This window comes from Arthrobacter sp. P1_H7, from assembly GCF_056405215.1.
The window spans coordinates 1-49,403 of the sequence record NZ_JBFUCO010000031.1; the positions used below are offsets into that span (position 1 = coordinate 1).

General features: G+C 67.2%; 42 protein-coding genes and 1 pseudogene. 19 read left to right on the forward strand and 24 right to left on the reverse strand.

Features of this window, described 5'->3' with window-relative positions; genetic code table 11:
- Positions 1 to 207 precede the first annotated feature (207 nt).
- From AC1DXI_RS20165 to AC1DXI_RS20190, 6 genes are all read right to left on the reverse strand, one after another.
- Entirely contained in the window at positions 208 to 1,239 is a 1,032-nt protein-coding gene (locus AC1DXI_RS20165) for a sugar kinase (RefSeq protein ID WP_476940057.1), read from the reverse strand.
- Entirely contained in the window at positions 1,239 to 1,910 is a 672-nt protein-coding gene (locus AC1DXI_RS20170) for a bifunctional 4-hydroxy-2-oxoglutarate aldolase/2-dehydro-3-deoxy-phosphogluconate aldolase (RefSeq protein ID WP_476940058.1), read from the reverse strand. Before AC1DXI_RS20170 ends, AC1DXI_RS20165 begins: the two co-directional genes overlap by 1 nt.
- A gap of 53 nt (positions 1,911 to 1,963) precedes the next feature.
- Positions 1,964 to 3,112 (reverse strand): galactonate dehydratase, encoded by a 1,149-nt coding sequence (gene dgoD, locus AC1DXI_RS20175; RefSeq protein ID WP_476940059.1) that lies wholly within the window; start codon positions 3,110 to 3,112, stop codon positions 1,964 to 1,966.
- 7 nt (positions 3,113 to 3,119) lie between these two features.
- The gene (locus AC1DXI_RS20180) at positions 3,120 to 4,031 is read right to left on the reverse strand and encodes a carbohydrate ABC transporter permease (protein ID WP_476940060.1); all 912 of its coding nucleotides are present in this window, start codon (positions 4,029 to 4,031) and stop codon (positions 3,120 to 3,122) included.
- Positions 4,028 to 4,981 carry a carbohydrate ABC transporter permease gene (locus AC1DXI_RS20185; protein WP_476940061.1) on the reverse strand — a complete coding sequence of 318 codons (954 nt, stop codon included), beginning with the start codon at positions 4,979 to 4,981 and terminating at the stop codon, positions 4,028 to 4,030. The genes AC1DXI_RS20180 and AC1DXI_RS20185 overlap by 4 nt, the downstream gene beginning before the upstream one ends.
- A gap of 128 nt (positions 4,982 to 5,109) precedes the next feature.
- Positions 5,110 to 6,405, reverse strand: a complete 1,296-nt coding sequence (locus AC1DXI_RS20190; protein ID WP_476940062.1) for an ABC transporter substrate-binding protein — start codon at positions 6,403 to 6,405, stop codon at positions 5,110 to 5,112.
- Between the two features lie 139 nt (positions 6,406 to 6,544).
- Here AC1DXI_RS20190 and AC1DXI_RS20195 point away from each other — a divergent pair, with 139 nt between their 5' ends.
- On the forward strand, positions 6,545 to 7,309 hold the full coding sequence (locus AC1DXI_RS20195) for a FadR/GntR family transcriptional regulator (RefSeq protein WP_476940063.1): 765 nt from the start codon (positions 6,545 to 6,547) through the stop codon (positions 7,307 to 7,309).
- A gap of 84 nt (positions 7,310 to 7,393) precedes the next feature.
- Here AC1DXI_RS20195 and AC1DXI_RS20200 read toward each other — a convergent pair whose 3' ends face one another.
- Both AC1DXI_RS20200 and AC1DXI_RS20205 read right to left on the reverse strand, forming a co-directional pair.
- Positions 7,394 to 8,425 carry an aldo/keto reductase gene (locus AC1DXI_RS20200; RefSeq protein WP_476940064.1) on the reverse strand — a complete coding sequence of 344 codons (1,032 nt, stop codon included), beginning with the start codon at positions 8,423 to 8,425 and terminating at the stop codon, positions 7,394 to 7,396.
- A 19-nt stretch (positions 8,426 to 8,444) separates the two neighbouring features.
- A complete protein-coding gene (locus tag AC1DXI_RS20205) occupies positions 8,445 to 9,317 on the reverse strand; it encodes an NAD-dependent epimerase/dehydratase family protein (RefSeq protein ID WP_476940065.1) in 873 nt (290 codons plus the stop codon).
- Between the two features lie 173 nt (positions 9,318 to 9,490).
- Between AC1DXI_RS20205 and AC1DXI_RS20210 the strand changes: the two genes are divergently transcribed.
- On the forward strand, positions 9,491 to 9,961 hold the full coding sequence (locus AC1DXI_RS20210; protein ID WP_018775443.1) for a universal stress protein: 471 nt from the start codon (positions 9,491 to 9,493) through the stop codon (positions 9,959 to 9,961).
- A gap of 10 nt (positions 9,962 to 9,971) precedes the next feature.
- Positions 9,972 to 10,658, forward strand: a complete 687-nt coding sequence (locus tag AC1DXI_RS20215; RefSeq protein ID WP_476940066.1) for an SRPBCC family protein — start codon at positions 9,972 to 9,974, stop codon at positions 10,656 to 10,658.
- 46 nt (positions 10,659 to 10,704) lie between these two features.
- Here the strand turns inward: AC1DXI_RS20215 and AC1DXI_RS20220 are convergent, their stop codons facing one another.
- Both AC1DXI_RS20220 and mgtA read right to left on the reverse strand, forming a co-directional pair.
- A complete protein-coding gene (locus AC1DXI_RS20220; RefSeq protein ID WP_476940067.1) occupies positions 10,705 to 12,069 on the reverse strand; it encodes a phosphoribosyltransferase family protein in 1,365 nt (454 codons plus the stop codon).
- Positions 12,070 to 12,187: 118 nt separating this feature from the next.
- Positions 12,188 to 14,920, reverse strand: coding sequence for a magnesium-translocating P-type ATPase (gene mgtA, locus AC1DXI_RS20225; protein WP_476940068.1), 2,733 nt, complete (start codon positions 14,918 to 14,920; stop codon positions 12,188 to 12,190).
- A 241-nt stretch (positions 14,921 to 15,161) separates the two neighbouring features.
- On the opposite strand from mgtA, the gene AC1DXI_RS20230 reads away from it, so the two are divergent.
- Positions 15,162 to 15,896: a GAF and ANTAR domain-containing protein gene (locus AC1DXI_RS20230; protein WP_476940069.1), complete on the forward strand. Its 735-nt coding sequence runs from the start codon at positions 15,162 to 15,164 to the stop codon at positions 15,894 to 15,896.
- Positions 15,897 to 15,920: 24 nt separating this feature from the next.
- On the opposite strand, the gene AC1DXI_RS20235 is transcribed toward AC1DXI_RS20230, so the two are convergent.
- The 4 genes and pseudogenes from AC1DXI_RS20235 to AC1DXI_RS20250 form a co-directional block, all read right to left on the reverse strand.
- On the reverse strand, positions 15,921 to 16,715 hold the full coding sequence (locus AC1DXI_RS20235; RefSeq protein WP_476940070.1) for an alpha/beta fold hydrolase: 795 nt from the start codon (positions 16,713 to 16,715) through the stop codon (positions 15,921 to 15,923).
- A 172-nt stretch (positions 16,716 to 16,887) separates the two neighbouring features.
- Positions 16,888 to 17,097 carry a hypothetical protein gene (locus tag AC1DXI_RS20240; protein ID WP_018775450.1) on the reverse strand — a complete coding sequence of 70 codons (210 nt, stop codon included), beginning with the start codon at positions 17,095 to 17,097 and terminating at the stop codon, positions 16,888 to 16,890.
- A 95-nt stretch (positions 17,098 to 17,192) separates the two neighbouring features.
- On the reverse strand, positions 17,193 to 17,606 hold the full coding sequence (locus tag AC1DXI_RS20245; RefSeq protein WP_476940093.1) for a VOC family protein: 414 nt from the start codon (positions 17,604 to 17,606) through the stop codon (positions 17,193 to 17,195).
- Positions 17,607 to 17,789: 183 nt separating this feature from the next.
- A pseudogene (locus AC1DXI_RS20250) lies at positions 17,790 to 18,248 on the reverse strand (type 1 glutamine amidotransferase domain-containing protein); the annotation flags it as partial.
- A 175-nt stretch (positions 18,249 to 18,423) separates the two neighbouring features.
- On the opposite strand from AC1DXI_RS20250, the gene AC1DXI_RS20255 reads away from it, so the two are divergent.
- The 5 genes from AC1DXI_RS20255 (at position 18,424) to AC1DXI_RS20275 (ending at position 24,856) form a co-directional block, all read left to right on the forward strand.
- Complete coding sequence (locus AC1DXI_RS20255) at positions 18,424 to 20,298, forward strand: Na+/H+ antiporter (RefSeq protein WP_476940071.1); 1,875 nt, start codon at positions 18,424 to 18,426, stop codon at positions 20,296 to 20,298.
- Between the two features lie 156 nt (positions 20,299 to 20,454).
- The gene (locus AC1DXI_RS20260; protein WP_476940072.1) at positions 20,455 to 20,700 is read left to right on the forward strand and encodes a DUF2630 family protein; all 246 of its coding nucleotides are present in this window, start codon (positions 20,455 to 20,457) and stop codon (positions 20,698 to 20,700) included.
- A gap of 36 nt (positions 20,701 to 20,736) precedes the next feature.
- Positions 20,737 to 21,741, forward strand: coding sequence for a CapA family protein (locus AC1DXI_RS20265; RefSeq protein WP_476940073.1), 1,005 nt, complete (start codon positions 20,737 to 20,739; stop codon positions 21,739 to 21,741).
- 182 nt (positions 21,742 to 21,923) lie between these two features.
- Complete coding sequence (locus AC1DXI_RS20270; RefSeq protein ID WP_476940074.1) at positions 21,924 to 23,291, forward strand: ammonium transporter; 1,368 nt, start codon at positions 21,924 to 21,926, stop codon at positions 23,289 to 23,291.
- A 119-nt stretch (positions 23,292 to 23,410) separates the two neighbouring features.
- Entirely contained in the window at positions 23,411 to 24,856 is a 1,446-nt protein-coding gene (locus tag AC1DXI_RS20275) for a S8 family peptidase (RefSeq protein WP_476940075.1), read from the forward strand.
- 113 nt (positions 24,857 to 24,969) lie between these two features.
- Here AC1DXI_RS20275 and AC1DXI_RS20280 read toward each other — a convergent pair whose 3' ends face one another.
- Positions 24,970 to 25,650: a response regulator gene (locus AC1DXI_RS20280; RefSeq protein ID WP_476940076.1), complete on the reverse strand. Its 681-nt coding sequence runs from the start codon at positions 25,648 to 25,650 to the stop codon at positions 24,970 to 24,972.
- The gene (locus AC1DXI_RS20285; protein ID WP_476940077.1) at positions 25,643 to 26,980 is read right to left on the reverse strand and encodes a sensor histidine kinase; all 1,338 of its coding nucleotides are present in this window, start codon (positions 26,978 to 26,980) and stop codon (positions 25,643 to 25,645) included. The genes AC1DXI_RS20280 and AC1DXI_RS20285 overlap by 8 nt, the downstream gene beginning before the upstream one ends.
- 122 nt (positions 26,981 to 27,102) lie before the next feature.
- Here AC1DXI_RS20285 and AC1DXI_RS20290 point away from each other — a divergent pair, with 122 nt between their 5' ends.
- The 3 genes from AC1DXI_RS20290 (at position 27,103) to AC1DXI_RS20300 (ending at position 29,402) form a co-directional block, all read left to right on the forward strand.
- On the forward strand, positions 27,103 to 28,449 hold the full coding sequence (locus tag AC1DXI_RS20290; protein WP_476940078.1) for an LssY C-terminal domain-containing protein: 1,347 nt from the start codon (positions 27,103 to 27,105) through the stop codon (positions 28,447 to 28,449).
- A 97-nt stretch (positions 28,450 to 28,546) separates the two neighbouring features.
- Entirely contained in the window at positions 28,547 to 28,696 is a 150-nt protein-coding gene (locus AC1DXI_RS20295; protein WP_370124338.1) for a hypothetical protein, read from the forward strand.
- A gap of 73 nt (positions 28,697 to 28,769) precedes the next feature.
- Positions 28,770 to 29,402: an NADPH-dependent F420 reductase gene (locus AC1DXI_RS20300; protein WP_476940094.1), complete on the forward strand. Its 633-nt coding sequence runs from the start codon at positions 28,770 to 28,772 to the stop codon at positions 29,400 to 29,402.
- 142 nt (positions 29,403 to 29,544) lie between these two features.
- On the opposite strand, the gene AC1DXI_RS20305 is transcribed toward AC1DXI_RS20300, so the two are convergent.
- The 3 genes from AC1DXI_RS20305 to AC1DXI_RS20315 all read right to left on the reverse strand — a co-directional run bounded on the left by AC1DXI_RS20305 (position 29,545) and on the right by AC1DXI_RS20315 (position 32,107).
- Positions 29,545 to 30,306, reverse strand: a complete 762-nt coding sequence (locus tag AC1DXI_RS20305) for a DUF4386 family protein (protein WP_476940079.1) — start codon at positions 30,304 to 30,306, stop codon at positions 29,545 to 29,547.
- Positions 30,307 to 30,468: 162 nt separating this feature from the next.
- A complete protein-coding gene (locus AC1DXI_RS20310) occupies positions 30,469 to 31,380 on the reverse strand; it encodes an SDR family oxidoreductase (protein WP_476940080.1) in 912 nt (303 codons plus the stop codon).
- 121 nt (positions 31,381 to 31,501) lie between these two features.
- Entirely contained in the window at positions 31,502 to 32,107 is a 606-nt protein-coding gene (locus tag AC1DXI_RS20315) for a DnaJ family domain-containing protein (protein WP_476940081.1), read from the reverse strand.
- Between the two features lie 596 nt (positions 32,108 to 32,703).
- On the opposite strand from AC1DXI_RS20315, the gene AC1DXI_RS20320 reads away from it, so the two are divergent.
- Positions 32,704 to 34,743 carry a glycosyltransferase family 2 protein gene (locus AC1DXI_RS20320; RefSeq protein ID WP_476940082.1) on the forward strand — a complete coding sequence of 680 codons (2,040 nt, stop codon included), beginning with the start codon at positions 32,704 to 32,706 and terminating at the stop codon, positions 34,741 to 34,743.
- Positions 34,744 to 34,758: 15 nt separating this feature from the next.
- Here AC1DXI_RS20320 and AC1DXI_RS20325 read toward each other — a convergent pair whose 3' ends face one another.
- The 4 genes from AC1DXI_RS20325 to AC1DXI_RS20340 form a co-directional block, all read right to left on the reverse strand.
- Positions 34,759 to 35,649, reverse strand: a complete 891-nt coding sequence (locus tag AC1DXI_RS20325; RefSeq protein WP_476940083.1) for an NAD(P)-dependent oxidoreductase — start codon at positions 35,647 to 35,649, stop codon at positions 34,759 to 34,761.
- 18 nt (positions 35,650 to 35,667) lie between these two features.
- Positions 35,668 to 37,587: a TRAP transporter large permease gene (locus tag AC1DXI_RS20330; protein ID WP_476940084.1), complete on the reverse strand. Its 1,920-nt coding sequence runs from the start codon at positions 37,585 to 37,587 to the stop codon at positions 35,668 to 35,670.
- Positions 37,584 to 38,681, reverse strand: coding sequence for a DctP family TRAP transporter solute-binding subunit (locus AC1DXI_RS20335; protein ID WP_476940085.1), 1,098 nt, complete (start codon positions 38,679 to 38,681; stop codon positions 37,584 to 37,586). Before AC1DXI_RS20335 ends, AC1DXI_RS20330 begins: the two co-directional genes overlap by 4 nt.
- A 99-nt stretch (positions 38,682 to 38,780) precedes the next feature.
- The gene (locus AC1DXI_RS20340; RefSeq protein WP_476940086.1) at positions 38,781 to 40,133 is read right to left on the reverse strand and encodes an NAD(P)H-dependent oxidoreductase; all 1,353 of its coding nucleotides are present in this window, start codon (positions 40,131 to 40,133) and stop codon (positions 38,781 to 38,783) included.
- A 241-nt stretch (positions 40,134 to 40,374) separates the two neighbouring features.
- Between AC1DXI_RS20340 and AC1DXI_RS20345 the strand changes: the two genes are divergently transcribed.
- Both AC1DXI_RS20345 and AC1DXI_RS20350 read left to right on the forward strand, forming a co-directional pair.
- Positions 40,375 to 41,409 carry a LacI family DNA-binding transcriptional regulator gene (locus AC1DXI_RS20345; protein ID WP_476940087.1) on the forward strand — a complete coding sequence of 345 codons (1,035 nt, stop codon included), beginning with the start codon at positions 40,375 to 40,377 and terminating at the stop codon, positions 41,407 to 41,409.
- An 18-nt stretch (positions 41,410 to 41,427) separates the two neighbouring features.
- A complete protein-coding gene (locus AC1DXI_RS20350; RefSeq protein ID WP_476940088.1) occupies positions 41,428 to 41,739 on the forward strand; it encodes a putative quinol monooxygenase in 312 nt (103 codons plus the stop codon).
- Between the two features lie 119 nt (positions 41,740 to 41,858).
- Here AC1DXI_RS20350 and AC1DXI_RS20355 read toward each other — a convergent pair whose 3' ends face one another.
- Positions 41,859 to 42,776 carry an MBL fold metallo-hydrolase gene (locus AC1DXI_RS20355; RefSeq protein ID WP_476940089.1) on the reverse strand — a complete coding sequence of 306 codons (918 nt, stop codon included), beginning with the start codon at positions 42,774 to 42,776 and terminating at the stop codon, positions 41,859 to 41,861.
- 329 nt (positions 42,777 to 43,105) lie between these two features.
- Between AC1DXI_RS20355 and AC1DXI_RS20360 the strand changes: the two genes are divergently transcribed.
- From AC1DXI_RS20360 to AC1DXI_RS20375, 4 genes are all read left to right on the forward strand, one after another.
- The gene (locus AC1DXI_RS20360) at positions 43,106 to 44,704 is read left to right on the forward strand and encodes a PucR family transcriptional regulator (RefSeq protein WP_476940090.1); all 1,599 of its coding nucleotides are present in this window, start codon (positions 43,106 to 43,108) and stop codon (positions 44,702 to 44,704) included.
- Positions 44,701 to 45,633, forward strand: coding sequence for a glutaminase (locus AC1DXI_RS20365; protein ID WP_026266779.1), 933 nt, complete (start codon positions 44,701 to 44,703; stop codon positions 45,631 to 45,633). The genes AC1DXI_RS20360 and AC1DXI_RS20365 overlap by 4 nt, the downstream gene beginning before the upstream one ends.
- 74 nt (positions 45,634 to 45,707) lie before the next feature.
- The gene (locus AC1DXI_RS20370) at positions 45,708 to 47,222 is read left to right on the forward strand and encodes an amino acid permease (RefSeq protein ID WP_476940091.1); all 1,515 of its coding nucleotides are present in this window, start codon (positions 45,708 to 45,710) and stop codon (positions 47,220 to 47,222) included.
- Positions 47,223 to 47,531: 309 nt separating this feature from the next.
- Complete coding sequence (locus AC1DXI_RS20375; RefSeq protein ID WP_476940092.1) at positions 47,532 to 49,217, forward strand: thiamine pyrophosphate-dependent enzyme; 1,686 nt, start codon at positions 47,532 to 47,534, stop codon at positions 49,215 to 49,217.
- Positions 49,218 to 49,403 lie beyond the last annotated feature (186 nt).

The following is a 49,403-nucleotide window of genomic DNA, read 5'->3' on the forward strand; positions in this document are numbered from 1 at the left end:
CCCGATCCCGGTCCCCGATCCCGGTCACCCCGTCCTCGGTGGTGATCCGCAGGGTCACGAAGTTCCGGGAGGGGCTGGTGACGAACACTTCAGCGGCAATGATTTTCACAACAGGTCCTTATCTGCTCTAACGGGGATGTCTTAGTTGCCCGGCGCCAACGGATAGGACGGCCGGTCGCCGGCCGCGGCGGGCTGATGGCTGGGGGCTTAGCGCTGGGTGGTTCCGCTCGGCGTGGTCCCGAGCAGTGCCAGCTCCGCGCGGCCGGGCAGGCCTTCCCAGTCCCCCGCGGTGCTGACGGCGAAGGCTCCCGCCAGGGCGCCGCGCTGCAGGCGTCCGGCGGCGTCGGCGCCGTCGAGCAGGGCGGAGAGGTAGCCGGCGGTGAAAGCGTCCCCGGCCCCCACGGTATCGATGCTGGTCACGGGCACGGCGGGCACTTCCCAGCGCCCGTCGGCGGTGTGGACGCCGGCGCCGGCGGCGCCGCGTTTGACCACGACTTCCCGGACGCCGCGGTCCAGCAGTTCGGCGGCCATCGCTGTTTCGGCGGCATCTGCATCTGTATCGGCATCGCCGGGATGCGGTGTTCCCTCCCGGCCTGCCCCCACCGGGGCCGCGACCAGCCCGAGCTCGTCGTCGGAGGCGATCACGATGCTGGCGTGCCGGGCGAGCGGCGTGAGCGCAGCGCGGGCCTCCTCCCGGGTCCAGAGCTTGCTGCGGTAATTGACGTCGAGGGAGACCTCCATGCCTTCGGCGGCGGCGCGCTCGGCCGCGTACTCCACGGCCTTGTGGGCGTCCGGGCTGAGGGCGGCAGTGATGCCGGTCAGGTGCAGGATCCGGGCACCGGCGCTCAAGGCACAGTCCAGGTCCTCCCGGCCCAGGGTGGACCCGGCGGATCCGGCACGGTAGTAGAAGGCCCGGGTGACATCCGCGGTGCGTTGTTCAAGGAACATCACCCCGGTGTTCCTTGCGGCGTCCACCCGGTGCCGCAGCCTGATCCCCTCGGCGCGCAGCTGCCGCAGGATGTACTCCCCGTGCGGGTCGGCGCCGACCACCCCGGCCCAGGTGACGCTGTGCCCGAGCCGGGCGACCCCGACGGCCACGTTCGATTCTGCCCCGGCCACGTGCATCCCCAGGCTGCCGCCGGAGGACAACGGACCGGTGGACCGCAGCGAGACCATGGACTCGCCAAACGTCAGCAGGTCCACGGCCTGCGGGGCGGACGCGCTGTCGACGCCGGCCATCACCGCAGGCTCCCCGCGCGCGGGCGGCCAAATCCGGCGGCCAGGGCCACGAAACCGCGGGCCCGCTCCCGCATCGGGGCGAGGTCGCCGCCGGAGCCGGCGTCGCCGAACAGCGGTCCGCCGAGCCCCACGGCGATGGCGCCGGCTTTCCAGTAGCCCTCGGCCTCATCCAGCCCGACGCCGCCGACCGCGATGAAGGGGATCCCGGGGAACGGATCGCGGAGCGCCTTGAGGTAGCCCGGACCGCCGATGGAAGCGGGGAAGAGCTTGACCGCGGTGGCGCCGCGGTTCATGGCTTCGTGGGCCTCGCTGGGGGTCAGCGCACCGGCGAGCACGGGCACCCCCAGCCGGGCCGATTCGGCGATCGACTCTGCCAGCGACGGGGTCACCATGAACTGGCCGCCTGCCTCGGCAACCCGGTGCACGTCCCGGGCCGTCAGCACCGTTCCGGCACCCACGAAGCAGCCCGCGGGCGCGGCTGCGCGGACGTCGCGGATCGCTTCAAGGGCCCGCGGCGTGGTGAGCGCTATTTCGACGTACCGGAAGCCCTCCTCCATCGCCGCGAGGGCTGCCTTCGCCGCGGCCGCCCCGTCTGTGCCGCGCACAATTGCCACCAGCCGGCTTTCCTGGATGCCGGCCAGCAGCAGTTGGGGCGTCAGCGTGTTCTCCATGTCAGGCTTCTCCTTCGTCGGGGCAAACAGGTCAGGATCCGGCGTTCGGGCGTTCACCACTCGGCGAACGCGCCGTCGGGGTGCCGCCAGACGGGACCGCGCCAGGCATGCCCGCGCTTGTCCGCGGCCCGAACCACGGCCTCGTCGATCTCGATGCCCAGGCCCGGGCCGGTGAGCCGTTCGATGTGTCCGTCCACGAACTTCAGCGGGGACTTGTCCACTACATAGTCGAGGACTTCGGCGCCCTGGTTGTAGTGGATGCCGATGCTTTGCTCCTGGATCAGGAAGTTGGGTGTCGCGAAGCCCACCTGCAGGCAGGCGGCAAGCGCCAGCGGGCCCAGCGGGCAGTGCGGGGCGAGCTGGACCTCGTAGATTTCGGCGAGCGAGGCAATCTTGCGGACCTCGGTGATGCCGCCGGCATGGGAGAGGTCCGGCTGGGCCACGGCGATGCCGGCCTGCAGCGCGGGCAGGAATTCCTGCCGGCTGTAGAGCCGCTCGCCGGTGGAGACCGGCGTCGTGGTGGAGGACGTGAACTCGCGCAGCAGGTGCGTGTTTTCCGGGACCACCGGCTCTTCGAGGAAGAAGGGCCGGTACGGTTCCAGCAGCGGCGCCACCCGGCGGGCGTTGGCGAGGCTGAAGCGGCCGTGGAAGTCCACGGCGACGTCGCGGTGGTCGCCGAGGACCTCGCGGGCGGCGGCGACGCGGCGGACGACGCCGTCGAGCTCGGCCACAGAGGCGATGGGGCTCATCCGGCCGCTGGCGTTCATTTTGACGGCCGTCAGACCGACCTCCAACTGCGCGCTGATCTGGTCGGCCACCTCATTGGGCTCATCCCCGCCCACCCAGCCGTACATCCGGATCCGGTCCCGGACATGGCCGCCGAGCAGCTGGTGCACCGGCGTGTTGAAGTGCTTGCCGGCAATGTCCCAGAGCGCCTGGTCCAGGCCGGACACGGCGCTGGCCAGGATCGGCCCGCCACGGTAGAAGGACCCCTTGGTCATGACCTGCCAGTGGTCCTCGATCCGCAGCGCATCGTTGCCGATGAGCAGCTCCGAGAGCTGCTCGACGGCGGTGCGCACGGTTTCGCTGCGGCCTTCGCAGCTCGCCTCGCCCCAGCCGACGATCCCGCTCCCGGTCTCGATCCGGACGAAGAGCCAGCGCGGCGCGACAAGGAATGTTTCAATCCTGCTGATGAGTGTCATCTGTGGCCTAGCCCTTGGTCGCGCCGGCGGTCATGCCGGAGACGATGTACTTCTGCGTGAAGAGCGCAATGATCATGATCGGGATGGTGACCACGGTGGCGGCCGCCATGAGTCCGCCCCAGTCGATGCTGGCGTAGGAGACGAAGTCGAAGATCGCGACCGGCAGGGTCTTGGTCTTGGAGCCGGAGAGCACCAGGGCGAACATGAAGTTGTTCCACGAGAAAATGAAGGACAGGATGCCGGCGGTAGCCATGCCGGCGACGGAGAGCGGCAGCGTGATGCGGCGGAACGCGCCAATCGGGGTGAGGCCGTCCACCTGGGCCGACTCCTCCAGCTCCAGCGGCAGGGAATCGAAGTAGCTCATCATGATGTACACGATCAGCGGCAGCGAGACGAACATGTGGCTGAGGATCAGGACCTCGAAACCGCCCACCATCTTCAGGTTGGAGAAGACGTAGTACCAGGGCACCAGCAGGGAGACGCCGGGGATGACGCGGGCCATCAGGACCACGAGCGCCGAGCGGTGCATCGTGAACCGGCTCATGGCGTAGGCGGCGGGCACGCCCAGGACCAGCGACAGGGCCGTGGAGACGAAGGCCACCCAGAAGCTGTTGAAGATGAAGACGAAGTAGTTGTTCCGCTGCAGCACATTGGCGTAGTTCTCGAATGTGGGGGTGAACAAGAACGACTTGCCGGTGTCGTAGATGTCCACGTTGGTCTTGAGGGAGGCCAGCAGCATCCAGAACAGCGGGGCGATCAGGAACAGCACCACGGCCACCAGTGCGGCGACGCGGAACACCTTGTACGCGCGGGTGCCCAGCGGCTTCCGGGGGCGCGGCGCCGTCTTGGCCGGCTCGGCGGGGGCGGTTTGGGGTTCGGCGTTTTCGGTGTTTTCGGTGTTTTTGGACAGTACGGTCATTTGCTTACCGCTTTCTTGCGCATGGTCAGCAGCCACATGGAGCCGATGATGATCATGAAGAACAGGATCAGCACCGCGGAGGAGAGGCCGTACTGGTTGTAGTCGAAGCTCAGCCCGTAGGCGTAGACGTTGAGCGTCTCGACTTCGTGGAAGGACCCGCCGCCTTTGCCCTTGGTGGCGTAGAGGATGTCGAAGGTCTTCAGGGCGTCGATGCCCCGGAGCAGGATGGCGACGATCACGGTCGGCATCATGAGGGGCAGCGTGATGAAGAAGAAACGCTGGAAGGCGTTGGCGCCGTCCATCCGGGCCGCCTCGTCGGGTTCCTCGGAGAGGGAGGTCAGCCCGGCCAGCAGGATCAGGACCACCATGGGGGTCCACTGCCACACGTCCATGAAGATGGTGGTGCCCAGCGCCGTGTCCTGGCCGGAGAGCCAAGGCTGGGCGGGAATGCCGACCATGCCGAGCAGTTGGTTGACGAAGCCGATGTTGGGGTCGAAGATCAGCCTCCACATCATGCCGACCGCCACGGGGGTGGCGACGAGCGGAAGCAGGATGGCAACGCGGACCCACTTTTCGCCGCGGAACGGGCGCCACAGCAGCAGCGCGATGCACATGCCGAGCACCACCTCGCAGACGAGGGCAACGCCGGTGAAGCTGAGCGTTCGGCCGACGGCGGGCCAGAAGCGTTCGACGTCGGACAGGACCGTGAGGTAGTTCTGCAGGCCGACGAACTCGGAGGCAGCCCTTACCGAGCCCTGCGAATCGGTCAGGCTCAGGTACAGGGTCCAGGCCAGCGGGAAGACGATCAGGACGCCGACGAAGATCATGGCGGGGGCGGCGAAGAGCCACTTGCGGTGCCGGTTGGCCCAGCCCGAGAAGTTCTCGCGTGCGCTGGGTGGGCGGGCGGCCTTCCGGGTCGGCGCGCTGCGGGGAGGGGTCAATACAGACATGGTTCACCTAAGGAGTTGGGGGTGAAGTGAAGAGCTGGCCGCGGCGGGACGGCAGCGGACTGCCGTCCCGCCGGGCTCGATGGTGCGTCACGCGGGCAGTGCGTCAGGCGCGTAGCGCGCCGGCCGCGCTACTTCTTTTCGGTGTCCAGGAACTTCTGGAAGGCGTCGTGCGCCGTGTCGGCTGCGGCGGAACCGTCAGAGCCGGTGATGGTGGCGACGATCGGGCCGCCCACGATTTCGCGGGCCTTGCCCACGGTGAGAACCTGGGGACGGTCGTGTCCGACGCCGTTCTTGGCGCTGGCGGTGATGGCCTCGGCGAGGTCCTTCGGGTACGTGGAGGTTCCGGCCGGGTCAGCCCAGACCGAGGCGCGCGGTCCGGGGACGCCGGCCTTCTGCGCCTCGAGGGTGCGTTCCTTGCTGGTGGCCCACTGGATGAACTTCCAGGCGTTGTCCTGGTTGCTCGATGCCTGGTTGACGGCGAGGCCCCAGGACGGGATGTTGTACGGCTTGGAACCGGCGGGGCCGGCGGGCAGGGCGGCGAAGCCGACCGTGTCGGCGACCTTGGACTTGGCCGGGTCGGTGGCGTTCTTGTAGAGCGAGTCGGCCTCGGTGTAGAAGGCGGCCTTGCCCTGCGTGAAGATTGCCATGGCCTCGGGCCAGCTCATGTCGGTGCTGACGTTGGCGGGGCCGTAGTTCTTGATCAGGCCGCCGTAGAACGCGTAGGCCTTCTTCGCGGCGTCGGAGTTGACGGCGGACTTGCCGCCGGCGTCGGTGAAGTCGCCGCCGAAGCTGTACAGGAAGCTGGAGAACTGGGTGACGGCGGCGGACTTGCCGGTGCGGGCCACGAAGCCGGCGGTGTCCGGGGAGGAAGCCTTGATGGCCTTGGCCGCGGCCTCGAGCTCGTCCATGGTCTTGGGAACTTCCAGGCCTGCGGCCTTCAGCAGGTCCTTGCGGTAGTAGAGGACTTCGCGCTCGGTGATGATCGGGACGCCGACCACTTTGCCGTCAGCGGTGGTGGCCTTGACGGGGCCCTCCTGGTAGTCCTTCCAGTCCCACGCGGCGTCCGAGGAGACCTTGGACGTCAGGTCCGCGAGGTAGCCGTTCTTCGCGAACGCCTTGCCTTCCTGGAGCGGGCGGTACATCATCACGTCGATCTCGTCGCTGCCGGCATTGAGCTTGACGTTGTACTGGTCCGAGAGCTGGTCTTCGCCCAGTTGGGTCAGTTCGACCTTGAGCCCGCTGGACTTCTCGAATTCCGGAATGGCGGCCTTGATGCCTTCGGTCCAGACATGGTTTGCGAGAGTGACCCGGACGGTGCCGGAGGTCTTGGCGTCGGTGCTGCCGCTGGCTCCGCCGCAGGCAGTCAACCCCAGGGACAGGACCGCGGCAACAGCCGCGTACTTCGCAATTGAACGTCGCTTCATTACGACTTCCTTTGGTTTTCAGGGCTGGCGAGAACATCCAGCCGACTGCAAATGCATCTTTACATCCGCTCTGGAAGCGATCATAGAGAAATAAAGCAGACTTAAACAAGACCCTTGCGTCCACCAGTATGATTTATTTATGAAAACTCCAAAGGCGGAGCCAACAGCAGACCTGCATGCCGTGCTGCTCCAGAACCTGGGGCTTGCCATCGCCGAAGGGACGCTGGCGCCGCACTCGATCCTGCGCCTGGACGAGATTGAGGCCCAGCACAACGTCTCCCGGTCCGTGGTGCGGGAAGCCACCCGCGTGCTGTCCTCAAAGGGGATGCTGGAGTCGCGGCGGCGGCTGGGGACGGTGGTGCAGCCGGAGGAATCGTGGAACGCGTACGACCCCCAGGTGATCCGCTGGCGGCTTGCGTCGTCAAAGCGGCTGGAGCAACTGCAGGCCCTGAACGAGCTACGCGGGGCAATCGAACCGCAGGCCGCCCGGCTCGCCGCCGGGCGGGCATCCTGGGATGCCGGGAGCGACCTCGTGTCGCTGGCCGCGAGGCTGTGGGCGTCCGGCCAGCGCGGGGACCGGGACGAGTTTTTGCGGCTCGACATCGAATTCCACGCGTCGGTGCTCCGGGCCTCCGGCAACGCCATGTTCGCCCAGCTGCACAACCTGGTCACCGAGGTGCTGACCGGGCGCACCGAGCACGGACTCATGCCGCACTTGCCGCACCACGAGGCCCTGCAGCTGCACGTGGATGTGGCCAGCGCCATTCAGCGCGGCGAGGCGGACGCCGCGCACGCCGCCATGAGCAGGATCGTGGAGCAGTCAACCGAGGAAATGGGCGACATCTGGTCCAGCTATCACGCCGGCTCCCCTGCCTCCCCGGAAGGGCAGCGCTCCCCCGAATGACAACGCGGGGTCACTTCCGGCCCATCCCCACCCCCCGGACCGGCGCCAGGTGACCCCGCGTTGCCTTGTTAGCTCGTTGCCTTGTTAGCGGCCGCCCTCGAGCTTCCGGCTGCGCTGTTCCTGGGCCATGGGCCCATACGGATAGACTCCGACGCGCGGCCGGCTGACCTCGGTCAGCCGCTCCGTCTCGCCTGCGGTGAGCCGCAGATCCGCGGCCGCGAGATTGTCTGCCAGCTGCCCGGTGGTGCGGGCGCCCAGGATCACCGAGGTGACCGCCGGCCGGTCCGCCAGCCAGGCCAGCGCCACCTGGGAAGGGCTCACGCCATGGCGCCCGGCGGTCTCCTCCACCTCGGCAATCACGTCCCAAGTGCGCGGATCGGCGTTGCGGGCCTCCCAGGCCTCCATCCCCCGCTTCGGGTTTTCGCCGAGCCTTGTCGCCCCGGCCGGCGGCTGGTCGCGCTTGTACTTGCCGGACAGCCACCCGCCACCCAGCGGCGACCATGGCAGCAGCCCGATCCCGGCGTCGAGTGAGGCCGGCACAACTTCCGACTCGATCTCCCGGACCAGCAGGCTGTACTGAGGCTGCAGCGTCACCGGGGCGCTCCAGCCATGGGCCTTCGCCACATGGACAGCCTTGGTCAACTGCCAGCCCAGGAAGTTGGAGAAGCCGTAGTAGGCGATTTTGCCGCTGGTGACGGCGTCGTGCAGGAACCGGAGGGTCTCCTCGAGGGGCGTGACCGGATCCCAGGCGTGCAGCTGGTAGAGATCGATCTGTTCCACGCCCAGCCGGCGCAGCGAGTCATCGAGTGCCCGGACCAGGTGCCGGCGGGAGGTTCCGACGTCGTTGGGCGCCCGGCCCATGGGGAAGCGGCCCTTCGTGGCCACCACCGCCCGGTCCCGGACCTCGGCCCGGTCCGCCAGCCACCGGCCGATGATTTCCTCCGACACCCCCGTGCTGTAGACGTCGGCGGTGTCGATGAAGTTGCCGCCCGCCGCGAAGTAGTCATCGAGGATCGCGCGGGATTGCTCCTCGGTGGCCTCGGCGCCGAAAGTCATGGTGCCCAGCGCGTAGTTGGAGACGACGGCGCCGCTGTTGCCCAGGGTGCGGTATTGCATGGAGCTCCTCAAATTGGGGTCAGTCTTCCGTGGGGGTGGTGCGCAGCGGGTGGTAGTTCCGCCAGGTGTGCTCCGGGGCGTAGCCCAGCAGCCGCTTGGCCTTGTCGATCGAGAGCATGGTCTCGTGCTCGGCCAGGTCCTTGACCACTTTCACGTTCGGGAACACCTCGGCGGCGAGGCTGGCGCTGGAGCGGCTCATCACCGTGTCCTCGTTGGCGATGATTAACGCCTCGAAGCCGGGTTTGCCGTGCTCCAGGGCGCGGGCCACGGCCTGCGCGCCGTCCCGGCCGTCAATGTAGCCCCAGAGATTCCACTTGCGCGCCCGGGCGTCGTGGTCGAAGGAGGGGAATTCCTCATAGTCCTCCGGGTCCATCACATTGGAGAACCGCAGGCCGGTGATGCTCAGGTCCGGGTCCCAGCGGGTCAGCTGGATGGCCATCTGCTCCTCAAGGTGTTTGACCAGGGAGTACGTGCTTTCCGGCCGGGCGGGGTAGTCCTCGTCCACCGGGATGTAGGGAGGGTCGACGTCGAAAGGCAGCCCCAGCACCGTCTCACTGGACGCGTAGACGATCTTCTTGATCCCGGCCCGGCGGGCAGCCTGGAACACGTTGTAGGTGGACTGCATGTTGTTCTCGAAGGTGGCGGCATCAGGGGCATGGCCCGGTGCGGGAATCGCGGCCAGGTGCACCACGGCGTCAAAGCCGGCATGGCGGTCCTCCAGGCCCAGGAACACATCCACCACCTGGCCGTAATTGCGCAGGTCCACCTCCGTGAAGCCGCGGCCGCGCACGCCGGTGCGGTCCAGGTTGGTCACCTCGTGCCCGTCATCGCTGAGCCGCCGCACGACGTTTCGGCCCAGCTTTCCGCTTCCTCCAGTAACAGCAACTCGCATCAGGAACTCCTCGGGTGGCAGGCTCGGCTGACCGTCATGGTCCGGCCGGGGGCCGGCACCTGCTCCGGTGCCGGCGCTCACCGTTCCACCCTAAGGGGAGGCGGCCGCGGTGCCCAGCCCCGCGTGACTTTCGGCCCTAGGCAGTCCCGGGGGCAGGGGCAAGGCTGGGGAACATGAACGGTGATCAGCGCATTGTCGTGGGTGTGGACGGTTCCGAGTTTTCGACGACGGCGCTCCGCCTCGCCGGGCGCATGTCCACGGGGCTGAACATCCCGTTGGAAATCATCACCTGCCTGGGAACTTCCGATTTCTTCCTTGCATCCCACCTTCCGGAGGACAGAACGCCCACCCTCGATGAGCTGGAGGAGACCGCCGAACGCCTCGTGGACCAGTCACTGGAGCGGGCCTTCGGCGAATCGCGTCCGGAAGGACTCACCCGCTCGGTCAAATTCGGGGCGCCGGCCAAGGTCCTCATCGAGGAAAGCCAGCACGCCGAGTTGCTCGTGGTGGGCCGGCGCGGCAAGGGCGGCTTTCTCCATCAGGTCATGGGCTCGGTGAGCGGGGCCTGCGCGGCCCACTCCCACTGCCCGGTGGTGGTGGTCGGCCCGGACTCGGACGACCTCCGGGGCCGGACCAGCGGATGAGGTCCCTCGCGTGAGCGGTCCGCACGTTCCCGGCCGGTTGCGCGGACCGCTCGCGGCGCTGGCTGCGGCATCGGCGGGCGCAGCCTACGTCCTGGCTGTCCGGCCGCGGCTCCTGCGCTGGGGGGCCACCACCCAGGAGGCAGCCGGCCCGCTCGCCGGGGACGAGATCGTGCCCGCCCCGCGCATGCAAAGCACCCGTGCGGTCACCATTGCGGCGCCGGTGGCAGAGGTCTGGCCATGGCTGGTCCAGATGGGCGCCGGGCGCGGCGGCTTCTACTCCTACGACTGGCTCGAACGCGGCGCGGGTCTGGGCATCCGGAATGCGGACCGGATTCTCCCGGAGCTGCAGCGCCTGAAAGTAGGCGACATTGTTCCGATGTCCCCCGACGGCGGCCTTCCGGTCAGGCTCCTCCAGTCCGGTTCGGTGCTGGGGCTGGGCGGAACCATCGATCTGCGCACGGGGACGATGTCGCCGGCAGGGGTCCGTCCCACCGGGCGCCGGCTGGACATCAGCTGGACGTTCGTGTTGCGGCCCGCTGGCCCCCAGGCCACCAGGCTCCTGTCCCGCACCCGGTACGACTTTTCGCCCCTGGCGGAGGGGCTGGCCCTGCGGGCACTGCTGGAACCGGTGCAGTTCCTGATGGAACGGCGGATGCTCCTGGGGATCCGGTCCAGGGCAGAGGGCCGCCGGAGCTAGGGTCCGGGCCCCTTCGTGACCCCGGCCCTGCTGGTTCTGGCCCCCCTCAGACGCCCGCTGCCCGCGCGCTGGCACCGTTCGGGGGCAGCAGGTAGTCGACAAACCAGTCCCGCGCCAGGATGGCCGCCGCCGCGAGCGTGCCCGGCTCTTCGAACAAGTGCGTCGCCCCCTGCACAACGGCGAGCTGGCTGGGGCTGCGCATCATCGCTTTCGCCCGGCGGTTGAGTTCCAGGACCTCGTGGTCCAGGCTCCCCACGATCAGGAGCGTGGGCGCTTTGACGGCGGACAACCGCGGGCCGGCGAGGTCGGGGCGGCCACCGCGGGACACGACGGCCGCGATCCGGGCCGACGGCTCCGACGCCGCCCACAAGGCAGCCCCGGCTCCCGTGCTCGCACCGAAATAGCCCACAGCGCAGGAGGCCGTATCTGCCCGGGTGGAAAGCCAGTCCGTTGCCGAGGACAGCCTGCGGGCCAGGAGTTCGATGTCAAAGACGTTGGCGCGGTGGCGCTCCTCCGCCGGCGTCAGCAGGTCCAGCAGCAGTGTGCCGAGACCGGCCTGCTGCAGGACACCGGCCACGTACCGGTTCCGGGGGCTGTGGCGGCTGCTGCCGCTGCCATGGGCGAACAGCACCACGGCCCGCGCCGGCACCGGCAGGTAGAGCTGGGCCTGGAGCCGCACCCCGCGGGACGGGATTTCCACTTCCTCGTGGACGTCGGCGGCGCTGTCGGTGCGGGTCGCCGTCGAGGTCCAGAATGGCGGCGGTGCGGCCTCGACGCGTTTGGCCGCAAGATCGAGCAGGCGCAGCACCTCGTCGTCGTCAGTGGGCGAGAAGTCCCGGTAGTGGTATCCGACGGCGGTGAACTGGCGCGGCGTCGCCAGGCAGACCACTTCGTCCGGTTCTGTCAGGTCTGCGAGGGTCTCGGCGGGGGCAACCGGAACGGCCAGGATCACGCGGGCCGCACCCTGTTTACGGGCGACCCGGCAGGCCGCCCGGGCGGTGGAGCCGGTGGCGATCCCGTCGTCGACGATCACCGCGATGCGTCCGGTCAGGTCGTGCCGGGTCCGGCCCTTCCGGAACAGGACCACGCGGTTTTCCAGCACGGCGCGTTCGCGTTCTTCAACGGCTTGGAGTTCCTCGCCGCTGACCCGTGAATGGGCCAGGACTTCCTCGTCCAGGACTTTGGCGCCGCCTTCACCGATCGCCCCCATGGCGAGCTCGGGCTGGTAGGGAAGCCCAAGTTTCCGCACCACAATCACATCCAGGGGAGCGTCCAGGGCGGCGGCGACTTCGAAGGCTACGGGCACGCCGCCGCGCGGCAGGCCCAGGACCACAATGTCCTGGCCCCGCAATTCCGCCAGACGCCTGCCGAGCTGCCTGCCGGCGTCCACCCTGTCTTCAAAGATGCTCATGGGCTATGGCTTTCAAGTCGAAGCGTGGGCCATCGGCCATCAGTCGTGTGCTGCTGAAACTGGTGCGCTCCTACGGGTTCCCCAAACCCGAACAGGACCAGGTGGCCGCTGCCTCCAACTATCCGCCCGCGGCCGAACCCCTGTGAGGGCCTTTATGCCCGAGTTTGCGTCGACGGCGCCAGCCCGGGCGCCGGTGGACGAGGAGCGGCTTCGCCGGGATGCTGAAGCGGGCGGCCCGCCGGGCAATGCGGTGGGCCCGGCCGCGGTGCCGGAGCGCCACCGGCCGGCCAGGGACAGGCTGCTGGGCGGCCCGGGCGTAGAACCAGACTTTCGCCACTTCGACCAGAACCAGGTACACCGCGGCCATCCCGAGCAAGGCGAGGAAGAACGGAACAGGCAGCGGATCGAAGCCCAGCACGCCGGCCAGGGGCGAGAACGGCAGGTACACCCCCAGGGTCACCACCCCCAGGGAGGCGCCGACCAGTCCCAGCGACGGCCTGCTCCGGAAGAAGGGCACGCGCCGGGTCCGGATGACGAAGATGATCAGTGTCTGCGTGACGATGGACTCGATGAACCAGCCGGCGCGGAATTCGCCGGGAACCGCGTCGAGGACGAACAGCATCAGGGCGAAGGTCGCGAAGTCGAAGATAGAGCTGATCGGGCCAAACAGGAACATGAAACGCCGGATGAAGCCGATGTCCCAGTGCGATGGGGCCACCAGCTGTTCCTTGTCCACGCGGTCGCCCGGAATGGCCAGCTGGCCGGCATCGTAGAGCAGGTTGTTGAGCAGAATCTGGCCCGGCAGCATGGGCAGGAAACTCAACAGCACGGAGGCCGTGGCCGCACTGAACATGTTGCCGAAGTTGCTGGACGTGCCCATGAGAACGTACTTGATGGTGTTGGCGAAGATCCGCCGGCCTTCCATGACGCCCTCAGCCAACACCCCCAGGTCCTTGTCCAGCAGAACGACGTCGGCGGCGTCCTTGGCGACGTCGGTGGCGCTGTCGACCGAGATGCCGATGTCCGCGGCATGCAGTGCCAGGGCGTCGTTGACGCCGTCGCCCATGAACCCGACGGCGCCGCCGCTTAGCCGCAGCAGCCGGATGATCCGTGCCTTCTGTTCGGGCGATACGCGGGCGAAGATGCTGGCCTCCCGTGCGGCGGCGGCCAACTCCGGATCGGACATTGCCTCCACGGCGGCGCCGCTGAGCGTTCCGCCGGAGAGGACGCCGAGCTCGTCACAGACCTTTTCGGCGACCCGGGCGTTGTCGCCGGTGGCGATCTTGACCGTAATGCCGAGCGCCTCGAGCTGGTCAAGCGAGCCGCGGGCATTGGCTTTGGGCCGGTCCAGGAAGATGAGGAACCCGGCAAGGACCAGGTCCTTCTCGTCGGATGGCGTCAGGTCCTCCAGCCCGCCCGCGGGTCGCGTTCCGACAGCTATCACCCGGGATCCGGCGTCGAACTGCTTGTCCAGCATCGCCTGCACGTCCGCCGGCGTGCCCACGCAGAGGGCCAGGACATCTTCCGGCGAGCCTTTTGTGATGATGCGTGCAGGTCCGTTGGCCTCGCGCACCAGCACGCTGGTCCGACGGCGCTGGTGGTCGAAGTCTATGACGTCCAGGCGTTCGTAGCGCTCCGGCCGGAAGGCCGCCGCGTCGGATGATTCCCAGAGTGCGGCATCCAAGGGGTTCAGGCCGACCGCAGAGAGTTTCGCCTCGGCGTATTCGGCCTCTGTCGCCAACAGCCCGAGCGTGAGCAGCTCGGCGGGCGGGATGCCCGGGCCGACGGGCAGCGCGGCGGTAAAGCTGATCCGGCCCTCGGTCAGCGTCCCGGTCTTGTCCGTGACCAGGATGTCCATGTCGCCCAGGTCCTCGATGCAGACCAGGCGCTTCACCAGGACCTTGCGCCGAGCCAGTTGCCGGGTTCCCGTGGCCAGGCTGGTGCTGACCACCGCGGGCAGCAGCTGCGGAGTGATGCCGACCGCGATCGCCAGGGAGAACAGCAGCGATTCGATCACTGGCCGGTGCAGCAGCAGGTTCGCGACGAAGATGAGCGAGCTCAGTCCGATGGCCACCTGCAGCAACAGGAAGGAGAACCGTTTCAGGCCCAGCTGAAACTCGGTCTGCGGCTGCCGTTCGCCCAGGCCCAGTGCAATCCGGCCGAATTCCGCCCGGCCTCCGGTGGCGACCACCACCGCGGTACAACTGCCGGACTGAATCACGGTCCCCATGAAGAGGCAGCTGCTCAGCTCCGCCAGCGGCGCATCCTCCGGCACCGGCGCCGGGTCCTTGGCGACCGGCAGCGATTCCCCGGTCAGAATGCTTTCATCACACAGGAGGTCCTTCGCCGTCAGCACCCGCATGTCGGCCGGAATGATCGCGCCGATCCCCAGGTGGACGACGTCGCCGGGCACCAGCGCGGTGACGTCGATTTCGCCTTGGACCCCGTCGCGGACGACGACGGCGCGGTGCGTGACGCGGGAATGCAAGGCCTCCGCAGCGCGTTCGGCCCGGTATTCGTTGCTGAACCCCAGCCCGACACTGACCAGCAGGATCACGCCGATGACGATCGCGTTCGTGGGATCCCCGAGAAACAGTGAAAGCCCGGCGGTGATGAGCAGGAGGATCAGGATGGGGCTGGCCAATTGCCGGCCCAGCACCGACCACCCGCTGGCCATGTGGGTCCGCACCGCATTCGGCCCCAATTCCGCCAGGCGCCTGACCGCTTCGGCACCACTCAGTCCATTCCCGCCCGAGCCCAGCTCTTCCAACACGGCGGCGACGGGCCGGCCCGCGGCGTGGGCGATCGCCAGCGGGGCGGAGGGCGAGTCCTTGACGTCCAGCTCTGGCATGCGGATCCGTTCACGACAATTCGTTTAAGGCACAGCTTATGCCCGGGACGAACGGTTCAGGAGCCGTCGGACCAGTGCCTGTATGGAACCTGCGTTTCCCGGATGTATATACTCTCCCGGTACGGTTTTGCAGCGAGCCGTTGGATTGTTCTTCGATCCGGCCGCTGCCGTATCCGCCACTTGCCGCGGTGGGAAGCATGGCCGGGTCGTCTTGACCTGAGTGAAACGGCACAACAGATAAGTGGTCAGCGAGTCAACCGCAAATTCAATAAACCAGCACCTGCATGAACTGGTGCTCAGCAGCTCCGACGTCGAGGACTTCCTCGGTGAGCTCGCCCGCGTGTCCGCGCGCAGCCTGTCCGAGCCCGGGGACGAAATCCTGTGCGGCATCACGCTCCTGCGGGAAAGGAAGGCGGCCACCGTCGCGAGCAGCAGCCCCGCCGCGCAGGCCATGGACGAAATCCAGTACGCCTTCGGCGACGGTCCTTGCATGACGGCTTCCCGGGAACAGGAAACCGTCCACGTTGAGGACCTGGTTCTGGATGGCCGCTGGCCGCAGTACGCCGCCACGGTGCGCGGACATGGCTTCCGGTCCATCCTGGCGCTGCCGTTCCTGCTCGAAGGCGAGACCCGCGCCGCCCTGAACCTATATTCGCACCGGCCGGGCCGGTTCGACGAGCGCGCCACGGAACTTGCCCGTGACTTCGTCCACCAGACATCCATGGCCCTGCGCCTCGCTGTCCGGTTCGCGCACAGCAGCGATACAGCCGCCGACCTCAAAACCACCCTGGAGACGCGGACCGTGATCGACGTCGCCGTCGGCATCATCATGGCGCAGAACCGCTGCAGCCAGGCCGAGGCGTTCGAGCTCCTGAAGTCTGCCTCCAGCGCCCGGAACATCAAGCTCCACGCCGTCGCGGCCGGGGTGGTCGAGTCACTCGGCCAGGGCCCCACCCGGACCCACTTCGACGTCTAACCCCGTCCCTGAGCAGCCCCTGCGTCAGGCCGGGCTTCCGGGCAGCGGCTCGCCCGCGGCCGCGCCAAGGCCCGTGAACGCTAGAATGCCGTCCCGCACCTCGAGGGCCCGGTTGTGCTGGACGACGTGCCCGGTTCCCTGCACCTCCAGCAGCCGCCCGCGGCTGGCGAGCCCGGCCAGCCGGCGGCACCAGTCTGCATCCGCGATGGGGTCGTTGGCGCCGCGCACCACGAGGACCGGTGCGCTGACGCCGGCGATCTTCTGTTCCATGGGGTACTCCATCATGACCTGCAGGGTCTTGAAGTACCAGGACGGGCCGCACCGCAGGTAGTCGGTGAAAACCAAGGCGTTCGAGGAGGGGCTCTCATAGAACAGGCAGTCACGGCCCAGCGCCAGGGCCGTCCGCGCCACCGTGCCGCGCCGGGGGTCCACCACGGGACCCATCAGAACCACATTCGAGATCCGTCCCGGTTCCTGAAGGGACGCCTCCAGGGCCATCTGTGTTCCCATCGAGTGCCCCACCAGCACTATTTCCGCAACGCCAAATTGTTCCATGGCGCCAAGGATGTAGCGGGCGTGGTCGGCAATGGAGAGCGTGTACGCGGGCTTGGGTGTGGCGCCGAATCCCGGCAGGTCGATGGAGTAGGTCTCCACCGATCCGGCCAGGATCCGGTGCAGCCGGCGCAGGTAACGGTGGGACGCGCCGATTCCGTGGATGAGCACGACGGCGGGCGCGGACCCGCCAGCCATTTCGCGCGAGGCGAAGACGTGGCCGGCGTGGCCCGCGACCGAAATCTCCAGACGGACCGGATCGGTCATGCTGTGCACGACCGCGGCGCGGAGCACGGGTACGGGGGGGACCGCGTGGCAGCAGCCGGGGTCATGGAGGGCTCGATTCGTTGCCGGGTGGTCGGCCCAGTCTAGTAAGCCTGCTGGCTAGATCCCTGCCGCCGTGCGGGACGGCCGGCCGTTTCAGGCTGATCCCGGCGGATCAGGTGTCCCGTTTGTCCCGCTCTTCGAACTCCTCATCGAGGTCATAGTGCCGGAATTCCGTCTCCGGATTCGGCTCCCCCTCCACCACGTACTCATAGTCCAGCTGGCGCTCGACTTGGCTGTCGAGGACCTGAAGATCCTTGTCCGGAACCTTGCTGAGGTCCTCCGGGAAGTCATCTTCCGGGCTGAGGTGCAGCTTCTCGGTCATTGCATGCCTCCCTTGGCCAGGGGACGGACTCGTGCCTGCACTGTCCTGGCTGCATCTAGGATAGCGCTAGCTGCCGGCCGGGCCGATGGCCCCTCCTAGGCGGGCTCGGAACCGACGTTCACCAGCCAGTCCACACCAAACCTGTCCTTGCACATGCCGAAAATGTCGCCCCACGGTGCCCTCTCCAGCGGCATCGCGATGGTGCCGCCTTCGGCCAGCTTGTCGAAGTAGCCACGGAGCTCAGCTTCGTCGGACCCGCTGAGGGAGACGGAAAAGTTGTTGCCCGGGGTGTAAGCCATGCTGTTGGGCGTGTCCGCGCCCATCAGCACCATGCCCGCGTCCGTCCTGAGCTGGGCATGCATGATCTTCTCCTGCTCCGCCGGGTCTTCGCTGGCGTGGTATTCGGCGAAGGTACTCATCGTCAGTTCGCCGCCGAACACCGACTGGTAGAAGGTCATGGCCTCTTGCGCGTTGTCGCGGAAGCCGAGGTAGGGATTGAGCGTAGTCATGTCCGAAACTCCTTGCTGCTGGGGGCGCCGGCCGGGGCGGCAACGACGACGGTGCACGGTACAGGGCATATCCTGCCGCAAAACCGGCAGCGTGGGTAGGTGCCCGGCAGCGGAACCGGGCCGCCGACGACAAAGCAGCTGAAGGGCCAGCCGGAAGCCTCCGACGGCGGCCTTTGCCGCCACCACGACCTGCTCGTCAGTCCAGATCGCGCCGGCATTCTTGAGGTCCGTCTGGAGCGTGTGGTACGAGGTCAGGTTCCTGCCGCTGACCACGCCGGCGTCGATGAGCAGCCACGGGCCGTGGCAGATGGCGGCGACGGGCTTGTGCTGCTCGAAGAAGGCCCGAGTGAACGCCTGGGCGTCCTTGTCGACTCTGAGGTGATCGGCGTTGACCACGCCGCCGGGGATGACCAGGGCGTGGAAGTCGGCGGCGTCGGCCTGCCCCACGGCGAGGTCGACCGCGAACGTCTGCCCTTTTTCGGTGCCGTCATAGCCCTGCAGCCCTCCGCTCTTCGGCGAGACCAGGGTTGGCACGCCCCCGGCTTCCTTCACGGCATCCCACGGGCTGGTCAGCTCCACTTGCTCCACACCGTCGGTCAGCAGGAACGCAACTTTCTTGCCCGAAAGGTTGTGCTCTGACATATGTCCTCCTCGTGCCGGGGCGCGGGCCGGGCGGCACTTGTTCAGTGCCGGCGCCAGCGCAGACTCTCAGTTGGCTTGCAGTCTTAACTCTAGGAAGCCGCCAAGTCGTAAGCAAGCTGATGATGCGTTGTGGAGCCGCGGACAGCAGCGGACGGGAAGCTGAGAGAATGGGCCAATGGAAGTCGCTTTCGGGCTACTGGCCCTCGTCGCCATCGTCTGTGCCGGCAGCGCGCTGGGCCAAAAGATCAACGTCTCCGTCCCCCTGCTGCTGGTGCTGGCCGGCGTCGTGTGCTCGTTCCTCCCGTTTGTTCCGACCATCGAGCTGAACCCCGAACTCGTTCTGGTCGGGCTGTTGCCGCCGCTGCTCTACGCTGCGGCGCTGCAAACCTCGCTGTTCGATTTCGGTTCCAACCGCCGCTCCATTGGCCTGTTGTCAGTGGGCTACGTCATTTTCGGCACCGTCAGCGTCGGGCTGGTGGTCGCCTGGCTGTTTCCAGAGATCCCGTTGGCGGCCGCCATGGCCCTGGGTGCGGTCGTCGCGCCCCCGGACGCCGTGGCCGCGACGGCGATTGCGCGAAAGGTGGGCATGCCCCGCAGGATTGTCACCATCCTGGAGGGCGAATCGCTGGTCAACGACGCCACGGCGCTGGTCTGCCTGCGTGCTGCCATCGCCGCCATCGCCGGAGCTGTCTCCGCAGCGGAGATCGCCGGCGGGTTCGTCCTGGCGGCCGGCGGGGGCGTGGTGGTGGGGGTTGCCGCGGCTTTCGTGCTCACCGCGCTCCGCAAGCGGATCCGCAACGTGGCCATCAACACCTCCACTTCGCTGATCGCCCCGCTCGTGGCCTACCTCCCGGCGGAAGCGATCCACGCCTCCGGCGTCCTGGCCGTCGTCGTTACCGGGCTGATCATGGGGACCAAAGCGCCGTCCATGCCAAACGGGGCGGCACGGCTGAGCCAGCGCAGCAATTGGCACACTGTCCAGTTCCTGCTGGAGAATTCCGTTTTCCTCCTGATCGGGCTGCAGGTCCGGACCATCATCGAGGGCGTCCGGGATGACTCGCTGGGGCCGGAACGGATCTGGTTCGGCTGCGCCGCCGTGCTCCTGGCCGTGCTGATCCTGCGCCCGGTCTGGGTCTTCCCCACCACGTACCTGCCGCGGCTCATTCCCGCGGTCCGGCGCAAGGATCCCGCGCCGCCGTGGCAGTATCCGGCGATCGTCTCCTGGGCCGGCATGCGCGGCGTGGTGACCCTGGCCGCCGTCCTGGTCCTGCCGGCAGGGCTGGAGCACCGGTCCGTCCTGATCCTGATGGCCCTCGTGGTGGTGGGCGGCACGCTGACCCTGCAGGGCTTCACGCTCCCGGCCCTGGTCCGGTGGCTGGGTGTGTTGGGGCCGGACCCGCGCGAGGACGCGCTAAACGAGGCTTCGCTGATGCAGATGGCGACGGCGGCGGGCGTGCAGCGGCTCCAGGAACTGCGTTCGGACGCCGATCCCCCGGAAGTCGTGGCGATGCTGAAACGGCGCACCCAGGAGCGCGGGCTGGCCGCGTGGGAACGGCTGGGCCGTCCGTCCGCCGAAGCCGCCACCCCCAGCCAGCGGTACGCCCAACTCCGGCTGGCGATGCTGGACGCCGAGCGCACCAAAGTCCTCGAGCTGCGGCGCGGCGGCGGGTACGCGCACGAGGTCCTGGTCAACGTCCTTGACCGCCTCGACGTCGAAGAGTCCATGCTGGACGCTGCATTGGAGGAACCGGACGCGGACGGCGGCAGCGGCGGCGAGGGCATCGCCCGGCCCCGCGGAGTTTGTCCGCACCTGGAGTCCGCACCGGATCTCGTCGTCCCGCCCGGTCCCTTCTGTGAGGCGTGCGAACGGGAGGGGACGACGACGGTGCATCTGCGGATGTGCCTGCAGTGCGGCAACGTGGCCTGTTGCGATTCCTCACCGGGAACCCACGCGTACAAGCACTTCCAGCTCAGCGGCCACCCCGTCATGCGCAGCGTCGAGCCGGGCGAGGACTGGCGCTGGTGCTACCCGGACGAGCTCCTGGGCTAGGCCGCAGGCGCCGGCCGGCGCCGTCCGGCCCGTCCCGCCCGTACCCGGGCGCCCCTGTTCACCGCACCGCCCCCTCCGTAGGCTGGAAGGGGACCTGCTGGAAGGGAACCTGGGAAGAGAAGGCGACCCGCCGCCGTCGGACGAAAAGAGGACACCGTGGACAACCAAGACATCCTGGAGCGCATCAAGGCCCTGGTGGAGGAGGAACACGGCCTCCGCGAAGGCTCAACCCAGGCCGGCGGGAGCGGAGCCCCGGACATCCTCCGGCTGCAGCAGGTGGAAGAACAGCTGGATCAGTGCTGGGATCTGCTCCGCCAGCGGCGCGCGAAAAAAGACTATGGCGAGAACCCGGACGAGGCGGAGGTGCGGCCGGTCAGCGAGGTCGAGGGCTACCAAAGCTAGCCCCCGGCCCTGACCTGACAGGCTGGCAGGCAGGCCATGCGGATCGCGCTGCTGGGAGACGTCATGCTGGGCCGGCTGGTGAACCGGCACCTGGCAACGGCCAGGCCTGCCTACCCGTGGGGCGACACCCTGGAGCTCCTGAAGCAGGCGGATGTTCGCATCGCCAACCTCGAGTGTGTCCTGGCGGCCGGCGGCGAGCCCGAGCCCGGCAAGATCTTCCATTTCCGCTCGGACCCGAAGAACGTCGCCAGCCTCCTCGCCGCCGGGATCGACGCCGTCTCGCTGGCCAACAACCATGTCCTGGATTTCGGCCAGGCCGCGTTCGCTGAGATGCTGCCGGCGCTGGACGGCTGCGGCATCCTCCATGCCGGGGCCGGCGCGGACCTGGAGGCGGCCCGCCGTCCGGCCGTGTGGCGCGTGGGCGCCGTCGCCGTCGGATTCATTGCCTTCACGGACAACGAGCCCGGCTGGGAGGCCGGCCCGGCGGCTCCCGGGGTCTACTACGTCCCGGTGGACGATATTTCCGTGAACGACGGCGGCCGGGGCCGGCGGGACGGCCTCCTGGAATTGGTCGCCAGGACCAAGGCCCGCGTGCAGGTCCTCATCGTGTCGGCCCATTGGGGAGGGAACTGGGGCTACGAGGTCCCGGCCGGGCATCGGGACCTTGCCCGGGACCTCATCGAGGCCGGGGCCGACGTCGTGTTCGGCCACTCGCCGCACATATTCCGCGGCGTCGGCATCCACCGGAACCGTCCCATCATCTACAGCGCCGGGGACTTCATTGACGATTATGCGGTGGACCCCGTCGAGCGCAATGACCAGTCCTTCGTGTTCATGCTCGAGACCGACGCCGGCGCACCACGGACGCTTCGGCTGCATCCGACGATCATCGCCGGATTTCAGGCCCGCCTGGCCCGCGGGTCGGCCCCCGATATTGCCGCCCGGATGCAGCGGCTGAGCGGCCAACTGGGCACGTTGGGCAGCTGGAACGCGGCCGGCCGCTGCCTGGAGATTCCGCTCGACAGCCCGCCAGGCACATGAGGCTCCGTTTACATTCCTGAAACATGCCGGTCACGCGAACTTCACGCCGTCGCGATTCCCGTAACGTGCCCGCAACTTTCCGCCCCACGGCCGGAAACATGGCTCCGCGAGGATTAAATCCGGATCGGGGGGCCGGCGGCGACGTGTCCCGGTACGGAAGACTGACGAGAAGGGACCCGCCGGTGGAGCTCACTGCTGGAAGCGTCTGGATGATTGTGTCGGCAGCGATGGTTCTGCTGATGACCCCGGCCCTGGGCCTGTTTTACGGCGGCATGACCCGGGCCAAGGCCTCGCTCAACATGATGATGATGAGCTTCGTCTCGGTCGGGATCGTCGGGGTGGTGTGGGTCCTCTGGGGCTACTCGATGAGCACCGGGCAGGGCGTCCTCGGCCTCTTCGGCAACCCGTTCGCGAGCTTCGGCCTGAGCAACGTCATCGGATCGCCGGACCTGATCAAGGCCGGCTACAGCGCCACATTCGCTATCCTCACTGTGGCCCTCATCAGCGGCGCCATCGCGGACCGCGCGAAGTTCACCTCTTGGGCCCTCTTCGTCCCCATCTGGATCACCCTCGTGTACTGCCCGCTGGCCTTCATGGTCTGGGGCGGCGGCCTCATGAGTGCCGGCGGCGCCGTGAGTGCCGTGTTCGGCCAGGTCATCGACTTCGCCGGCGGCACCGTGGTGGAAATCGCGTCCGGAACCGCAGCCCTGGTCCTGGTCCTGATCCTGGGCAACCGGCACGGCTTCGGCAAGGACCCCGGCCACCGCCCCCACAACATCCCCTTCATCATGCTCGGCGCGGGCATCCTGTGGTTCGGCTGGTTCGGCTTCAACGCCGGCGCCGCCACCACCGTGGAGCAGGCCGGCCTGATCTGGGTGAACACCCTGGCCGCCCCCGCCGCGGCCATGATCAGCTGGCTGGTGACGGAAAAGGTCCGCCACGGCCACCACACCTCTTTGGGCGCGGCGTCCGGCGCCGTTGCCGGCCTGGTGGCCATTACGCCCTCGTGCGCCAACATCAGCCCCCTCGCCGCGCTGGGCCTGGGCTTCGTGGCCGGTGCGGCCTGCGCGGTGTTCGTGGACCTGAAATTCAAGTTTGGCTTCGATGACTCGCTCGACGTCGTCGGCGTCCACCTCGGCGGCGGCCTGATCGGCACCCTCGCCCTCGGTTTCATTGCCCTGCCGGTGGACGGTGCCGGCGGCGGGCTGTTCTACGGCGGCGGGCTCCACCAGGTCATCGCTCAGGCCGTGGCCGTCCTCATCACCGTGGCGGTGTCCGGCCTCGGGACCGCGGTGATCGGACTGGCCATCCACAAGACGCTGGGCTTCCGGGTCAGCCGCGAGGATGAACTCGCCGGCGTGGACCGGTCCGAACACGCCGAGACCGCATATGCCTTTGCCGAACTGGGTTTCAGCCGGTTCAACCCGTTCGGCCACCACGACGGCGCGGCGCACGCCGCGACGTCGGCCCACGCGGCGACGTCGGCCCACGCGGCCGGCCGGGCACCGGAAAACGCATCCGCACGTGCAAAGGAGGACAGCCTCGTCTGAGGCGACCGCCGGGTCCGGCACAAGTTTTTCCAAAGGGCCCGGGTGTAAGACGCGGCCGGAGGCTTAAGATATGGGCGGGGGGCACTCGAATTAGCGAACTCGCTTAATGGGAGGCCACGATGTTCAGCCAAGCCAGCCGCAAGGCATCAAAACCGAAGCTAACATCGGTGGCGCGGACCCCGCGCAGACACCGGCGCAGCTCCCTTCCCAGACCGGACACAGATTGGTTCGGGCGCGGGCTGGCCTCGCTGGCGGCCTTTGCCCTGGTGGCTGGCGGCGGCCTGGTGGCGGCAGCTCCATCGAACGCCGCCGGCCCGGCGCAAAACTACATCGTGGTGCTCAAGGACGGCGTCGTGGACGCCGGAGCGGCGGCGGCCGCCCAGCAAAGCGCCTACGGATTTGCGACGTCGAAGGTCTACCGCAATGCCGTGAAGGGCTACTCTGCCAACCTGACGGCGGCCCAGGCGCAACGCATCCAGGCCGACCCGAACGTCGACTTCGTTACCGCGGGCCGGACCTTCCAGAATCCGCAGGATCCTGGAACCTCGGCCACGCAGGAGACACCGTTTTGGCGGAAGCGGATCGCCGGGACCAGTTCCGACGTCCGTAAGGCCCTCGACAAGGGGCCAAGCCGGATCAATGTCAACGTCGCCGTGATCGACAGCGGCATCGACGCGACCCACCCGGACCTGAATGTCAAGGGCGGGGTTGACTGCCAGTCCGGCTCGCCCGTGGATGTGACCCCCGTTGATGTCATGGGGCACGGGACGTTCGTCGCCGGTGTGATCGGCGCCCGGAACAACCGCTTGGGCGTGATTGGGACCGCCCCGGGCACCCCGCTCTGGTCCGTCCGCGTGGTTGACGACGCCGGCCTGATCTCCGAGGAGATGCTGATCTGCGCGATTGACTGGGTGACGTCGACGCACAAGGATGACGACGACAGCAACGACATCGCCGTGGCCAACATCAGCATCGCCGGCGGCGCCCCGGACACGCCTAACTGCGGCAAGGGCACGGATCCGATGCACTACGCCATTTGCCGCTCGGTCCGGGCCGGTGTCACCTACGCCGTCGCGGCCGGCAACGCCGGTGAGGACTTCGCCAACACGGTCCCGGCCACGTACGACCAAGTGCTGACCGCCACCGCCATGGGCGACTTCGACGGAAAGTCCGGCGGGGATGCCGCCGCCGTCTGCGGCCCGGACGACTTTTCGAAGTACGGGCAAAAGGATGACCAGCAGGCATTCTTCTCCAACTTCGCCACCACGAGTGACGACAAGGCCCACACGGTCGCCGGCCCCGGAGTGTGCATGCTCTCCACCTGGCCCGGCGGCTACAACGTCAGCAACGGCACCAGCTTCGCCAGCCCGGCCGTGGCAGGATCCGTGGCCCTGTGCATCAGCCAGAAGGCCTGCACGGGCTCAGCCGAGCACGTCATGAAGCAGTACCTCGAGCTGACAAAGTCGTACTCGAAGCGGCACCATGACTACGGCTTCGACGGCGATCCCATCCACCCGGTCGGGGGGCAGTACTACGGATACCTGACCCAGACGGTGAGTTTCTGACGCTTCGGCGTGACGTACCGGCGTTGCCAATGGCGGACGTCGGTAGAGGTTCCCGGCAGGTCTCAGCCGAGGGCCAGGCTGCTGGTCTCAGCCCAGGGTCTCAGCCCTGGCTCTCAGCCCAGCAGCCGGCGCTCATAGGCGAAGGCCACCAGCTGGAGCCGGGTCCCGAGGCCCAGCTTGCCCAGCACGCTCCTGAGGTGTGTCTTGACAGTCGCCTCCGAAACGAACAGGCTTCCGGCGATCTCACCGTTGGCCAGCCCCTTGGCCGCGAGCAGGAAGACGTCCCGTTCCCGGGCAGAGAGCACTTCCAGCACGGACAGATCCGGCCCCCCGGCCGGCACGGTCCGGGCGGCATGCTGGAACAAATCCTGCACTGATCCCGGCGCAATCACGGAGTACCCGGCATACACGGTCCGGATCGCGGCGAGCAGGAACTCCGGTTCGGCGCTCTTGAGCAGGTAGCCGCTGGCCCCGGCGTGCACGGCGTCGACCACCGCCTGGTCCCGGTTGAACGTGGTCAGGGCGATGATCTTCGGCGCGCCGGTACCCGCGGCCTCCGCCTCACGCACGATCCGCCGGGTGGCGCCGACGCCGTCCAGGACCGGCATGCGCAGGTCCATGAGCATCACGTCGGGGCACCGTTCGACGGCGGATACCGCCGCCTGCGCGCCGTCGCCGGCTTCCCAGGCCATCGCCATGTCCGGCTGGCTCTCCACCAGCATCCGGATTCCCGCACGGAACAGCGCCTGGTCATCGACGATCGCCACGGTAATGGCCGCCCCGGCATCAGCCACGGTCGCCGGCTTCCTCCAGCGGCATTCCCGGGTGCGCTGCGGGACTTCCCGCGACAACCAGGTCCGGTTCCTCCGCGCCGGCAACGGCGGCGTCGGCAGTCCTTGTGCCGTAGGGGATGAAGACGGTCACCCGGTACTGTTCACCATCCGGGCCGGACGTCATCCAGCCTCCCGCGAGGTGGGCGCGTTCCCGCATCCCGGCGAGACCGCGGCCCACCCGCGTTTCGGCGGCGGGGTCCGGGCTGACCCTGGATGCGGCATCCGGGATGCCGGAGGCCACATGCAGGGTCAGCCCTGGGCCGCTCCAGTCCTGGTGCAGCCGCACCGCGGTGCCACGGCCGCCGTGTTTCAGGGCGTTGGTCAGGCATTCCTGGATGATCCGGAATACGGCGAGTTGCTGCCCGGCGGAGAGCTCGGCGGGCGCGCCGGACTCGCTCTGTTCAATTTCGAGGCTGCCCTGCATGCGTGCCACCAGGGGCCCGACGTCGCTGAGCCGGGGTTGGGGCGTGACAACGCCGTCGTCGTGCACGCCCTCGATGACGCGCTGCGCGTCCACCAGGGCGCTCCGGGCCGACGTCGCGATGTTCTCCAGGGCGTTCAACACGGCCTTGGGCTGGTCCTTGCTCAGGTAGCGGGTGCCGTCCGCCTGCGCCGCGATCACGGCGAGTGAGTGGGCCAGGACGTCGTGCAGGTCCCGGCCGATCCGGGTCCGTTCCTGCTCCACGATCAGGTCCACCTCCGCTTCCCTGAGGCTGGTCTGGGCGATGGTCCTGGCCCGGAACAGGCTGCCGCGTTCCTGGTACATGGCCAGCAGCAGTCCGACGGCGGCGCAGGCTGCCGCGATCACCAGCAGCAGCGAAAAGAGTTGCCAGCCGAAGTCCCGGAGCATCCACCGATCGCCGGTGTACGCAGGGGGAAACCAGCCGACGCCGTTGCCGTAGCGCCAGGACAGCATCAGGAAGGTCATGACGCCGGCGAACACCACGTTCGCGGCCGCCGCGATGAAGCGTGTCCTTCGCCGGGCCGTCCATTGGATGAAGGCCAGGGCCACGAACGCCCCGAGGTAGATGGCCCAGTGGTTGGCATACATCGCGGGAATGGCGTACCCCAGCTGGCCCGCGAGCAGCCCTGCCGTGAATCCGAGCGACGCGTAGGGCTTCCAGGCGGCGACGGCAATCGCTGCTGTCATGAGGATCAGCGGCCACGTCCCATCCCAGGTGTGGAGGCCCGGGCCCATCCGGCCGGCCTCGGCCACGCACCACAGCGTGAAGAAGAGAACGGCCGCCGCGGGGGCGCCCCAATGCCGCAAAACTTTCAGTAGTGGTTCCATGCTGTCACCCTATCCACGGCGTCGGCCCCCGGCCGGTCACATCCGGCCGCGCTCCACCTTGGGGCCAGAAGATTCATCTTTCGAGCCAGCCCTCTGTTGATGACGGGCGTAGTATGACGGCCATGACCAAGGCAGCGGTTGAGGTCACAGCCCCCGCGGACGCGGTGCCGTACTCCGTGCTGGACAGCGTGTTCTTCGTGGTGGGCGGCGTTGCGGCCGTGTGGCTGACCGCGCTGCTGGTGCAGCTCAGCTTCGAATGGGGCTGGGCGCAGGTCTGGTTCCTCTTCATCTTCTGGGCCCTGCTCGCCTATCTGGTGCTCCCCCGTCTCCACCGGATCCTGACCCGGCTCTACGTTCCGGACTACTTCATCGGCCGGGCGCGCACCAGCGACGGACTGCTGGGCGATCCCGTGAACATAGCCCTGCTGGGATCGGAACCGCAGATCCATGGCGTGATGCGGTCCGCGGGCTGGACACTGGCAGATGACGTGACCCTGGCCAGCAGCCGGCGGATCGTCTCCTCCACCCTCCTGCGCCGCAGCTATCTCGAAGCCCCGGTCAGTCCGCTGTTCCTGTTCGGCCGCCAGCAGGATTTCGCCTACCAGCAGGAAGTCGACGGCACCCCGGGCAAGCGGCACCACGTCCGTTTCTGGCGTTGCCCGCCAGGCTGGCTGCTGCCGGGCGGGCTGGCCGTCGACTGGTTGGCGGCCGGCACGTATGACCGCAGCGTCGGGCTGTCCCTGTTTACCCTGCAGATCACCCACAAGATCGATGAGAACACCGACGCCGAACGCGACCATGTGGTCGGCGCCATTACCGGAGCCGATCCCGCGGCCGGGCTCCGGGTGATCCGTGATTTTTCCACCGGCTATCACGCGCGCAACGGCGGGGGCGACACCATCACCACCGACGGCAATCTCCCGATCGTCGATCTCCGGCAGACCGCCGCGGCGCCGTCCGCCTCCGTCCCGCCCCCGGCAGGGGGCCGCACCAGGCGTCCTTCGACCACGATTGTCGGGGCGCTCTTCGTCGGTGCCCGCGCGGCGGCGGCCGCGCTGCTGGCCCTGTCCCTGGTGCTCTTTAAGGACGCGCACGTCGGCTCGCTGATGCAGCCCGTAGCCGGCCCGGCGGTCACCGAGGCCCAGGCGGACTTGGCCGTCAGCGCCGCAACGGTGGTTGTCCTGCTCTTTGCCCTGGCCGAGATCCTGCTGGCGTGGTTTGTGTTCCTCGGCCGAAACTGGGCCCGGACGGTGGCCATGGCACTGAGCACGGCCGCCATCTGCATCCAGGCAATCGATGTTTTCCACGGCGGCCCGGACATCACCCTGAAGTCCAATCTCCCCGGCCTGACCCTGGACATCCTGCTGCTTCTGGCGCTCTCCAGCAAACGGTCCCGCGACTATGCCCTGCGCCCCCGCAAGGAAAACAAACAGGATTCCAGCCGTCCCGGCGGCCGGGCGCCCTTCTGAATCCCCAGGATCCGGGGGCCCTTGACAGCCCTCTCGCAGCGGGCGCTAGATGTTCAAATAGCCGGCAATCCACCGCAGGAGCAGCTAAGGAGCGGACATGAGCAACGACTCACAGGCGCCGGAGCGCCACCACAGCGAGACCCCCGCCGAGGGTGATGCAACGGCTGAGCCCTTCGACGACCGGGCCCATTCCCAGGACGCGGCCGAAGGCCCGGACCTCGACGACGAACCGGGCCCCACGCCGTAGCCTCCCTGGGCTCCCTAGGCTCCCTGGGCTCGAATTCGCCGGAGGCCTCCGGGCTCGCCGGTATTTTCCAACAATCGGAATCATCGGTGCAGGACACATCGGCGGCCAGATCGCCCGCAAGGCCGTGGAGCTCGGCTACGACGTCGTGATCAGCAACTCGCGCGGGCCGGAAACCCTGGCGGTCCTCGTCGCGGAACTGGGGCCCAGGGCCCGGGCCGCAACGCCGGCCGAGGCGGCGGCAGCCGGCGACTTCGCCGTCGTCACCGTGCCGCTCAGGAGCCTCCCGGACGTCCCCGTGGAGCCGTTGGCGGGCAAGATCGTCCTCGACACCAACAACTACTACTGGGAACGCGACGGGCATATCCCGGCTTTGGATGCCGGCGAGGCCACCACGTCCGGCCTGCTGCAGGAGCACCTTCCCCAGTCCAAGGTGGCCAAGGCTTTCAACCACATCATGTCCAGCCAGATCACCACGGACGGTACGCCGGCCGGCACCCCCAACCGTCGGGCCCTGGCCACGGCGAGCGACTTCCCGGAAGCGGCTGAGCTTGTGGCCAGGCTCTATGACGAATTCGGCTTCGACACCGTCAATATGGGCCCGGTCTCCGAAAGCTGGCGCGCGGAACGGGACCGCCCGGCCTACGTGATCCGGCAGAACGCGGCCGAGCTCACCCAGAACCTGGCCAAGGCGCCGCGCACCATCTGACCCGTCCTGCCCGGCCCAGGACCCGCTGTCCCATCCTGGCCCGGGCGCGCGAATTCGCCGGAAGCCTTCGAGGTCGCCGGACTTTTCCGGCGGGCTCGCAGCTTTCCGGCGAATTCGGCCGCGGCGAGGCCCGTCAGCCGCGTCACCTGTCGCGGTCCGGCACGTCCTTTCCGAGCCAGGCGCTCACCAGCAGCCACACGGACCACACCAGAATCAGGACGATCCCCGAGAGCGTGGGAATGGTGTTGGCCGGGGAGAAGCCTTCGGCCCCGATGATCCAGCCCTGCGCGAGGTAGGCGAGCCCGGAGAGCGCCATGAGATAGCCGATCAGCCGGGAAATGCGGCGGGCACCGACAACCACGGCCCCGGTCAGGACGAGGGCCGCACCCAGCACGAAGCTCTGGTAGCTGCGCATCCCCCACTCCAGCCACCGGATGCCCTCGGCGGTCGCAAACCGGGCGGCCTTTTCCGGTTCCGCGGCGGCAGCCCAGGCGTCCACGGCGTGTTTGAGGGCAACTCCGTCGACAGCTTGGAGCGCGGCGTACAGCGCCAGTGCCGCGACGGCAGCCACAGCGCCGAAGCGGGCCGTCCAGGTCATGGTCCCGTCCGGTCCTTTCAGGACCATCAGCAGGACCAGCAGCCCGGCGATCAGCAGCGCCATGCCGACGAACTGACCGAGATGGACCGCAGTCCAGATGCTGCTGCCGGCATACTCCGTAAAGGTCGCCGGGTGGTCGTTGGCGCTGGCCGTATCGGCATGGAGCAGCCCGGCGACCACGGACAGCGCGAAGCCGGTAAAGGCCAGCGTGGCGGCCAGGCGCAGCGGCGCACGGGCTGGTGACGGGCGCCCGGACTCGGACGAAGCCGCCGGCCGCGGATTATGATCTGTGCCGTACTTCTTCATGGCATCGCCCGTTTCGTGCCGCCGCGCAGGGTGCGCGAACTGCGCGCCTAAGCGCAGGCTACGCCGATTGCGTCCGCGGAGCCACGGACCTTTGATCGGTATATCGCGGCCGCCCGTGCGACCCGGCCGGACCGCCCGTTAATCTGGACACCGCCGCACCCATTAGGACTGCGCTCGTCCATGGCCTAGCCGCGCAGCGAAGCGCGCGACGGCGTCTTCCGGAGTTGGCGCGGGACCGAAGAGTTCGGCCTGGCGGCTCGTCTTGGCCACGTAACGTCCGGTATCGAACCAGGCCGCCATGGCTCCCATGTCTTTCATGAGCGGGGCGGACTTTCCCGCAACCCTGCCTGCAGCCCGGAGCAGACCGGCGGGAACCGACACGACCCTAATTTTCTTGTTCGCCAGCCGCGACACCAGATCAGCGCCCTCCTGCATGCTGATCGGGCGGCTCCAGCCGAGATCGATGCGTTCCCCGTCGGCAATGTCCGCGTCAACGGCCTCCGCGAGACAAGTCGCGACGTCGCTGACCAGAACGAATGTCAGCGGGACGCTTTTGGAGCCGAGCCAGACGATCCGGCCCTTCTCGAACGGGTCACCGCCCATCTGGGCGATCTGATCGAAAAATGCTCCGGGACGCAGGGCGACAAACGGGACACCGAGTTCTTCGAGTTTGTCCTCGGCGAGCTTCTTGTGCCAGAAATGCGGCACATTGGGTGTCTGGTCGCTCGTGAGGATGCTGGTGAGCACGAAGCGCGGCACCCCGGCCTTGCTGGCGGCGATGGCGAGATTGGCGTTGCCACGCGTGTCGATCTCGTGGGCGTTCTTGTTCTTCCCGGTGTACCCGGCCGCCGTCGTGATTACCGCGGCGGTGCCAGACATCGCGGCGACGAGCGAATCGAGGTCGAGCATGTCGCCCCGGGCTATCTCGACGCCCTTAGCTTCGAGTTTGCCCGCGTCCGAGCTCGGGCGGACAAGCGCCCGCACCTTCTTACCCCGGGCAAGAAGCCGGTCGACGACCTGCCCACCGAGCGATCCCGTTGCACCGACCACCAGCACAGGCTTCTGTTCAGACATTGATATCTCCTAGATGTTTTCCCTGCTGCAGCGGCGAAGGGCCGGCCCCGACTAATGAGCCGAAGGAGTTCGACGTCGCCAATCTGACCGGCGTCGACGATGAGCTTAAGTTCGGCGGCGCCTAACCGGTCCCGTTCCAGAGCCGCCGCCACCAGGGCCGCTTCGGCTCCGGCTCCGGAGGGGCGACGGCGGCCGCGGCGGCCCGGCGGCCCCGCCAGCGGTCCAGTTCGACGTCGACGTCGCGCGTTTTGGTGATCACCGGCGGCCCGCCCTGAAGCTGCCGCCGGGCATCGATGACCCGGGCGTTGAAGTCCTCCACGATCTCGCGGACCTGCTTTTCGCTGGACTGGGCATCGAGCCGGGCATCGAGTTCCGCGTCCTCGGTGCGGAGCAGGATCGCCTTCGGGCCCAGGCCGGAGATGTTCTCCCGCTGGATCAGGCCCTTGACCCACCAGTCGGGGTCATACGCCTCCCCCAACCCCGGGATGGGCTTGCCGGCGTACTTGAGGTTGTCGAACTTGCCCTGGGCCATGGCGTCGCGGATCAGGTACTCGGCTTTGGCGGCGTCGTCGATCTTGGCGCGCTTTTGCCGGAGCTCTTCCTCGGCGGCGTTGAGCTCGCCGTTCTCCTGGGCGGTGCTGCCCGAGGCCCGCACGGCCCGGAGTTCCGCGGCCCGCTCCACCCTGCGCCGGAACGCGCTGTTGGAACCACTTACTCCGCTGCTCATCAGCCACCACCGTCCTCGCCTGCCGGAATCGCGGATCTGCCTTCCAGTATGGAGAACGGCCGGGCGGCGGCAAAAGGTCCGTGCAGCGGCGAACCGCGACAATTGCACCCCGCCTCCTCGCCGAGACGGGATCCTTACACTCCCGTAACCCGGTGTTAACCCGCCCGTGCGAGGCTGGGACTTCGGATAAAACTAAGCATCCTTCCCATCCCTTCTGCACAGCAGATCTCGAGGAGTTGCAGCCGTGAACAGCCAAAACCAGAGTGCGTCCGGAAGCCCCCTACAAACCAGCCGCGAGGAAGCGCCAGAGGATCAGAGCAGCACGCACGTCACGCATGTCCGCGAAGACGTGGCCATGGCGGGACGGTGCGCCAACGTCCACCTGCCCACAGGGCGAACGTGCACGCTGCCCGCGCGCCACCCCGGCTCGTGCAGTTTCGTCGGGCCCGAGGACGCGGAGCAAGCCGCAAGGCAGTAGGCCAAAGCGCTCCCCATACGCAGTTTTGCGCAAGGATTCCGGCGGATCCGGTCACGGGTGCCCCGCCGCGGCTACGCTGATCGGACATTGAGCACCGGATCTAGCTGAGGGAGATCACGTGCCTCGAGAGAATCTGCGTGAAGATCTGCAGCAGCGCGCCGAGAAGGTATCGGCTCAAAGACTGCCGACTGGAAATTCATCCGCTGCGCCGCGGCCCGTACCACTTGACGCCACAGCACTGACCCGTGCCGGTATCGCCGGCTGGGCCGCCCGGCTGGGACCTCCCGGACCGGAAGCGCCCCGGTCCCGGCGGCTGGCCCATGTGGGCGGTATCGCGGCCATCGCCGCCCTGGTCATGTACCTGACGTGGCGTGTCCTGTTTACGATGCCGTCCGGTGAATGGAACTTGGCCATCGCCTGGATCCTGGTCACTTTCGAGGCCTTGCCGCTGGCCGGCCTCATCCTGAAGGCGTGGTCCGTGTGGAACATTGACAGCCATCCGCCGGTGCCCGTGACGGAGGCCCCGAACGGCATGCGGGTGGCGGTGCTGATCCCCACCTACAACGAGCCCATCGAGGTCCTGACGCCTACGGTCGCGGCGGCCTGCGAGCTGGCCCCGGCGCACGAGACGTGGGTCCTCGACGACGGCGACCGGCCCTGGGTCGAAGAAATGTGCATCGCCTATGGCGCCCGGTACGTCCGCCGGGCCGTCCACGACCACGCCAAGGCCGGCAACATGAACCACGCCCTGGGCCTGATGGCGGCGGAAAAGGCCGCAGGCGGCCCCGGCATCGACATCATCGCCGTCCTGGACTGCGACCACGTCCCGCTGCCCACGTTCCTCACCGCCACGCTGGGCTGGTTCAATGACCCCGAGATCGCCCTGATCCAGGGCCCGCAGTCGTTCTACAACGGCGGCGCGTTCGACGACGACGGCATCACGGGTGAGCAGGGCACCTTCTTCAACGTCCTCATGGCGTCCCGCAACGTTCCCGGCGCCGGACCGTTCTGGTGCGGGTCGACGTCGTTGTTGCGCCTGAGCGCCCTGGAGGAGGTGGGCGGCGTGGCAACGGAGACCATCACCGAGGACATGCACACCACGCTTAAACTCATCCGGCGCGGTTGGCGGACGGTCTACCACCACCAGACGCTCGCCGTCGGGCTCGCGCCGGCGACGCCGGACCAGTACCTGCTGCAGCGCCGGCGCTGGGGCATGGGTGCCATGCAGATCCTCGTCCACGAGAAGCTGTGGGCGGCGAAGGGCTGGCTGTCGTGGCGGAATTACCACGAGTACCTCAACGGCACACTGTGGTGGCTGGAGGGCATCGCCACGCTGGTGGCCTTCCTGATTCCGGTGGTGATCATGCTGTCCGGGGCGCAGACGTCCACCGCCGGCCCGCTGCTTTTCACCGGGGTCTTCCTGGTCATGTTCACCGTGCGCCTTTGGGGCTCCAAGCAACTGATGCGTAACGAAATCCACTGGCCCACGGCCTTCGCCCTGCGGATCTTCCGCGTCCCGGTTGGCCTCGCGTGCCTTTGGTGGCTCATGTCCCGGAACGTCCTGGAGTTCCAGGTGACGCCCAAGGGCGCCGCCGACCTCCGGCTCCGGGGCCGGACGCCGCGCATCCTGATTGTGATGGTTGTACTTATCACCGCGGTGATTCTGTACGCGGCGGCCGGGCTGGCCGGGCTGGTGCCCTGGCGTACGACGCCCGGTTCCACGGTGGCGTCCGGTGCCTGGCTGGTGCTCGCCGGCGCGGTCCTGGTGCTTGGGACGCGCAGGATCCGGGCCGCCGAATTCGCCACGTCCCGCCGCAACGCCTACCGGATCGAGGTGGCCGCCCCGGTGGAAGCCGAGGGGGTCCGCGGTGAACTGCTGGACATTTCGGTTGGCGGAGCGGCAGTCCGGTTCCCGCACGGAACGCTTCCGGCCTCGGGAGAGGTCATGCTCCGGCTGCCGGGGGCCGCTCCGGTCCGGCTGCAGGTCATCCGGACCACAGAGCAGCCGGATGGAACTCAAATCGCGTCCCTGCGGGCATCCAACGACGACTGGGCCGTCCACCGTGCGCTCTCGTTGTGGATCTTCCACACGCCCGCAGGGGCGCTGCCCGATTTCCCGCCCGGCGTTCCGGCCGCGGCGTCGCTAAGGGGGCGCTGAGGGACCTGGGCCGGCTCACTCCCGGATGCCGAGGTAGATGCCTGTGTGGTCCAGGTGGCCGTTCCCCGCGGAGACCATCGCCTGGAACGCCGCCAGGAGGCTGCCGGCCACGGGCAACGTCAGGCCGGCCGCCGCCGCGACCTCCGAAATAAATCTGAGGTCCTTGAGCTGGTTTTTGGCAGAACCGCCGCCCTCGAAGTCGGCGTCAATCCATCGCTGTCCCTTTTGCCGGAGCACCTCCGAATTCGCAAGTCCGCCCGCAAGGACTGACTGGACTCGTTCCAGATCCAGCCCGGAGGCCGCGGCGAGCGCCATGGCCTCTGACAGCGCGGTGACGGTGGCGGCGACGACGATCTGGTTGCAGGCCTTCACTGTGGACCCCGCACCGGTGCCCCCGAACCAGGCGACCGTCGAACTGTACAGCCCGAAGAGCGGAGTGATCTTTTCCACCACGTGGCGGGGTCCGCCCACCATGGTGCTCAGCCGGCCTTCCTCGGCGCCGATTGTGCCGCCGCTCAGCGGCGCATCAACAACTGTCACCCCGTGGTCCCGCTGGCACTCGGCGGCAAAGGCCGCGACGGCGACGGGCGACACTGTGCCGTGAATGACTAGTACGGGGTGGCCAATCCCGGCCGCCTTCCACCCTGCCAGGAGCCCTTCGGCTCCGACCAGGAGCCGCTCCACGTCCGGAAGGTCCGGCAGCACGGTCAGTACCACTTCGCTGGCCGCCTCTGCTGGGGAGGCGGCCACCCGTCCTCCGGCGATGGCTTCGGCCTTGTGCGCCGTGCGGTTCCAGAGCGTCAGCGGCACGCCCGCGGCGATGATGTTCCGGGCGATCGGGGCTCCCATGGGCCCTGTTCCCAGCAGGGCCACGGAGGCGGGCAGGCTGGCGGATGAAGCGTGCATTGTTGGCTGTCTCCTGGCTTAGAAGGGGATGAGCCCGGCGAGGGCGGGGAGGAAGGTGCTGAACCAGGGAACCGCGGCCAATACGAGGAGTCCGATGAATACGGCCACCAGGTACGGCCAGAAGTGCTTCAGGCTGTTTTCCACGGTTTCGCGGGCTGTTGCACAGGCTACGTAGAAGCCGACGCCGGCCGGGGGTGCGAAGGAGCCGATGCCCATGGAGATGATGAGCACCATGGCGTATTGCACCGGGTTTACGCCGAAGTCGATGGCGATCGGCAGCAGCAGCGGGGCAAAGATGAGCACGGCGGGGAGGCCCTCGAGGAGCTGGCCCATGATGATGAGCAGGATGATCGTGAACAGCATGAACAGGAGCGGAGAATCGCCGAGTCCGGACATGAGGTCGTGGATCTGCTGCGAGACGCCGGCGAGGGCGAGGGTCTGGGCCAGGGGCGAGGCGGCAGCGATGATGAAGAGGACCATGCCCGCCGTCGTCGTCGTTTCGCGCAGGGTGTCGCCGAGAAGCTTCTTGCTGCCCCGCCGGTAGGCGACGGCGAGCACGAAGGCGTAGGCCACGGCCACCGAGGAGACCTCTGTCGGCGTCGCGAAGCCGCTGAGGATGCCCACCACCATGCCGACCGGCAGGAGGAGGGTGGGCAAGGCGAAAAACGTTGCTGAACCGCGTGCCCGCCAGGTGGCCTTGGGGCTGGCGGCTCCGCCCTGCTTCCGGGCCCGCAGGAAGACAAGGGCCATGACGACGAGGGCGAGGAACGCCGCCGGAACGAAGCCGGCCAGGAAGAGCGTGGTGGTCGAGATGGTCGTGATGGATCCGAGGATGAGCAGCACGATGCTGGGCGGGATTGTTTCTCCCATGATGGCCGAGGCCGAAAGGACCGCGACCACCTCGCCGCGCGGGTATTTGCGTTCTTCGAGCATGCCACGCATGGTGGTGCCGACGGCCGCGACGTCGGCGACCTTGGAGCCGGAGATGCCGGAGAAGATGTACATGGTGACCACGACCACCTGCAGCAGGCCGCCGCGCAGGTGGCCGATGAGGGCGTCGACGAGCTTGGCCAGGGGCAGGGTGAGGCCTGCAGAGTTCATGACCGTGCCGGCGAGGATGAAGAATGGGATCGCCAGCAGCACGAATCCCTTGGCTCCGGAGGCCATGCCGATCGGGATGGCGCTGACATCGGAAATGCCGCCGAGGTAGAGGTAGATTCCGGATGCGAGGGCCAGGACGAAGGCGATCGGGAGGCCCAGGAAGAGCAGCAGGAACAGGACCGCGAGCACCACGCCGAGGAGGACGTTCGGTGACGCGTAGTAGAACAGCGGCGGGGCGAGCATGACGACGGCGACCATTGCCGCGGCGATCCCGGCGGCGGCCAGGACGGGCCGGCGTTCCTGGCGCCAGAGCTTGATGAGCGCGAACCACGCGATAAGGACCATGCCGCAAGAGAATGGCAGGGACACCCAGAACACGGGCAGCTGCAGGATGGGCGTCTTTTCCTCGATCTGCTGGGCCAGGGTCGGCACGAAGAGGGCGAAAGCCCCTGCGCTCATGACGAAGACGAGCCAGTCGACCAAGGCGGCCAGATAGGGCTTCCACGCTGCGGGCAGGCGCATGATCAGGGCCTGCACCGACATGTGCGCACCCTTGGGGTAGGCGATGGCTCCGCCGATAAAGGCAATGGTCAGGAGCGCAATCTCCGACACTTCCTGGGTCCAGAGCACAGAGTCACCGGTGATGAGCCTGACCATGATGTTCAGAAGGATGACGACGAGCTCGGCGAGGATCGCCGCGCCCACGGTCCATTCGAGGACCTTGTCGAGCCAGACGGCACCACTCCAGCCCGGGGGGACGTGACCGTGGTGCAGGATCTCTTCCGCGTCAGACGGAATGACCTCCTCGAGTTGCTCAGGAGCCAAGGTGCGTTTCATGTTCTTCCAGACTGTCGACATTGAGAGCGGGATGTTGGTGGAGGGGAGAGCGGAATATTGGCGGGAGGGCCGGGGCACCGATGGCGCCCCGGCCCGAAGAATTCCTTGCCGATCAGCTCGGAGAACTGCGGGTAAAGGCTCTTGGATGTGGCTTTGAACTCTTCAAGGCCCGAGGCGCTGAGCTCGTTGACCGTCATGCCCTTGGCCGTAAGTTCGTCCAGCTGCTTCTTGGACTGCTCGGCGTCGTAGCCGGTCTTGAACGTCGCTGTTTCGGTCGAGGCGTCGGTGAGGGCCTTCTTTTGATCCTCGGAGAGTGTGCTCCACTTCTTCGATGACAGGGCGAGCACCCAGGCGTCATTGATGTGGTTGGTCAGCGAGACATATTTCTGCACCTCGGAGAACTTATTGGTCCACGGCACCTCGATCGGGTTTTCCTGCCCGTTGATCGTTCCCGTCTGCAGGCCGGTAAAGACCTCGGAGAAAGCCATGGTGGTCGGGCTCGCGCCCAGCTTTCCGAAGAAGTCGGTCCAGAGCGGGTTGCCGGGAACGCGGATTTTCAGGCCCTTCAGGTCCGACGGTTTCTCGATGGGGCGCACCGAGTTGGTGATCTCGCGGCCGGTCCGGGTGAGGAAGGACAAGGCGACGGTGTCTTTGGCTGCGAGCTTGTCCTTGAGTAGCTGGCCCGGCTTTCCTGCCAGGAACGCCGCTTCCTCGGTCGTGTCTTTGAAAAGGTAGGGGATGCTGATGCCGTTCATTTCCGGTACCACGGAGGCGTACACGGAAGTCGAGAGGATGAGGGCGTCGAGCGAGCCGCCCTGCAGCCGGGTGACGGCGGCGTTCTGGTCCCCGCTGAAGCTCGTTCCGTTCGGAACTACCGTGACGATGACCGATCCGTTGGAGGTCTTCTTGACCTGGTCGGCGAAGTGCTGGGCGGAAACGCCGACGGACGAGGTGAGCGGATCCGGGATGGACAGCTGGATTTTCGCCGGGGCGCCACCGGCCCCGCCGGGCGCTCCGGAAGCGCAGCCGGCGAGGAGCGAGGCTGCCAGGGTGCAGGCCAGCACTCCGGTGAGGGCGCGGGTCTTGGATTTCATGTGATGCCTTTCTTCATTGGAAGGAGTCTGGGTCCGGAGGCGGGAATCGGCATCGAATGGATTTCGTTGCCGCGCCGGTTGTGGATAGAGCAGGCAGGATTAGGCGTTGACGGAAGTTTCCGCGACGAGGGCTTCAGTTTCGCGGCGCAATTCGAAGGCCTGGGCGAGCGAGTCGTCCATGATGACGTCCTCCCAACCGACGATCTCGCCCTTGGGGATGTCGTTACGCAGTTCCACGTGGTGGGCAAGGGCAACGGGCAGTGCTCCGATGGCGACGGAGTGCCTGGCCGAAACCAGCTGGCCCCAGACCGTGTAGCCGCCTTCGCCGTCGAGGTATTCACCGGCTTTGAGGTCCTTCTTCGCCGTCGCGACAACATCGCCGAAGAATCCGACGGGCGAACCCGTGGCAATCCCGCGGAGGGCTGCGTTGGCGATGGAGACGTTCAGCTCCAGGCCCACGTAGTGGTACGGGCGGTACAGCGCCGCGTACTGGCCGGTGGGGTCCGGGTGCCACGGGTATTCGTTAAAGCAGCCGGAAACATATGCGTTCGTGGCCTTGACGACGACGAAGACGCCTTCCTGGGTGTTGTGGGGGATCCAGGTGCCGTCGCGGTTGACGCTGGACATGACGTCGACGCTGCCTTCGTGGGCGAGGGCTCCCCCGACGTCGGCGGGGCGGCAGATTGTGGCGATTTCCTCGACATCACCCGGCGTGAACGTCAGCCCGGTGTCAGAAGGCACCAGTCCGGCGCCGTTGGCGACGGCGGCCATCTCAATGGCGGCCTTGGTGCCGTCACGGAACGAGGTGTGCATGTTCGGGTTCAGCTGGCCGGAATCGGTGAGTTCCTTGGAAAACTCCCAGTTCTCCCAGACGTTGTCCGGGTTCATCTCGTGATAGTGCTCAAGGAACTTCGCGCCCTTGCCGGCACAGACCACGTCGAAGCCGCTGGTGCGGGCCCAGTCGACGAGTTCCATGATGAGGGCCGGCTGGTCGCCGTAGGCCATCGAGTAGACAACGCCGGCGGCTTCCGCGCGCCTGGCCAGGGCGGGGCCAGCCAGGGCGTCGGCTTCGACGGTGACCATGATGATGTGCTTCTTCGTTTCAATGGCGCGCAGCGCGTGCTTCACACCGACGATCGGGTTGCCCGTTGCTTCAACGATGACGTCGATGTCGACATCGAAGAGCTCGTCCGCGTTGGCCACGATCGCCGTGGTGCGGTCCCGAAGGGCGGTCGCGATGTCCGGCGCGATCTGGTCTTTGGGCCATCCGACGAGGTCGAAGGCGCCTTCGGCGCGCTTGACGTTGATGTCCGCGATGGCGACAACGTGGATGCCGGGAATGTTGTTGGCCTGGGCCAGATACATGGTGCCGTAACGGCCGGCTCCGATGAGGCCAACGCGGATGGGGCGGCCATCTTGCTCACGGTCGCTGAGGAGTTTGTGAAGATTCACTGGAGTCTCTCTGGTAGGTGTGCGAAACGAAGAGACGCCCTTCCGCGGCAGCGGATGGAACAACTTCTTTGTCGCTATGTGCTGGAAAATTTACCCGAAGTGGAACCGGTTCCACTTTTGTACCACCCGGTGCTAAGCTGTGTCAACGACTCCGCAAGAAACGTCTTCCGCCAGCGCATGGCGGGTTGAACGGAGACGCTGCGTACGAACTAGTGCTAGCAATTTCCCTCAAGGAGGAGCGGTGAAGAAGGCCCCAACCATTCGCGATGTCGCGGCGGCTGCGGGAGTCTCGGTCTCTGTCGTGTCCCGGGTCCTGAACCCGGACTCCGGGCCCGTCGCACCCGCCAAACGGCAGGAAGTCGTCAGGGTCATCGACGAGCTGGGCTACCGTCCCCGGGCGGCCGCCCGCGAGCTTAGCGCGGGCCATGCACTCACGATCGGGCTCGTGGTCACGGATCTCTCCAACCCGTTCTTCGCGCGTCTGGCCGACCGCATCGTGTGGGAAGCCCGGAGCCACGGCGTGCAGGTAGTCTTGATGACCACCCAGGAAGATCCGCATCTGGAAGCGGAATCGCTGGATACGCTGCTGGACCGGTCCGTGAGCGGGGTCATCGCCACCCCCACAGGCGGGAACATCGAGAAATGGGCGCGCCTGCAGGACCTCGGCGTGAATGTGGTGTTCGTAGACCGCACCATCGAGGAACTCGGCGACGCCGACGTCGTTAGCATCGAAAACTTTGACTCTGCGCAGCGCTCAACGGAGTACCTGATAGGCCTCGGCCATACACGGATCGCACTCGTTACGGGGCCCCGCAGCACGTCAACGGGCAGGGCCAGGATCAGCGGCTACACCGCGGCGCACGAGAGCGCGTCCCTCGCGGTTGACCCCCTGCTCATCCGCGATGTGCCGTTCCGCGGGGACGCCGGCGGCGATGCCGTCGGCTCCCTGCTTGCCATGCCTCAGCCGCCCACGGCCCTCATCGTGGCCAACACCGCCCAGGTGCAGAGCTCAGTTCGGCGGCTTGTCCAGACGGGGGTCCGCATCCCGGACGATCTCTCGGTGATCGTCTTCGATGACAATCCATGGACAGAACTGATGTCCCCGCCGCTGAGCGTGATCCGCCAGCCGCTGGACATGCTCGCCGTCCATGCCCTTGAACTCGTGCTCGGCCGGATGCAGGGCAAGTTCCCCGAAGGCCCGCGGCTCATCGAGGTCAAAGCCGATTTCCTGCCCCGCAACAGCTGCGCCCCGCTCGCCCACGCCCCTACCCACTAACACCCACTAAGGAAAAACATGCCCGTCGTCGTCACCGCAATGTTTACGCCCAAAAAAGGTTCCTTCGACCAGGTGGTCGCGGCCCTGTCCCCGGCCATTGCAGAGGTCCACGAGGAGCCCGGGTGCCTCCTCTACGCTATTCATGAATCTCCCGACGGCCAGATCCTTATGATCGAGAAGTGGGAATCCGCTGAGTTGCTCGACGCCCACGGCGCAGGCGGCCCCGTCCAGCGGCTGAACGCCTCTTTGGAGGGCCTCCTGCAACGACCGGTCGAAGTAATGCGCCACGAGCCGATCCCCGCCGGAACTCCGGGTCAGGGTACTCTCTAGGAGCAGCCCCCGTGTCGTGCATCGAGTGAGCACATGACGGCGGTGATTTGCCGCAGAATTGCCGTGAAGTGCCCTCCCGCGCGGGCTCAGGCCGGTCCTGGGCCCGCGCTCCCGCCGGCTCAGTCCCCCTCGAGGCAGAGGATGAAGCCGGGAAACACATGCCGGCCGGGGCGTCCGCCCACCTCGTCGATGGCCCGGCGGATCTGCCGGAGCTGCTCGACGGTCATCTGCAGCGGTGGTTCGTCGGGCTGGTAGGTGGTGAAGATCGGATAGTCGACGCCGGGCTGCCGCGACATCTCGATGTGGCAGCCCAGGACATGGGTGACGGGATGGGTGTCGCAGAACGCGATCAGCCGGTCGATGGTGCGGACAAACGCAGGCCAGTCCTGGATGTACAGCCGGCCAGGATAGACCGTGTCTCCGGTGAGCAGGAACCCGGTGTGGGGATCGTAGAACGTGACGGCCGCATGGTGGTGCCCCGGGCTGGGCCAGCATGCCAGGACGCGTCCGCCGAGGTCCACGTGTGCTGGCCGGATGTCGCCGTCGCCGTCGTCCGAGTCACCGCCGTCGCCAGAATCGTCATTGAATCCGAAGAATTCCCACGCACTGTCCCGGGCCGCGTCCACCACAACGGTGTCGGGACGGCCGGCGAACTGGGCATCGCCCGCGACATGGTCGCCATGCGGGTGGGTATGCAGGACAAGGAGCCCGTAGCCGTCGCGGGGATGGGCGGCAAGCCAGGCGTCCACAAGGCCGTCGACAACGCGGCGCAGCGGGAAGAAGTCCGCGGATGCTGTCGCGCCGGTGTCGATGAGGACGGCCCGGGCGTTGCCAAACAGCAGGAACATGAACGGCGCCTCGTAATTGACCGCCATGTTCTGGCGCAGGATAAACGTGTGCTCGTCGTAGGCGTGGACCTGGATATCCGGGTCTGTGTTGTGTTTCGCGGACTCCGATCCGTGGATCCAGGCCACGTCCAGGTCGCCGGGTTGCGGGCCGCCTGCGGTGAAGTCGATCAACTCCGGTGCCGTGTCCATGTGTTCTCCTGTGTGCGTCAGCGCCAGTGGCGGCCGGTGCGGCGGCCGTCAGGTTCCGCAATGACGCACCAACACTCCATGATGACCGGTCCCTTTCCGGTCCTCCAACCCCGTCGATTGCTCCGTAGATGCCCTTTTGAGGAGTGATTACGGCACTTACGGAGCAATCGATGGGGTGGTGTTGGCCTGCTGACCTCGCCTTGGTCCGCAGACCTAAAACGAGCCACGTAATTTAGGAGCTTTTCCATACTTTCGATGACGGCAGCTGGATAGGCTGAGGTGTCCGGACAAAGCCGTCCGGGAAGGGTGCCAATATCAGAAGGAAGCCCATGGCCGCAGCTACGGTGGACGACATCCTCGCGGATCTCCCGCTGGGTTTCGCCAGCCTCATGCTCCGGCCTTCCCGCACGGATGCGGCGATCGAGCGATTTGTGATCGTCGACGCCGACGACGAGACCGCCGACGGCGGGACCGCATTCGTCCTGCTGATCGGCGTTCGCGGACGCTCCGCGTTGCCGGCAGTGCGGCGCCTGCTGAAGGACCCTCCCTTGGTCTTGGCCGTCAAGGGCAGCCCGGAGGAACTGGCGGAAGCCGAAGAACTGTTGCGCGCCGCCGGGACCGGTCTGTTGCTGGTGGACCCGGCCGCAGACTGGGACCGCCTGCTGTCCATCGCCAAGGACCGGATCCAGCCACCCAGTTACCAGCGCGAAGTGCTGACCCTGCTGGAAGAAGACCTCTTCGCCATCGCCCAGACCACGGCCCGCCTGACCTCCAGCCATGTGGTGATCGAGGACGCCGCCAACAAGGTCCTGGCCTACTCCACGGTCACCAATGCCATAGACGAGCTGCGCAAGGCCTCCATCCTGGCCCGGCGCGGCCCACGCAAATACGAACTCCTCCTCAAGGACCTCGGCGCCTACCGCGAGCTGCACCGGACCCGCCTGCCGGTCCGGGTTCCCGCCCGGCCCCAGGACGGCCTGCGGGAGCGCGTCGCCATCAGCCTGTTCGCCGGTGACCGCATCATGGGCTACATCTGGCTTCAGGAAACCGGTGCCGGCTTCGGCGACGACGTCGACTACGTGCTCACCGGCTCGGCCGCACGGGCCTCCGCCGAGCTGATCCGCTACCGCAACCAGCAGTCGGTGCACATGCGCGAGGACCGGATCGCGCGGCTCCTTTCGGGTCCGGCGGAAGCTGCAGCGAGCGCGCACAGCGAAAAGATCCCTGCGGACCGTCCCGCGGCCCTGATCTTGATTGGCCTGTCGGCGTCTCAAGCCCAGGAGGACGACGCCGCGCTCAAACATGGCGAGCTCGCCAACCTCGCTTCGATCCATGCGGCCGCCTACAAGCCCTCAGCAGTAGTGGGGCAGTTTCACGGCGACACCGCAGTGATCCTTCCCGGGCTCCAGTCCGCCAATTCCGGGGCCGGGCTGCGGAGCGTGGCCGAGGCAATCGTCAAGGACGCCAACAAGCACCTCGGCATCAGCACCTTCGCCGCCGTCGGCCCCGTTGTCCCCGATCTGCTCTCGATCCATTCCGTGACCGGAATATCCGAAGCGCTGCTGGGGTGTATGCGCCGGTCCGGCGAAGCCCCGGTGGCCACCGTGGACGACTTCGAGGCAGAGATCCTCTTCCACGACGCCGTGGAGAACTTCACGACGGCGGCGTTCCGGCACCGCAGCCTCTGGGCTCTCCTTCGCGATGATGCGGAACTGGCCGAAACCCTGCGTGCATTCTTCGACGCGTCCCTGGACGTGGCCGAGTGCGCGAAGCGCATGCAGCTGCATAAGAACACCGTCTATTACCGGATAAACAAGGTCAGCCGGGTTACCGGGTTGACCTTCAGCAATCCCCGCGATTCATTGGTCGCCCTGCTTCATGTTCAGGAGTGGGCCGGCACGCAGAAGGAGCACCTGGGCAAGAAATGATGACAGCACTCGATTCGCCGCCGCTTGGCCTGGTACTGGATGACATTGTCCGCAGCCACCGGCCCCGGACGGATGCGGGGTCAGTTCCCGCAAACATTCCTCACCTGCAGTCCCCGCCGTTCGACCGTTTCGGCATCGCGGTTGCCACGACCTCCGGCGACGTGTTCAGTTCCGGCGATGCCGATCTTCCGTTCTCGATCCAGAGCATCTCCAAGGTCTTCACCCTGGCGATGGCGCTCAGCGCCGACGACTCCGGCGCGTTATGGTCCAGGGTCCTTCGCGAGCCGTCAGGGACGTCCTTCAACTCGCTCGTCCAGCTTGAAGTCGAGCACGGGATCCCACGGAACCCCTTCATCAATTCGGGCGCCCTGGTGGTCACCGACCACCTGATGGAAAGATCTCCCGACGCCGCCGCTCAGGTCCTGCGCTTCCTCACCGGCCAGGTGGGTCAACCGGGCCCGTTCATCGACGAGATGGCCGCAAGGAGTGAACTCGCCAGCAGCAGCCGTAACCTGGCCCTCGCCCACTTCCTGAAGGAATTCGGCAACCTGCGGCGGCCCGCACAGGCAGTGGTCGAGAACTACGTCAGACAGTGCTCAATCATGATGACCTGCGTGGAGGTGGCCAAGGCGGGCCTTTTCCTCGCGCAGGATGGTCGCGGAACGCAAGGCGCGGTGATCTCCAGGAGCGAGGCCAAGCGCATCGGCTCCATCATGCTGACCTGCGGCATGTATGACGCAGCCGGCGAGTTTGCCTACCGCGTGGGACTTCCAGGGAAAAGCGGCGTGGGCGGCGGAATCCTGGCCGTCGTCCCCGGCGAGTGCGTCATTTGCGTCTGGAGCCCGCGGCTGGATTCCAAAGGAAATTCCCTGGCAGGCACGGCGGCTCTCGCTGACTTGTCCGATCGGACAGGGTGGTCGATCTTCTGATCTGACGCCTGGCTGTCCCCACAATCTCCCTCCAAAACCCCATTTAGATCTCTGACAGATCGAAAGGAACACCCATGTCCAACAACCCCAATGACGAGGTTGGTTTGTACCAGGCCGATGGAGGCCACGCCCACGCTTCGGATGCCACGATCCACGCGGAGGACTCGGGCTACCACAAAAGCCTGAAGCCCCGGCAGATCCAGATGATCGCGATCGGCGGCGCCATCGGAACCGGCCTGTTCCTGGGCGCCGGCGGCCGGCTCAACGCGGCCGGCCCGTCGCTGGTCATCGCCTACGCCGTCTGCGGCTTCTTCGCGTTTCTCATCCTGCGCGCCCTGGGAGAACTGGTGCTGCACCGGCCCTCGTCCGGATCGTTCGTGTCCTACGCCCGCGAATTCTACGGAGAGAAAGCCGCGTTCATCTCCGGCTGGTTCTATTGGATCAACTGGGCCACCACCACCGTCGTGGACATCACCGCCGCGGCCCTCTACATGAACTTCTTCGGCAAGTACATCCCCTGGATGGGGGCCGTACCGCAGTGGGCGTGGGCGCTGATCGCCCTCATCGTGGTCCTCTGCCTCAACCTCGCCTCCGTCAAGGTGTTCGGCGAACTCGAGTTCTGGTTCGCCCTCATCAAAGTCGCAGCCCTTGTCGCGTTCCTGCTGGTCGGCGCCTACTTCGTCATGTTCGGCACCCCCGTGGACGGCCAGGAAGTCGGCTTCAGCCTCATCTCCGACAACGGCGGCATCTTCCCCAACGGCCTGCTGCCCATGATCGTCCTCATGCAGGGCGTGCTGTTCGCCTACGCCTCGATCGAACTGATCGGCACCGCCGCCGGCGAAACCGAAAGCCCCGAAAAGATCATGCCCAAGGCCATCAACTCCGTAGTTTTCCGCATCGCCGTCTTCTACGTCGGCTCGGTCATTCTGCTCGCCCTGCTGCTGCCTTACACCTCGTACGAAAAAGGCGTCAGCCCGTTTGTGACGTTCTTCGGATCCATCGGCATCCAGGGCGTGGACGTCATCATGAACCTCGTGGTCCTCACGGCCGCCCTGTCCTCGCTGAACGCCGGCCTGTACTCCACCGGCCGCATCCTGCGCTCCATGTCGGTGGCCGGATCGGCCCCGAAGTTCGCCCAGCGGATGAACAAGGCCGGCGTCCCCTACGGCGGCATCGCCATCACCGCCGGCGTCTCCCTCCTCGGGGTCCCGCTGAACTACCTCGTCCCCGGCCAGGCATTCGAGATCGTCCTGAACGTCGCCTCCGTAGGCATCGTCGTCACCTGGGCGACCATCGTGCTCTGCCAGCTCCAGCTCAAACGGTGGGCAGACAGAGGCTGGCTCGAGCGCCCCTCTTTCCGGATGTTCGGCGCCCCCTACACCGGGTACCTCTCCCTGGTGTTCTTGCTCGGCGTGCTCGTCATGGTCTTCATCGACTCCCCGCTCACGCTGCTGGTGACCCTGGTAGCCTGCGCGCTGATGGTAGGCGGCTGGTACGCCTGCCGGAAACAGATCCACGACATCGCCGAAACCCGCGACGGTTTCACGGGCGCCGCGCCCGTGCTGGCCAACCGGACTCCAATCCACTAAGCGAACCTCGCTCATCGAACATTCGGGCGCCGACCCGTCCCCCAACCCGACATACAACCTGAAAGCCCCCATGAAGCCACAAAACCCGCTGAGTCACGGCCGCCCCGGCACTCTGCAGGAGCGCCACCCGCCAGCCGCAAACGAAGGCAACCCGCCGGCGTCGAACGATAGTTGCGAAGACGGCTGCTTCTTCTGTACCGGACCGGAAACCGACTAGCAATCAGCAACCCTCCCGCCGTGCCCGGCGGAACTGCCCCATCCCAACAAGCCAGAAATCCAGTAGTGATGACAATGGAGTCCACAGCAACCATGACCGTAACTGACACGAAGCCCTCCGACGGCGACCTCCTCCACCCGGGCAAGACGCTCAAGTCCGCCGGCCACGTAATTGTTGATTCGCTCGTGGCGCACGGGGTCGAACGCACCTTTGTTGTCCCGGGGGAAAGCTTCCTGGACGTGCTCGACGGGCTGCACGACTCTGAGATCGAGACCGTGGTCTGCCGCCATGAGGGCGGTGCCGCCTACATGGCCGAGGCCGACGGCAAGATGAACCAGCGCCCCGGCGTCGCCATGGTCACCCGCGGCCCCGGGGCGGCGAACGCCCACGTGGGCCTGCACACCGCGTGGCAGGACTCCACCCCGATGCTGCTCTTCGTCGGACTGATTCCGTTCGCGCACCGGGACCGCGAGGCGTTCCAGGAGTTCGACATCAAGGCGTGGTTCGACACGGGCGCCAAGCGCGTGATGGTCCTCGACCACCCCGAGCGGGCCTCCGAAATCGTCGCGGAGGCAATGTTCGCGGCCATGAGCGGCCGTCCCGGCCCCGTGGTGGTCGGCCTGCCGGAGGACATCATCCGGGTCCCCATTGATCCGGCCTTGCACCCGGCCATCCCGGTGGCCGCGGGCGGCATGAGCAGCACCGATGCCGGTGCCCTGGCCGAGGCCCTGGCCCAGTCCAAGAAGCCGCTCTTTGTCACCGGCGGCAATGACTGGACCCAGGAAGCGGCCTCGGAGCTGACCGGCTGGCTCGAAAAGCACCACATCCCGGCCGCGGCGGAGTGGCGCACGCAGGGAACCGTCTCCTTCGACTCCCCCAGCTATGTGGGGCCGATCGGCTACGGCCGGCCCCGCCCCACCTACGACCTCCTGGAGGAAACCGACCTGCTCGTCTTTGTCGGGACGGTCCCCGGGGACGTGATCACGGACGGCTTTGTCTGCCGGCAGGACTGGAACAAGAACAACTTCCTCGTCACCATCGATCCCTCGCTGCGCGGCCGCTCCGGTCCGGTCTCCCGCCAGATCCTGGCCAAGCCGGACGCCTTCGTCCGGGATCTGGTCAACATCGACCTGCCCGTCAAGGAGGAGTGGAAGGCGTGGACGGCCCGGATGCGCGCCGAGCAGCGCTCCTTCGCCAGCCTGCCGCCGTCGACCCCCGGCGAGGGGCCCGCGAAGATGGACACCCTGATGGCGAACCTCGTCCCCCTGCTGCCGGAGGATGCCCTCGTGACATTCGGGGCGGGCGAGCACACCAACTGGGCGCACCGCTACTTCCCCACCCGGCGCTACGCCTCGATGATCAGCGCCCGGAACGGTTCCATGGGCTACTCGGTGCCCTCGGCGATCGCCGCCTCGCTGGCCAGCCCCGAGCGCTGGGTGGTCACCATCGCCGGCGACGGGGAATTCCTGATGAACGGCCAGGAGCTCGCCACGGCCGCCCAGTACGGAGCCACGCCACTGATCATCGTGATGGACAACCAGGAATACGGCACCATCCGCACCCACCAGGAACGCCACTACCCGTCCCGGGTATCGGGGACGCAGCTGAAGAACCCCGACTTCGGCATGATGGCCCGGGCGTTCGGCGGTTTCGGCATCACAGTCACCGAGGACAAGGACGTGCCGGCCGCCCTCGAGGCTGCGTTGGCCGCCATCGACCGGGACCGCGTCTTCGCTCTGGTCCATCTCGTCGTCGAACAGCGGGTCAAGGCCTACTAATCCACCCTGCCTAACCTCGTTGCGCTATCAGTCCTGGTCGTCATTCGGCGTTGTGCTGTCTCACCTCATCGTTGACACTTCATGTCTCAACTGATCGTGGACGGTTCATGTCTCAGGACTTCGTGGACGGTTGCTTGCCCGTGCCGTTGAGGCCGATGTAGACGGTTCCTTTGGGCGGGCGCGGGT

What these genes read in the sequence shown, in the direction of transcription:
- AC1DXI_RS20365 (WP_026266779.1), top strand. Translation starts at nt 44,701, where the DNA reads ATGATGACAGCACTCGATTCGCCGCCGCTTGGCCTGGTACTGGATGAC.
- AC1DXI_RS20190 (WP_476940062.1), bottom strand. Translation starts at nt 6,405, where the DNA reads ATGAAGCGACGTTCAATTGCGAAGTACGCGGCTGTTGCCGCGGTCCTG.
- AC1DXI_RS20350 (WP_476940088.1), top strand. Translation starts at nt 41,428, where the DNA reads ATGCCCGTCGTCGTCACCGCAATGTTTACGCCCAAAAAAGGTTCCTTC.
- AC1DXI_RS20375 (WP_476940092.1), top strand. Translation starts at nt 47,532, where the DNA reads ATGACCGTAACTGACACGAAGCCCTCCGACGGCGACCTCCTCCACCCG.
- AC1DXI_RS20265 (WP_476940073.1), top strand. Translation starts at nt 20,737, where the DNA reads ATGCGGATCGCGCTGCTGGGAGACGTCATGCTGGGCCGGCTGGTGAAC.
- AC1DXI_RS20165 (WP_476940057.1), bottom strand. Translation starts at nt 1,239, where the DNA reads ATGGCCGGCGTCGACAGCGCGTCCGCCCCGCAGGCCGTGGACCTGCTG.
- AC1DXI_RS20360 (WP_476940090.1), top strand. Translation starts at nt 43,106, where the DNA reads ATGGCCGCAGCTACGGTGGACGACATCCTCGCGGATCTCCCGCTGGGT.
- AC1DXI_RS20370 (WP_476940091.1), top strand. Translation starts at nt 45,708, where the DNA reads ATGTCCAACAACCCCAATGACGAGGTTGGTTTGTACCAGGCCGATGGA.
- AC1DXI_RS20355 (WP_476940089.1), bottom strand. Translation starts at nt 42,776, where the DNA reads ATGGACACGGCACCGGAGTTGATCGACTTCACCGCAGGCGGCCCGCAA.
- mgtA (WP_476940068.1), bottom strand. Translation starts at nt 14,920, where the DNA reads ATGCCAGAGCTGGACGTCAAGGACTCGCCCTCCGCCCCGCTGGCGATC.
- AC1DXI_RS20315 (WP_476940081.1), bottom strand. Translation starts at nt 32,107, where the DNA reads ATGAGCAGCGGAGTAAGTGGTTCCAACAGCGCGTTCCGGCGCAGGGTG.
- AC1DXI_RS20205 (WP_476940065.1), bottom strand. Translation starts at nt 9,317, where the DNA reads ATGCGAGTTGCTGTTACTGGAGGAAGCGGAAAGCTGGGCCGAAACGTC.
- AC1DXI_RS20185 (WP_476940061.1), bottom strand. Translation starts at nt 4,981, where the DNA reads ATGTCTGTATTGACCCCTCCCCGCAGCGCGCCGACCCGGAAGGCCGCC.
- AC1DXI_RS20245 (WP_476940093.1), bottom strand. Translation starts at nt 17,606, where the DNA reads ATGACTACGCTCAATCCCTACCTCGGCTTCCGCGACAACGCGCAAGAG.
- AC1DXI_RS20295 (WP_370124338.1), top strand. Translation starts at nt 28,547, where the DNA reads ATGAGCAACGACTCACAGGCGCCGGAGCGCCACCACAGCGAGACCCCC.
- AC1DXI_RS20180 (WP_476940060.1), bottom strand. Translation starts at nt 4,031, where the DNA reads ATGACCGTACTGTCCAAAAACACCGAAAACACCGAAAACGCCGAACCC.
- AC1DXI_RS20305 (WP_476940079.1), bottom strand. Translation starts at nt 30,306, where the DNA reads ATGAAGAAGTACGGCACAGATCATAATCCGCGGCCGGCGGCTTCGTCC.
- dgoD (WP_476940059.1), bottom strand. Translation starts at nt 3,112, where the DNA reads ATGACACTCATCAGCAGGATTGAAACATTCCTTGTCGCGCCGCGCTGG.
- AC1DXI_RS20335 (WP_476940085.1), bottom strand. Translation starts at nt 38,681, where the DNA reads ATGAAATCCAAGACCCGCGCCCTCACCGGAGTGCTGGCCTGCACCCTG.
- AC1DXI_RS20310 (WP_476940080.1), bottom strand. Translation starts at nt 31,380, where the DNA reads ATGTCTGAACAGAAGCCTGTGCTGGTGGTCGGTGCAACGGGATCGCTC.
- AC1DXI_RS20200 (WP_476940064.1), bottom strand. Translation starts at nt 8,425, where the DNA reads ATGCAATACCGCACCCTGGGCAACAGCGGCGCCGTCGTCTCCAACTAC.
- AC1DXI_RS20195 (WP_476940063.1), top strand. Translation starts at nt 6,545, where the DNA reads ATGAAAACTCCAAAGGCGGAGCCAACAGCAGACCTGCATGCCGTGCTG.
- AC1DXI_RS20255 (WP_476940071.1), top strand. Translation starts at nt 18,424, where the DNA reads ATGGAAGTCGCTTTCGGGCTACTGGCCCTCGTCGCCATCGTCTGTGCC.
- AC1DXI_RS20330 (WP_476940084.1), bottom strand. Translation starts at nt 37,587, where the DNA reads ATGAAACGCACCTTGGCTCCTGAGCAACTCGAGGAGGTCATTCCGTCT.
- AC1DXI_RS20210 (WP_018775443.1), top strand. Translation starts at nt 9,491, where the DNA reads ATGAACGGTGATCAGCGCATTGTCGTGGGTGTGGACGGTTCCGAGTTT.
- AC1DXI_RS20220 (WP_476940067.1), bottom strand. Translation starts at nt 12,069, where the DNA reads ATGAGCATCTTTGAAGACAGGGTGGACGCCGGCAGGCAGCTCGGCAGG.
- AC1DXI_RS20285 (WP_476940077.1), bottom strand. Translation starts at nt 26,980, where the DNA reads ATGGAACCACTACTGAAAGTTTTGCGGCATTGGGGCGCCCCCGCGGCG.
- AC1DXI_RS20325 (WP_476940083.1), bottom strand. Translation starts at nt 35,649, where the DNA reads ATGCACGCTTCATCCGCCAGCCTGCCCGCCTCCGTGGCCCTGCTGGGA.
- AC1DXI_RS20290 (WP_476940078.1), top strand. Translation starts at nt 27,103, where the DNA reads ATGACCAAGGCAGCGGTTGAGGTCACAGCCCCCGCGGACGCGGTGCCG.
- AC1DXI_RS20275 (WP_476940075.1), top strand. Translation starts at nt 23,411, where the DNA reads ATGTTCAGCCAAGCCAGCCGCAAGGCATCAAAACCGAAGCTAACATCG.
- AC1DXI_RS20235 (WP_476940070.1), bottom strand. Translation starts at nt 16,715, where the DNA reads ATGACCGATCCGGTCCGTCTGGAGATTTCGGTCGCGGGCCACGCCGGC.
- AC1DXI_RS20170 (WP_476940058.1), bottom strand. Translation starts at nt 1,910, where the DNA reads ATGGAGAACACGCTGACGCCCCAACTGCTGCTGGCCGGCATCCAGGAA.
- AC1DXI_RS20240 (WP_018775450.1), bottom strand. Translation starts at nt 17,097, where the DNA reads ATGACCGAGAAGCTGCACCTCAGCCCGGAAGATGACTTCCCGGAGGAC.